The sequence below is a fragment of the Pandoraea anapnoica genome (assembly GCF_902459765.1).
GTDB classification, from domain to species: Bacteria; Pseudomonadota; Gammaproteobacteria; order Burkholderiales; family Burkholderiaceae; genus Pandoraea; species Pandoraea anapnoica.
Map to the genome: position 1 here is coordinate 1 of NZ_CABPSP010000015.1, position 57,671 is coordinate 57,671.

At 60.3% G+C, this 57,671-nt stretch carries 51 protein-coding genes, 1 tRNA gene and 1 pseudogene (1 of these 53 running past the window's edge); 26 read left to right on the plus strand and 27 right to left on the minus strand.

Annotation, left to right across the window (positions count from 1 at the left end; genetic code table 11):
- Positions 1-289: pseudogene (locus tag PAN31117_RS21635) on the plus strand (allantoicase); the annotation flags it as partial.
- A gap of 1 nt (position 290) precedes the next feature.
- On the plus strand, positions 291-824 hold the full coding sequence (locus PAN31117_RS21640) for an ureidoglycolate lyase (RefSeq protein ID WP_150740030.1): 534 nt from the start codon (positions 291-293) through the stop codon (positions 822-824).
- Positions 825-1,221: 397 nt separating this feature from the next.
- On the opposite strand, the gene PAN31117_RS21645 is transcribed toward PAN31117_RS21640, so the two are convergent.
- From PAN31117_RS21645 to PAN31117_RS21675, 7 genes are all read right to left on the minus strand, one after another.
- A complete protein-coding gene (locus tag PAN31117_RS21645; protein ID WP_150740156.1) occupies positions 1,222-1,629 on the minus strand; it encodes a RidA family protein in 408 nt (135 codons plus the stop codon).
- A 2-nt stretch (positions 1,630-1,631) separates the two neighbouring features.
- The gene (locus PAN31117_RS21650) at positions 1,632-2,105 is read right to left on the minus strand and encodes an acyl-CoA thioesterase (RefSeq protein ID WP_150740031.1); all 474 of its coding nucleotides are present in this window, start codon (positions 2,103-2,105) and stop codon (positions 1,632-1,634) included.
- An 81-nt stretch (positions 2,106-2,186) separates the two neighbouring features.
- Positions 2,187-3,830, minus strand: coding sequence for an AMP-binding protein (locus tag PAN31117_RS21655; protein WP_150740032.1), 1,644 nt, complete (start codon positions 3,828-3,830; stop codon positions 2,187-2,189).
- Positions 3,831-4,032: 202 nt separating this feature from the next.
- Positions 4,033-5,217 carry an acyl-CoA dehydrogenase family protein gene (locus PAN31117_RS21660; protein WP_150666524.1) on the minus strand — a complete coding sequence of 395 codons (1,185 nt, stop codon included), beginning with the start codon at positions 5,215-5,217 and terminating at the stop codon, positions 4,033-4,035.
- A gap of 3 nt (positions 5,218-5,220) precedes the next feature.
- The gene (locus PAN31117_RS21665; RefSeq protein ID WP_150661506.1) at positions 5,221-6,084 is read right to left on the minus strand and encodes an enoyl-CoA hydratase family protein; all 864 of its coding nucleotides are present in this window, start codon (positions 6,082-6,084) and stop codon (positions 5,221-5,223) included.
- Between the two features lie 143 nt (positions 6,085-6,227).
- Complete coding sequence (locus PAN31117_RS21670; protein WP_150740033.1) at positions 6,228-7,049, minus strand: SDR family NAD(P)-dependent oxidoreductase; 822 nt, start codon at positions 7,047-7,049, stop codon at positions 6,228-6,230.
- Positions 7,050-7,058: 9 nt separating this feature from the next.
- A complete protein-coding gene (locus tag PAN31117_RS21675; protein ID WP_150740034.1) occupies positions 7,059-9,401 on the minus strand; it encodes a bifunctional salicylyl-CoA 5-hydroxylase/oxidoreductase in 2,343 nt (780 codons plus the stop codon).
- Positions 9,402-9,771: 370 nt separating this feature from the next.
- On the opposite strand from PAN31117_RS21675, the gene PAN31117_RS21680 reads away from it, so the two are divergent.
- Positions 9,772-10,086, plus strand: coding sequence for a DUF5076 domain-containing protein (locus PAN31117_RS21680; RefSeq protein WP_246189216.1), 315 nt, complete (start codon positions 9,772-9,774; stop codon positions 10,084-10,086).
- Positions 10,087-10,144: 58 nt separating this feature from the next.
- Here the strand turns inward: PAN31117_RS21680 and PAN31117_RS21685 are convergent, their stop codons facing one another.
- Positions 10,145-11,503 (minus strand): MFS transporter, encoded by a 1,359-nt coding sequence (locus PAN31117_RS21685; RefSeq protein WP_246189209.1) that lies wholly within the window; start codon positions 11,501-11,503, stop codon positions 10,145-10,147.
- Positions 11,500-12,897, minus strand: a complete 1,398-nt coding sequence (locus tag PAN31117_RS21690; RefSeq protein ID WP_150740036.1) for a M20 family metallopeptidase — start codon at positions 12,895-12,897, stop codon at positions 11,500-11,502. Before PAN31117_RS21690 ends, PAN31117_RS21685 begins: the two co-directional genes overlap by 4 nt.
- Positions 12,898-13,103: 206 nt before the next feature.
- Here PAN31117_RS21690 and PAN31117_RS21695 point away from each other — a divergent pair, with 206 nt between their 5' ends.
- A complete protein-coding gene (locus PAN31117_RS21695; protein ID WP_150666512.1) occupies positions 13,104-14,021 on the plus strand; it encodes a LysR family transcriptional regulator in 918 nt (305 codons plus the stop codon).
- Between the two features lie 39 nt (positions 14,022-14,060).
- On the opposite strand, the gene mdtD is transcribed toward PAN31117_RS21695, so the two are convergent.
- From mdtD to gloB, 7 genes are all read right to left on the minus strand, one after another.
- Positions 14,061-15,515, minus strand: a complete 1,455-nt coding sequence (gene mdtD / locus PAN31117_RS21700) for a multidrug transporter subunit MdtD (protein ID WP_246189210.1) — start codon at positions 15,513-15,515, stop codon at positions 14,061-14,063.
- A gap of 73 nt (positions 15,516-15,588) precedes the next feature.
- Entirely contained in the window at positions 15,589-17,490 is a 1,902-nt protein-coding gene (locus PAN31117_RS21705) for a propionate--CoA ligase (RefSeq protein WP_150740037.1), read from the minus strand.
- A 124-nt stretch (positions 17,491-17,614) separates the two neighbouring features.
- A complete protein-coding gene (locus PAN31117_RS27835) occupies positions 17,615-17,959 on the minus strand; it encodes an ATP-binding cassette domain-containing protein (RefSeq protein ID WP_217429697.1) in 345 nt (114 codons plus the stop codon).
- Between the two features lie 39 nt (positions 17,960-17,998).
- Positions 17,999-19,834 carry an asparagine synthase-related protein gene (locus PAN31117_RS21715; RefSeq protein ID WP_150740038.1) on the minus strand — a complete coding sequence of 612 codons (1,836 nt, stop codon included), beginning with the start codon at positions 19,832-19,834 and terminating at the stop codon, positions 17,999-18,001.
- Positions 19,835-19,936: 102 nt separating this feature from the next.
- Positions 19,937-20,698, minus strand: coding sequence for a lasso peptide biosynthesis B2 protein (locus tag PAN31117_RS21720; protein WP_150740039.1), 762 nt, complete (start codon positions 20,696-20,698; stop codon positions 19,937-19,939).
- 287 nt (positions 20,699-20,985) lie between these two features.
- The gene (locus tag PAN31117_RS21725) at positions 20,986-22,677 is read right to left on the minus strand and encodes a transglycosylase SLT domain-containing protein (protein ID WP_150740040.1); all 1,692 of its coding nucleotides are present in this window, start codon (positions 22,675-22,677) and stop codon (positions 20,986-20,988) included.
- Positions 22,678-23,052: 375 nt separating this feature from the next.
- Complete coding sequence (gene gloB / locus PAN31117_RS21730; protein WP_150740041.1) at positions 23,053-23,880, minus strand: hydroxyacylglutathione hydrolase; 828 nt, start codon at positions 23,878-23,880, stop codon at positions 23,053-23,055.
- A 14-nt stretch (positions 23,881-23,894) separates the two neighbouring features.
- Between gloB and PAN31117_RS21735 the strand changes: the two genes are divergently transcribed.
- From PAN31117_RS21735 to PAN31117_RS21750, 4 genes are all read left to right on the plus strand, one after another.
- Entirely contained in the window at positions 23,895-24,761 is an 867-nt protein-coding gene (locus PAN31117_RS21735) for a methyltransferase domain-containing protein (protein ID WP_150740042.1), read from the plus strand.
- An 11-nt stretch (positions 24,762-24,772) separates the two neighbouring features.
- On the plus strand, positions 24,773-25,219 hold the full coding sequence (gene rnhA / locus PAN31117_RS21740; protein WP_150666503.1) for a ribonuclease HI: 447 nt from the start codon (positions 24,773-24,775) through the stop codon (positions 25,217-25,219).
- 97 nt (positions 25,220-25,316) lie between these two features.
- Positions 25,317-26,057, plus strand: a complete 741-nt coding sequence (dnaQ, locus tag PAN31117_RS21745) for a DNA polymerase III subunit epsilon (RefSeq protein ID WP_150740043.1) — start codon at positions 25,317-25,319, stop codon at positions 26,055-26,057.
- Positions 26,058-26,331: 274 nt separating this feature from the next.
- A tRNA-Val gene (locus PAN31117_RS21750) sits at positions 26,332-26,406 on the plus strand.
- Positions 26,407-26,815: 409 nt separating this feature from the next.
- On the opposite strand, the gene PAN31117_RS21755 is transcribed toward PAN31117_RS21750, so the two are convergent.
- Positions 26,816-27,292 (minus strand): helix-turn-helix domain-containing protein, encoded by a 477-nt coding sequence (locus PAN31117_RS21755; RefSeq protein ID WP_150740044.1) that lies wholly within the window; start codon positions 27,290-27,292, stop codon positions 26,816-26,818.
- A gap of 146 nt (positions 27,293-27,438) precedes the next feature.
- On the opposite strand from PAN31117_RS21755, the gene PAN31117_RS21760 reads away from it, so the two are divergent.
- Positions 27,439-28,164, plus strand: coding sequence for an FkbM family methyltransferase (locus PAN31117_RS21760; protein ID WP_150740045.1), 726 nt, complete (start codon positions 27,439-27,441; stop codon positions 28,162-28,164).
- Between the two features lie 373 nt (positions 28,165-28,537).
- On the opposite strand, the gene PAN31117_RS21765 is transcribed toward PAN31117_RS21760, so the two are convergent.
- A complete protein-coding gene (locus PAN31117_RS21765; protein WP_150740046.1) occupies positions 28,538-29,050 on the minus strand; it encodes a hypothetical protein in 513 nt (170 codons plus the stop codon).
- Between the two features lie 67 nt (positions 29,051-29,117).
- The gene (locus PAN31117_RS21770; RefSeq protein ID WP_150740047.1) at positions 29,118-29,750 is read right to left on the minus strand and encodes a hypothetical protein; all 633 of its coding nucleotides are present in this window, start codon (positions 29,748-29,750) and stop codon (positions 29,118-29,120) included.
- An 893-nt stretch (positions 29,751-30,643) separates the two neighbouring features.
- Between PAN31117_RS21770 and PAN31117_RS21775 the strand changes: the two genes are divergently transcribed.
- The 11 genes from PAN31117_RS21775 to PAN31117_RS21820 all read left to right on the plus strand — a co-directional run bounded on the left by PAN31117_RS21775 (position 30,644) and on the right by PAN31117_RS21820 (position 41,236).
- The gene (locus tag PAN31117_RS21775) at positions 30,644-30,877 is read left to right on the plus strand and encodes a hypothetical protein (protein WP_150740048.1); all 234 of its coding nucleotides are present in this window, start codon (positions 30,644-30,646) and stop codon (positions 30,875-30,877) included.
- 36 nt (positions 30,878-30,913) lie between these two features.
- On the plus strand, positions 30,914-32,590 hold the full coding sequence (locus PAN31117_RS21780; protein WP_150740049.1) for a VapE domain-containing protein: 1,677 nt from the start codon (positions 30,914-30,916) through the stop codon (positions 32,588-32,590).
- A gap of 839 nt (positions 32,591-33,429) precedes the next feature.
- Positions 33,430-33,888 carry a hypothetical protein gene (locus PAN31117_RS21785; RefSeq protein WP_150740050.1) on the plus strand — a complete coding sequence of 153 codons (459 nt, stop codon included), beginning with the start codon at positions 33,430-33,432 and terminating at the stop codon, positions 33,886-33,888.
- A 5-nt stretch (positions 33,889-33,893) separates the two neighbouring features.
- Positions 33,894-34,676, plus strand: a complete 783-nt coding sequence (locus PAN31117_RS21790) for a hypothetical protein (protein WP_150740051.1) — start codon at positions 33,894-33,896, stop codon at positions 34,674-34,676.
- 135 nt (positions 34,677-34,811) lie between these two features.
- Positions 34,812-35,072: a type II toxin-antitoxin system HigB family toxin gene (locus tag PAN31117_RS21795; RefSeq protein WP_150740052.1), complete on the plus strand. Its 261-nt coding sequence runs from the start codon at positions 34,812-34,814 to the stop codon at positions 35,070-35,072.
- The gene (locus tag PAN31117_RS21800; protein ID WP_150740053.1) at positions 35,069-36,286 is read left to right on the plus strand and encodes an ImmA/IrrE family metallo-endopeptidase; all 1,218 of its coding nucleotides are present in this window, start codon (positions 35,069-35,071) and stop codon (positions 36,284-36,286) included. Before PAN31117_RS21795 ends, PAN31117_RS21800 begins: the two co-directional genes overlap by 4 nt.
- 2 nt (positions 36,287-36,288) lie before the next feature.
- Positions 36,289-37,455: a beta family protein gene (locus PAN31117_RS21805; RefSeq protein ID WP_150740054.1), complete on the plus strand. Its 1,167-nt coding sequence runs from the start codon at positions 36,289-36,291 to the stop codon at positions 37,453-37,455.
- A 667-nt stretch (positions 37,456-38,122) separates the two neighbouring features.
- Complete coding sequence (locus PAN31117_RS21810; RefSeq protein ID WP_150740055.1) at positions 38,123-38,911, plus strand: ABC-three component system protein; 789 nt, start codon at positions 38,123-38,125, stop codon at positions 38,909-38,911.
- Positions 38,908-39,129: an ABC-three component system middle component 7 gene (locus PAN31117_RS27840; RefSeq protein WP_370855783.1), complete on the plus strand. Its 222-nt coding sequence runs from the start codon at positions 38,908-38,910 to the stop codon at positions 39,127-39,129. Before PAN31117_RS21810 ends, PAN31117_RS27840 begins: the two co-directional genes overlap by 4 nt.
- Entirely contained in the window at positions 39,119-40,732 is a 1,614-nt protein-coding gene (locus PAN31117_RS21815; protein WP_150740056.1) for a DUF2326 domain-containing protein, read from the plus strand. The genes PAN31117_RS27840 and PAN31117_RS21815 overlap by 11 nt, the downstream gene beginning before the upstream one ends.
- Before the next feature lie 270 nt (positions 40,733-41,002).
- Complete coding sequence (locus PAN31117_RS21820) at positions 41,003-41,236, plus strand: hypothetical protein (RefSeq protein ID WP_150740057.1); 234 nt, start codon at positions 41,003-41,005, stop codon at positions 41,234-41,236.
- 67 nt (positions 41,237-41,303) lie between these two features.
- On the opposite strand, the gene PAN31117_RS21825 is transcribed toward PAN31117_RS21820, so the two are convergent.
- The 3 genes from PAN31117_RS21825 to PAN31117_RS21835 all read right to left on the minus strand — a co-directional run bounded on the left by PAN31117_RS21825 (position 41,304) and on the right by PAN31117_RS21835 (position 43,541).
- A complete protein-coding gene (locus PAN31117_RS21825) occupies positions 41,304-42,293 on the minus strand; it encodes a site-specific integrase (protein WP_150740058.1) in 990 nt (329 codons plus the stop codon).
- Positions 42,294-42,496: 203 nt separating this feature from the next.
- Positions 42,497-43,006, minus strand: coding sequence for a DUF2867 domain-containing protein (locus tag PAN31117_RS21830; protein ID WP_150740059.1), 510 nt, complete (start codon positions 43,004-43,006; stop codon positions 42,497-42,499).
- A 286-nt stretch (positions 43,007-43,292) separates the two neighbouring features.
- Positions 43,293-43,541 (minus strand): hypothetical protein, encoded by a 249-nt coding sequence (locus PAN31117_RS21835; RefSeq protein ID WP_150740060.1) that lies wholly within the window; start codon positions 43,539-43,541, stop codon positions 43,293-43,295.
- A 327-nt stretch (positions 43,542-43,868) separates the two neighbouring features.
- On the opposite strand from PAN31117_RS21835, the gene PAN31117_RS21840 reads away from it, so the two are divergent.
- Complete coding sequence (locus PAN31117_RS21840; RefSeq protein ID WP_150740061.1) at positions 43,869-46,109, plus strand: NADP-dependent isocitrate dehydrogenase; 2,241 nt, start codon at positions 43,869-43,871, stop codon at positions 46,107-46,109.
- A 152-nt stretch (positions 46,110-46,261) separates the two neighbouring features.
- On the opposite strand, the gene PAN31117_RS21845 is transcribed toward PAN31117_RS21840, so the two are convergent.
- Both PAN31117_RS21845 and PAN31117_RS21850 read right to left on the minus strand, forming a co-directional pair.
- Positions 46,262-47,572 (minus strand): MFS transporter, encoded by a 1,311-nt coding sequence (locus PAN31117_RS21845; RefSeq protein ID WP_150740062.1) that lies wholly within the window; start codon positions 47,570-47,572, stop codon positions 46,262-46,264.
- Between the two features lie 424 nt (positions 47,573-47,996).
- Positions 47,997-49,226: an arabinose transporter gene (locus PAN31117_RS21850; RefSeq protein WP_150740063.1), complete on the minus strand. Its 1,230-nt coding sequence runs from the start codon at positions 49,224-49,226 to the stop codon at positions 47,997-47,999.
- A 190-nt stretch (positions 49,227-49,416) separates the two neighbouring features.
- Between PAN31117_RS21850 and PAN31117_RS21855 the strand changes: the two genes are divergently transcribed.
- Positions 49,417-49,602, plus strand: a complete 186-nt coding sequence (locus PAN31117_RS21855) for a hypothetical protein (RefSeq protein ID WP_150740064.1) — start codon at positions 49,417-49,419, stop codon at positions 49,600-49,602.
- Positions 49,603-49,673: 71 nt separating this feature from the next.
- On the opposite strand, the gene PAN31117_RS21860 is transcribed toward PAN31117_RS21855, so the two are convergent.
- Positions 49,674-51,281, minus strand: a complete 1,608-nt coding sequence (locus PAN31117_RS21860) for a Na/Pi cotransporter family protein (RefSeq protein WP_150740065.1) — start codon at positions 51,279-51,281, stop codon at positions 49,674-49,676.
- 102 nt (positions 51,282-51,383) lie between these two features.
- The gene (locus tag PAN31117_RS21865) at positions 51,384-52,034 is read right to left on the minus strand and encodes a TetR/AcrR family transcriptional regulator (RefSeq protein ID WP_246189211.1); all 651 of its coding nucleotides are present in this window, start codon (positions 52,032-52,034) and stop codon (positions 51,384-51,386) included.
- 151 nt (positions 52,035-52,185) lie between these two features.
- Between PAN31117_RS21865 and PAN31117_RS21870 the strand changes: the two genes are divergently transcribed.
- The 3 genes from PAN31117_RS21870 (at position 52,186) to PAN31117_RS21880 (ending at position 55,828) form a co-directional block, all read left to right on the plus strand.
- Positions 52,186-53,025 (plus strand): metal-dependent hydrolase, encoded by an 840-nt coding sequence (locus tag PAN31117_RS21870; protein ID WP_150740066.1) that lies wholly within the window; start codon positions 52,186-52,188, stop codon positions 53,023-53,025.
- A 352-nt stretch (positions 53,026-53,377) separates the two neighbouring features.
- Complete coding sequence (locus tag PAN31117_RS21875) at positions 53,378-54,418, plus strand: porin (protein WP_150740067.1); 1,041 nt, start codon at positions 53,378-53,380, stop codon at positions 54,416-54,418.
- Positions 54,419-54,535: 117 nt separating this feature from the next.
- Positions 54,536-55,828: an NCS2 family permease gene (locus tag PAN31117_RS21880; RefSeq protein ID WP_150740068.1), complete on the plus strand. Its 1,293-nt coding sequence runs from the start codon at positions 54,536-54,538 to the stop codon at positions 55,826-55,828.
- Between the two features lie 109 nt (positions 55,829-55,937).
- Here the strand turns inward: PAN31117_RS21880 and PAN31117_RS21885 are convergent, their stop codons facing one another.
- Positions 55,938-56,663, minus strand: coding sequence for a GNAT family N-acetyltransferase (locus PAN31117_RS21885; RefSeq protein WP_150740069.1), 726 nt, complete (start codon positions 56,661-56,663; stop codon positions 55,938-55,940).
- Between the two features lie 106 nt (positions 56,664-56,769).
- On the opposite strand from PAN31117_RS21885, the gene pdxR reads away from it, so the two are divergent.
- Positions 56,770-57,671: the 5' portion of a MocR-like pyridoxine biosynthesis transcription factor PdxR gene (gene pdxR / locus PAN31117_RS21890; RefSeq protein ID WP_246189212.1), read on the plus strand. Its footprint extends 691 nt past the window's final position; 902 of the gene's 1,593 nt are visible here — the first part of the coding sequence; the start codon lies at positions 56,770-56,772; the stop codon falls past the right edge of the window.

Consider the following 57,671-nt stretch of genomic DNA (forward strand, 5'->3'; position numbering starts at 1 on the left):
TGGCAAGATCGAAGTGGATACGGCGCACTTCAAGGGCAACTTCCCGGACCGTTGCTCCATCCAGGCGGCGTATGTGACGGGCGGCACCGAGCAGTCGCTGATTACGCAATCGATGTTCTGGCCGGTGTTGTTACCGGAGCAGAAGTTGGCGATGGACAAGCAGTTCTACTTCGAAGAGCGGGTGCAGAAGCTGGGAGCGATCACGCACATCCGTTTCAACATCATTCCGGATGGTGGGGTGTCGCGTCTGCGTCTGTGGGGCCGGTTGAGTGAAAAAAAAGGAGCGTGATATGGCAGGACCGACGTTGAAGATCGAGCGGTTGACGCGGGAGGCGTTTGAGCCGTTTGGCGATGTGATCGAGTTGGAGGGGGCGAAGCATTTCGCGATCAACGGCGGGACGACCGAGCGTTTCCATGATTTGGCGACGGTGGATCTGGGCCCGGAGGGTGGGCGCACGTTGGTGAACGTCTTCCGTGGTCAGCCCAGACAGTTGCCGTATGAAGTGAAGATGTTGGAGCGTCACCCGTTGGGCAGTCAGGCGTTCATTCCGTTGAAGACCACGCCGTATCTGGTGGTTGTCGCCCCGGCGGGCGAGCTGGACGTAAGCAAGATGCGCGCGTTCGTCTCGGATGGATGGCAGGGCGTGAACTATGCCAGGGGCGTGTGGCATCACCCGTTGTTGGCGTTGGATGAGGTGAGCGACTTTGTGGTGGTGGATCGTGGTGGTGACGGACACAACTGTGACGAGCAGGATTTGCCGGGCGTGTATTTGCTGACGCAGGCGGCGTTGGATGCGGTGCAAGGTGCGCAGAAAGCGGCGTGAACAAGAAGGGACGGAAGAAGGACGGAAGGAAGCGGTAATAAGAGACGCCGGGCGATGCCCGGCGTTTTTTATTGAGTGGGAGAAAGCAAAGTAAGGCGCAGAGAAAAGCGGTTAGGCGTGGGGAGGGACTGGAAACGTGTGGGCGACGACACGGCCGTCCCGCAGCAGTTGCGGAGCACGTGCGGGGCGGGTGTGGCGTCGCGATGGTGCTGGAGTAGAGCGGTGTCGACGGGACCGGTGGCGTCGAGATAGGAAGCGGGAAGCGGGCGGTGTCGGTTGAGGCACTGGGTGCTTCGAGGGAGACGGACCGGGGCCCCTTTCTGCAGCGAGTTGGGTTTATGTCTGAGCGGCGGAAAGGGGCCCCGGTCCGTTAGGGGGGAGGTTTTAAAAGAGAGAATCAGGCAGCGGGCACAACAGCCGTCACTTCGATTTCGACCTTAGCTTCGTCTTCAACGAGATCGGCAACTTCCACGGCGGTCATCGCGGGGAAGTGGCGTCCGATGACGGCGCGATAGTGTTCACCGATGGCGGGATAGTTGGCGACGTATTCGCGTTTGTTCTTGACGTACCAGGTCATGCGAACGATGTGCTCGGGCTTGGCGTTACCTTGCGCGAGGATCGCGACAATGTTCTCGAGCGTTTGACGCACCTGGAGTGCAAAATCATCCGTCTCGAAGCGTTGCTGCCCATTCCAGCCGATCTGACCGCCGACGAAGATGATGCGGCTGCCTGCCGTCATTTCGAAGGCCATGCCGTTGGCGTAGCCGCGCGGTTTTGCCCATTCGGGCGGTTGGAGAACTTGCAGCATCAGGACACTCCTTCAATCACAGAATCGGGTGAAGCAAAGCGAACAATCGCGTCGCGTTGGGCTGGGGGCACGGGGATCGGGGCGGGTTTGCCGCCCTCGCCTTTTGCGACCCAGACCAGCACGAGCGTGGCTTGCAGCCGGGTCTCGTCGTTCGCGCCTGCGAAGCGGATACGCAGCGTCATGGACGAGCGGCCGAGACGGGTCACTTCCAGCGAGCGTTGCAGCGTGTCGCCTAGAAAACTTGGGGTACTGAAACGGCATTCGATGTTTGCTGTGGGCACGCCCATGCCGTCGCGCAGGTGCATGTCGCCGAATGAGAGGCCGAGGCCTTCGGCGCACCAGTCTTCGACGAGATCGTTGATCATTTCGAAGTAGCGCGGATAAAACACGATGCCTGCCGGGTCGCAGTGTTTGAAGCGCACCAGAAGCGGTTTCACGAAAGCGTGTTCCGCGACATCGGTTTTCGTTGTCATTCCGTCCTCCCCTGCCGAAGTCAGTGGGTGCCCACTGGAGCACCCAGAACCTTGTCGTTATCGTTTTGCTGTAATGCTGTATTACTGCGCCATCTGACGCAGCTTGAAGCGTTGCAGCTTGCCGGTCTCCGTGCGTGGCAGCGCGTCGACGAACTCAATGGCTCGCGGGTACTTATACGGTGCGATGTTAGCCTTCACATACTCCTGAAGCGTCTTCACCATCGCATCGTCGCGGGCCTGCCCGGACTTGAGCACCACGTAAGCCTTCACAATCTGACCGCGCGTCTCGTCGTCGGCACCGACCACCCCGCACTCCGCGACCGCCGGGTGCTGTAACAGCGCAGACTCCACTTCCGGACCCGCGATGTTATAGCCCGCCGAGACGATCATGTCGTCCGAGCGCGCCTGATAGTAGTAATTACCCGCTTCGTCGCACATAAAGGTGTCGCCCGGCAGGTTCCAGCCGTTCTTCACGTAATTCGTCTGACGCGAGTCGGCGAGGTAGCGGCACCCCGTCGGCCCCTTCACGGCGAGCTTGCCCACTTGCCCCGGGGGCAGCGGTTGCATGTTCTCGTCCACGATCATCGCGATGTAACCGGGCACCGGCTTACCGATCGCGCCCGGCACCACGTCGCCATTGGCCGCCGAGATAAAGATGTGGATCATCTCCGTGCCACCGATACCGTCGATCATCTCGATGCCCGACGCCTGCTTCCACAACTGACGCGTCGCATCCGGCAACGCCTCACCGGCGGACACCGTCTTCTTCAGACTCGAAAGGTCGTACTTACCCACCAGCGCCGCCATCTGACGATAGAACGTGGGTGCCGTGAAACAGATCGTCGCGCGGTAGTCTGCGATGGCTTGCAGCAGGCTGTCCGGCGAGAGCTTCTCCAGCAACACCGTTGCTGCACCAACGCGCAACGGGAACGTCAGCAAGCCCCCCGTACCGAAAGTGAACGCTAACGGGGGAGTGCCGCAGAAGATGTCGTCCGGCCCCGGCTTCAGCACGTGACGCGGAAACAGATCGCACATCGCAAGCACGTCGCGATGGAAGTGCATCGTGCCCTTCGGCTGGCCCGTCGTACCGCTGGTGAAGGCAATCAGACAGACATCGTCCGCGGCCGTGTCGCAGGCATCGAAACTCGTCGGCTGACGGGCCATACGGGCCTCCAGTGAGTCCTCACCAACGTCGTGGAAATACACCACCTTCGACAGCACCGGACAGAAGTACTCATGCCCTGCCTGACGATTGAATTCCAGCTCTTCCTTCAACCGACCATCGCACAACGCCGCCGTCACCTCAGCCTTGTCGACGATCTGCTTGAGTTCCTTCGCACGCAGCAGCGGCATCGTCGGCACACCGACCAGCCCGGCCTTGATCACCGCGAGCCATGCGGCCGCCATGAACAGATTGTTCGGACCACGCAGCAACACGCGATTGCCCGGCACCAGCGCCATATCGTTGCGCAACACATGGGCGATGCGGTCCACCATCTCGCGCAAACCGAGATACGTCGTGACCGTCGGCTGACCGTTCTCGACCGAGTAAATCGCGGGCGCGTCGCCGCGTCCCTGCGCAATCGTACGGTCCAGCAAATCGGCGGCGCAGTTCAAGCGCGCCGGGTACGCCACGTCCGGATTGTCCAGCAGAAACTCGGGCCACTGATCCGCAGGCGGGAGATTGTCGCGCGCGAAAGTGTCGAGATGTCCAGATCGTTCCATGTGCTTCTCCTTGCCCCCGGTAATCAAGCATGACGCCGGCGCTTCGCGCCCGACGTAGTCCTAGTGCTTCCAAGTGTTATTGCAAGACGCCATGCCATCCCTGTCTCCGTGGGTTGCCACTGCGCACATCCCAAGTCCTGCCGTGTTACCGCCATGGACTTGTCAAAGCATGTCCCGCGCGTCGACTGCCGAATGCGGACGATCAACCGTCCTTAAGCAGTTCGCGCGCGATGATCAGTTTCTGTACTTCCGTCGCCCCTTCGTAAATCCGCAGCGATCGGATCTCGCGATACAGACGCTCCACCACCGCGCCCGACACCACGCCTGCGCCGCCGAACATCTGCAACGCTCGATCGATCACCTGCTGCGCCGACTCCGTCGAGAACATCTTCGCCATCGCCGCTTCACGCGTCGTGCGTTGCCCCAGAACGTCGCGCTGCCACGCGGCGCGGTACGTCAGCAAAGCGGCAGCGTCCACCGACGTCGCCATGTCGCCCAGTGCCGCCTGCGTCAACTGGAAGTCCGCCAGCGTCTGACCGAACATCTCGCGAGACTTCGCGCGCGCCAGCCCCTCATCCAGGGCGCGACGCGCAAAACCCAGCGCGGCGGCCGCCACCGATGCGCGGAAAATATCCAGCGTCATCATCGCGACCTTGAAGCCCTGCCCTGCATCGCCCAGACGCTGCGACGCTGCCACACGGCAGTTCTCGAATTTCAGACGCGCCAGTGGGTGCGGTGCGCTCACATCAATACGCTCGGCAATCGTCAGGCCTGGCGTGTCGGCGTCCACCACGAACGCGCTGATGCCGCGTGCGCCGGGTGCTTCTCCAGTGCGAACGAATACGCAATAGAAGTCCGCGATGCCGCCGTTGGAGATCCACGTCTTCTCGCCGTTGAGCACGTAGTGGTCACCGTCCGGTGTGGCCGAGCAAGCCATCGCCGCCACGTCCGAACCGGCATTCGGCTCCGACAGCGCGAACGCCGCAATCGCCTCGCCCGACGCCACGCGCGGCAGATAACGCTGCTTGAGCGCGTCGCTGCCCGCGAGCGTGATTGCGCCGCTGCCGAGTCCCTGCATCGCGAAGGCGAAATCGGCGAGACCGTCGTGACGTGCCAGCGTTTCGCGCAGCACACACAGTGCGCGCGAGTCCAACTGATCCAGCGCACCGCCGTGGCTCGCAGGCACGCAATACTTCAACCATCCCGCACGGCCCAGTTGCCGCACGAGCGAGACACACGTCGCATCCGTATCTGCGTGATGGTCGACCTTCAGCTCGCGCGTGCACCAGTCGTCGAGTTCCGTCCCGAGATGGCGATGTGCGTCGTCGAAGAACGGCCAAGCCAGAAAGTCGGCATTACGCGCGTTGTGAGGCGTGATATCGCTCATAGGTCAGTCGCCTTTGAACACCGGCTTTTGCTTTGCGACGAAGGCGTCGTAAGCGCGGCGGAAATCCTTCGTCTGCATGCAGATGGCTTGTGCTTCGGCTTCGGCCTCGATGGCTTCGTCGACGCCCATATTCCATTCCTGATGCAGCAACTTCTTCGTCACACCATGCGCGAAGGTCGGTCCGCAGGCAATCTGATCGGCCAGCGTTTGTGCTGCCGAGAGGACCGCACCGCCATCGTGCAACGCGTTGAAGAAGCCCCACTGCTGGCCCTCTTCCGCCGTCATCACGCGGCCGGTGTAAAGCAGTTCGGATGCCCGACCCTGCCCGATCATGCGCGGCAGCAGCGTGCAGGCGCCCATGTCGGCACCGGCCAGCCCCACACGCACGAACAGGAATGCCGTCTTCGTCTGCGGCGTGCCCAGACGCATGTCCGAAGCGAGCGCCACCATCGCGCCCGCACCGGCGCAAATGCCGTCGATGGCGCTGATGATCGGCTGCGGACAAGCGCGCATCGCCTTGACGAGATCGCCTGTCATGCGCGTGAAATCCAGCAGTTCCGGCATGCTCATCTGGGTGAGCGGCCCGATGATCTCGTGGACGTCGCCCCCCGAGCAGAAATTGCCGCCTGCGCCCGTCACGACAACCGTCTTGATGTCCGTTGCATAGACCAGCCCGCGAAACAGATCGCGCAGCTCGGCGTACGAGTCGAACGTCAGCGGATTCTTCTTGTCGGGACGGTTCAGCGTGATCGTGCCGATGCTCGGACGCCCTTGCGCGTCGTTAGACACCGACCACAGAAAGTGCTTGGCTTCATAGTTCGCGAACGGGCGCTTGTGATGCGCCATCGTCAGTTTCACGTCACTCATTGGCCGATCTCCTTTGCCATCGTCGAGCCGCTCCGGGTCGGCGTTCTGCGCCCATGAAGCCCGACGATCCTGCTAGTTGAAATGACGTTGCGCGATCATCCGACTGCGCAACGCCCTGAGTCTCTGTCACACACCCACAACACCTAGCCGACAGTCACTTCCCCGCCAGCCACCGCAATCGACTGCCCCGTCACCGCGCCCGCGCCTGGCTGGCACAGCCACAGCACCGTGTCGGCCACTTCCTGCGGCTGTACTAGGCGTCCCTGCGGATTGCGCTTCGACAGCTCGGCACGCGCTTCGTCTTCGCTGCGCCCCGTCTTCGCGACGATGTTCGCGACCGCGTCGCGCACGATGTCCGTTTCCGTATAGCCTGGGCAGACGGCATTCACCGTCACGCCCTTCTTCGCAACTTCCAGCGCCAGCGCACGCGTCAGACCGACCACGCCGTGCTTGGCGGCGCAATACGCGCTGACGTACGGATAGCCGATGAGGCCTGCCGTGCTGGCAACGTTGACGATGCGTCCCCAGCCAGCGCTCAGCATGGCGGGCAGTGCGGCTGAAATGCAGTGATACGTGCCCGTCAGGTTGACGTCGATCATCTGCTGCCAGAGCGCGGCGTCCGTCTTGCCGAAGGGCGCGCTCACGGCCTGCCCCGCGTTGTTGACGAGCACCTGCACCGGACCGAAACGCTCTGCGGCTTGGGCGAAAGCGGCCTCGACCGCGTTGGCGTCGGCAATGTCCGCCGCTACCCAGGCCACCTCGCCAAACGAGGCCAGCGCCTGCCCCCCTTGCGCAAGCTTCGCTTCACTGCGACCGAGCAACGTCACGCGCGCCCCCTGCGCGAGTAGCGAGCGGGCCACCGCTTCGCCGATGCCGCGCGCGCCGCCTGTGACGAGGGCGTGCACGCCCGTGAGCGACGCTGGTGTCGTACCGATGGCGTGGGTGGAGGTTGTCGTCGACGTCATGAACTGTCCTTATTTACCGATCTGTTGAGCGTACGCGGCAGCACGCTCCAGATTGGTCTCGTACTGACGTTTGCCCGCATAGTACTGCGACGGCCACGGCAGATCCTTGTAGCCGATCTTCGCGGCTTCGTGCAGCGTCCAGAACGGATCGGCCAGATGCGGACGCGCGAGTGCGCACAGATCGGCGCGACCCGACGCGATGATGCTGTTCACGTGATCCGCCTCGAAGATGGCACCGACGGCAATCGTCGGCACACCGGCTTCGTTGCGCACGCGATCAGCGAACGGTGTCTGAAACATGCGGCCGTAGACCGGCTTCTCTTCCTTGCTGACCTGACCCGACGAGCAATCGATGAGATCGGCCCCGGCGTCCTTGAAGGCGATGGCGATCGCGACGGCGTCATCCGGCGTGATCCCGCCTTCGACCCAATCGTGCGCCGAGATACGCACCGACATCGGCTTGGCGGCGGGCCACACATCACGCACCGCATGGAACACTTCCAGCGGATAACGCAGACGGTTTTCCAGCGAACCGCCGTACTCGTCCTGACGCTGGTTCGTCAGCGGCGAAATGAAGCTCGACAGCAGATAGCCGTGCGCGCAGTGCAGTTCGAGCCAGTCGAAACCGGCTTCGGCGGCGCGACGTGCAGCTTGCACGAAGTCGTCCTTGACGCGGTCCATATCGGCGCGGGTCATTTCGCGCGGCGTCTGCGACACGCCATCGATGTACGGCATCGGCGAGGCCGAGATCAGCGGCCAGTTGCCGTCATTGAGCGGCAGATCGATGCCGTCCCAGGCCAGACGCGTCGAGCCCTTACGGCCCGCGTGCCCGATCTGCATGGCGATTTTGGCGTCGCTGCCCGAATGCACGAAGTCGACGATGCGCTTCCAGGCGTCGCGTTGTTCGTTGTTCCACAAACCGGGACATCCCGGCGTGATGCGCGCGTCCGGGGACACGCAGGTCATTTCCGCGACGATCATGCCCGCGCCGCCCAGCGCACGGCTGCCAAGGTGGACGAGATGGAAGTCGCCGGGCACGCCGTCGACCGCCGAGTACATCGCCATCGGCGACATCACGATGCGGTTCTTGAGCGTGAGTTCGCGTGCGCGGAACGGCGTGAACATCGGCGGAATCGCGTGCTGACCGGCGGCGCGCTTCACGCCCGCGTGTTCGGCGAGCCAGTCTTCGTAGCCTTCGACATAACCGGCGTCGCGCACGCGCAGGTTCTCGTGCGAGATCCGCTGCGAACGCGTGAGCAACGAATAAGCAAACTGTTCGGGGGCGAAGCGGGCGTAACGGTCGACGGTTTCGAACCACTCCGTCGAATTGCGCGCCGCGTTCTGAATCTTGAGCACTTCGATGCTGCGGGCGGCTTCGTAGTCGTTGAGCACGTGCGGCAAGGCGTCGATGCCTTGCGTGCCGAGACCGTCCGCGAGGGCGATGGAGTCTTCGAGCGCAAGCTTGGTGCCCGAGCCGATGGAGAAGTGAGCCGTGTGTGCGGCGTCGCCCATGAGCACGACCGGCACGCGCTTGCCGTCGATATCGGTCCAGTGCACCCAGCGCTCGCAAATGACGCGCGGGAACTGAATCCAGATGGCGGAGCCGCGCAGGTGCTTCGCGTTGCTCATCAGTTCGTGGCCACCGAGGTACTTCGAGAAGAGGTTTTCGCAGAACTTCACGCCCTCCTCCTGACTCATCTGGTCAATACCGTGGGCGCGCCATACCGATTCTGGCGTCTCGACGATGAACGTCGACGTGTCGGCATCGAACTGATAGGCGTGCGCCTGGAACCAGCCGTGTTCGGTCTTCTCGAAGGCGAACGTGAAAGCATCGAAACGTTGATGCGTGCCGAGCCAGACAAAGCGGTTCTGACGCGTGTCGATGTCGGGGCGGTAGGTATCGGCGTAACGCGTACGGATGCGGCTGTTCAGGCCGTCGGAGGCGATCACCAGATCGGCGTTGTAACGGCGGGCGATCTCCTGATCGTCGCTCACGTCCGTCTCGAACACGAGTTCGACGCCGAGGGCTTCGCAGCGCGCTTGCAGAATGTTCAGGAGTTTCTTGCGCCCAATGCCGATAAAGCCGTGCCCGCCCGAGGTGATCGTGCGGCCTTCGAAGTGGATGTCGATGTCGTCCCAGTGGTTGAACGCGGCATTGATCTCTGCAGCGCTGACCGGGTCGGCTTCCTGGAGGTTGTCCATGGTGGCGTCGGAGAATACTACGCCCCAGCCGAAGGTGTCGTAAGGCCGGTTGCGCTCGACCACCACGACACGATGGGAAGGATCGCGCAGCTTCATCAACAGCCCGAAATACAGACCTGCGGGACCGCCACCGATACAGACGATATTCATCTCCAGCCTCCGGATTCACAGATCGCGTCGCGCTAGCCGAGCGGTCGACCTTTGTTAAATCATAAATAGTTTATGCCTAAAATACTAGCGAAAAAAATTGACGGCGGCAAGACTGTCGAGGGGGTAAAAACCGGGGGAAGGGAAAGTCCTTAGACGACGCTTTGCGCGACGCGGATTGGGGCGATTTATCAGACAAGTACCAAAGCAATCTACGGTCGTTACCCGATGGGTTCGAACGATTGGCCGCGTCATCATCGACGCATGGGTTTGCCCAGTGCAAAGCCAGCGTTTTCGGCCTTTGCCAGCACACTCCCTATTCAAACCAGACCGACGGCTCGCGTGAGCCGGTCAACGATCCGAGAGGCAATTGATGCACGCATGTCCCATCCCCGACGCCGTATTAGCCGACGATGACGCAGTTGAAATGCTGCGCGTCTGGACCGCAGAAAAGACGATGTACTGCTCGATGAAGGTCGGGATGTATCAGGAAACCCGGAAGGTTTCCGAGGAGGCGGTCTGGGGCGTCATCCTCGCGGACGTCGCCCGTCAGGTATCGGACGCTCTCCGGCAGGCCTACCCCGACACCGAATCCGATTCGCTCGCCATGGTGCGGGATCACTTCCTAAACGAGTTGCGCGCCCCGTCGCTCCTTTCGACCGAGGACGCGCCGACTCAGCATCACTAATTCCGCGACGTAATGGCGTAGCGATGTAACGTCCGAGGTGTCGTCCAAGGTGTCGTCATTAGCGAGCGCCCATCCTCGTTCTCGCGATCAACAGCGTCATCAGACTGATCACCGCGCCCACCATCAGATATAACCCCGGAGCCAGCTTGTTGCCCGTCGCCGCAATCAGCCACGCGACCGCCAACGGCGTGAAGCCGCCAAAGATCGTCGTCCCCAGGTTGTAGCCGACGGCCATGCCGGTGGCCCGCGTGCGCGTCGGGAACAACGACGACATCAGGGCCGGGATCGGCGCGAAGTACACCGCCTTCAACGTGCCCACCCACAGCATCACGACCATCATCGTCGCCAGCGACGCATGCGCATTCATGAAGGCAAATGCCGGATACACCGTACACAAGAACAGCAGACCGGCTACCAGCATGATGCGAATGCGTCCGACCTTATCCGACCAATGGCCGACGAACGGGGTGAGCGTCATGATCACAAACCCTGTCACCAGCGTCGCGATAAAGCCCTGCGCGGGCGGCAGGCCGAGTTGCTTCGTGGCATACGTCGGCATGTACAGGATCATGTAGTTCGCGGTCGTCGTCAGAATCAATGCGCCGATGGACACCAGCAGACGCGACTTCTGCGTCGCAAGCACCTCCCACACTGGCGACTTGCCTGCATCGCCGCCCTCGGCACTTGCCGCCTTCTTGCGTGCCACATCGTTCGCGAAGGCCGGTGTTTCGTCGACGTACTTCCGAATGTACAAGCCGATCGGGCCGACCAGCATCCCAAACAGGAACGGAATCCGCCAGCCCCACGATTCGAGTTGCGGCTGTGTCAGCGCGCCGGTCAGCACCGCCCCGAACGCCGACGCCAGCAACGTGCTCGCGCCCTGACTCGCGAACTGCCAGCTCGACATGAAGCCGGGACGGTTCGGCACGTGCTCGACCAGAAATGCTGTCGAGCTACCGAACTCGCCGCCCGCCGAAAACCCCTGCATCAGGCGGGACAGGAAGATGCCGATGGGTGCCCACACGCCGATGACCGCGTACGTCGGCATGAAGGCGATGATGCCTGTGCCGACCGTCATCATTGCAATCGAGAGCATCAGTGACGCGCGCCGTCCATGTCGATCGGCGTACGCGCCCAGCACGAACGCCCCCAACGGACGCGCCAGATACGACAGCGCGAACGTGCCAAGCGCCATCAGCAACGACACGGTCTCGTCATGCGCAGGGAAGAACAGCTTCGAGATCGTCACTGCAAAGTAGCCGTAGACGATCAGGTCGTACCATTCGAGCGCATTGCCGATGGACGTCGCGACGATCAGTTTGTAGACAGGCACGTCGGAACGCGCGCCCGCCTTCACATTGGCGCCGTTGGTACCCTCGGCATGATCCGCCCCGGCGGCGGCAGCGGAACTGTTCATCGCGGTTTCCCCTCTTTCAGGTTCACATCCCCCAGATCCCAGAACAGCCCCGCCATGATCTGCAACGCCTCACGTGCCACCGAACCCAGCAGATGCTCGTCCGGCGCGTGTTGCGAACACGCCGGATAGGAGTGCGGCACCCACAGCGTGGGCAACCCAAGCACATCGGCGAAAACATCGTTCGGTAACGTGCCGCCCAGGTTCGGCAGCAGCACCGGCGGCTTGCCGGTCGTCTCGCGCATCGACGCCAGCGCCCACAATACCCACGGATCCTCCGGGTCGAGACGCGTCGCCATGACACCGCGCTCAACTTCTACGTCCACCATCGTGAAGCCATGCGCGTCGAGGTGCGCACGCACGATGTCCCCCAGACGCTCCCAATCCGTCCCGACGACGAAGCGGATCTGCATGTGCGCGTAGGCGTAAGGCGGAATCGCGTTGACGGGCTTCTCGGGATTGCCCGTCTTGAAGGCCAGCACTTCTATGTTGTTCCAGCCGATGACGCGCTCGGTCGGCGTCAGGCCCGGCTCGCCGTAATCGGCATCGACCTCGGGATCGTTCGGGCCACCACCGACTTCGAGTCCGGCCAGCGCACGTCGTACCGACGCTGGCAGTTCGGGGGGACGCAATCCCTCCACCAGAATCTTGCCGTTGCCGTCGACCATCGACGCAATCGCATTCGCCAGCACAACGCCCGGATTGCGCAGCAGGCCGCCCCAGTTCCCGGAGTGATGACCACCGTCACGCAGATTCAGGCTGAGTTTGAAGTTGACGAGACCGCGCGAGCCAAGGAAGACCGTGGGCCGCTGCGCCGCCAGACGCGGACCGTCGGAGGCGATCAGCACGTCCGCACGCAATTCGTCGCGCAGTTGTTCGCAGATGGCGTGCAGCCCCGGCGAGCCCATTTCCTCGCCCATCTCGACGATCATCTTTACGTTGTAACCGAGCTTGCCGCCACGCACGGCGAGTACCTCTGCGAGCGCCGCCAGATTGATCGTGTGCTGCCCCTTGTTGTCGGCGGTACCGCGCCCGTACCAGCGATCGCCTTCGACAACGATCTCCCACGGCTTGAGTCCGTCGCGCCATTGCGCGTCGTAACCGCGCACGACGTCGCCATGCCCGTAGGTCAGGACAGTCGGGGCGTCGTCGCTTTCGTGACGCTCGGCAATCAGGAACGGTCCGCCGCCCTGAATCGGGTTGGGGACGATGCGCGACGTGAAGCCCAGCGTCGCGAGCGCGGGCGTCATTTCGTCGGAAAGATAGGCGCGGAGAACGTCTCCGCTGTCGGGCTCCTGACTCTCTGTCTTGTAGGCGACGCGACGATTGAGGGTGTCGAGGAAGGCGCCCGAATCGTATTGGGCGGTGGCTTGGGAAATCGCTGCGCTACGGGTCACTGCTTGTCTCCAGATGGCTTTGTGGGCACGGCTGCCGGTCTCGCTCATTGGTACGACATGGATGCGACGCGTGTCGGTAGCACGCTGCGGCACAACCGTTCAGGCCATTCTAGGAGTCGGTATTTTTGACAACAATGATAATATTTCGAAGGTTTCTTTGCCGTTTCGGCAAAGCAGAAATGACGGCCTCCTACCCCGCTCACCCCATGCAAACACACGCACTGCGCTACTTTCTGGAAGTCGCCCGGACGGGCTCTCTGAGCCGGGCGTCGGAACGCTTGCATGTGGCGGTCTCGGCCTTGAGCCGTCAGATCGCCAAGCTGGAAGAGGATCTGGGGACGCCGCTATTCGAACGGCGTCCGCGCGGCATGGTGCTGAGTGAAGCGGGCGCGCTACTCGCGGATCATGCGCGACGTGTGTTGCTCGATGCCGAGCGCGTCACCTCCGAGATTCGCGGACTCACGGAAGTGGGCCGCGCAACGATTCGTGTCGCCAGTTCGGAAGGTGTGGCGCGCGACTTCCTGCCACAAGTCTTCGCGCGCTTTCGCGAGGCGTATCCGGGTGCACACTTTCTGCTGGATGTCGTCTCGCCGTTCGAAGCGACGGAGCGCGTACGCGACGGCGAAGCCGACATCGCGGTGTGCTTCAGCGTCGCGCCCGAAAAAGGCGTGCAGGTCGTTCATACACAACCCGCACCGATCTACGCGTTGATGGCAAAAAAGCATCCGCTCGCCAAGCGGCGCGACGTTGCCCTTGCCGACCTGCTGCCGTACCCGATGGCGCTATCGGAGGCCGGGGTGACGATCCGCCAGATGTTCGACTTGTGCTGCACCCTCGAAGGCCTGCTGTTCGAACCGGTCTTCATCAGTAACTACCACGCCGCACTGCACAGCTTTGTGCGCTCAGGCAACGCCGTCACGCTCACCGGGCTGTTGACGGTGCGTAGCCGTCTCGCGCCCGAGGGACTCGCCGCCATCCCCATCCGCAATCCGGCGCTGCATCAGCGCTCCCTTCAAGTGCAGACCATGGCCGGACGCACCCTGCCCGCGCCCGTCGAGGCGTTTCTCGGCCTGCTCATCGACGCCATCCGCGCCCCCGAAATTCTCGACAAGCCGTTTGCCTGACGTCACGAACCGACGCCCCGATCCTCTGACAAAGCGCCGCTAGTTCGCAGGCGGTGGCGGCGTCGTTGCGACCGCCTGTGCCTGTGCAGCGCCATCGTCGTTGGCCATCTGCTCGCGGTCCGTCAACTGCGCGAAGATCCACGCCGAGCAACACGTAATCAGGCCGACGCACGCGAACGTTGCACGAAACGCGGGTAGCGCGCCCACGCCCGCCGCCTCGCCGAACGCGCCCGTGAACGTCACCAGCAGCGCACCGCCGACCGTCAGACCGAAGCTCATCGCCAGCATCTGCACGAGCGAGAACAAGCTATTGCCGCCACTCGCATCGTCCGGATTCAGATCCTTGAGCGTCAACGTGTTCATCGCAGTGAACTGGATCGAGTTGATGCCGCCGAGAATCCCCAACTGAACGATGAGCAACGGCACCGGATAGTGGGGCGTGACAAGCGAGAAGCTGGCCATCACTGCACCGGCCAGTATCGTGTTCCACACGAGGACAGATCGATAGCCATAACGCACGACCAGATGCGTCGCCAAACTCTTCGCGAAGATGCCCGTAATCGTGATCGGCAGCATCAGCAACCCCGCCTCGAACGCCGTATAACCGAGACTGACCTGTAACAGCAGCGGGACGAGATACGGCACGGCCGCGATCCCGATGCGGGCAAAGAGATTACCGAGCAGCCCGACGCTGAACGTGTGCACGCGGAACATTGCAAGCGAGAACAACGGCTGCGGTGTCCGGTTCGCATAGAGCCCGTAGGCGACGAAGCCTGCGAACCCGACCACAAGCAACACCAGCATCAGCGCGTGCGCGCCCGCCATGTCGGCGTGACGGTCGAGCGCCAGCGATGTCGCGACCATGCCCACCGACAGCAGCAAATAGCCTTTGACGTCGAATGATGTCTGGTGCGGTGCGCGCGCATTCGTGAGGAAGAAGTGGGCCGCCACGCATCCCGCAACGCCCACCGGTACATTGATCAGGAACACCCAATGCCACGACGCGACCTTCACGAGCCAGCCGCCGAGCGTCGGCCCGATGAGCGGCCCGATCATGCCAGGCACCGCGACGAACGCCAGCGCCTGCAAATACTGCTCGCGCGGGAACGTGCGCAACACGGCCAGACGCCCGACCGGCAAGAGCATCGCGCCACCGAAGCCCTGCACGACGCGCCATAAGACCAGCTCGTCGAGCGTGCTCGAATAGGCGCACATGGCCGAGCCGATGGAAAAGATCGTAAGCGCACTGGAAAAGACGACGCGCGTGCCGAAGCGGTCGGCAAGCCACCCCGACAGCGGGATCGTCACGGCCATCGTCAGCGCATAGGCAATGACGACCGCCTGCATGTGCAACGGCGACTGACCGAGATCGCGCGCCATCGCAGGCAGCGCCGTGTTGACGATGGTCGAGTCCAGCGTCTGCATGAAGAAGCCGACGGAGACGACCAAAAGCATCGCTTTCTGCCGCCAGGCGGCCTGATCGGGTGAGGTCATGACGTTGGGCTATGAAGAGGCACAACGCATCATACCGGCATCGCCACCGACGACAGAAGCGACCAGACGCTACTTATTTCCCGGCGACCGCCTCCCTCACCTGCTCAAGCGCTGCCGGATCTTCGATGGTGATCAGATCCCCTGTCTCACGTCCCTCGCAAATGGCCTGAATGGCGCGACGCAACAGCTTGCCTGAACGTGTTTTGGGCAGCATCGAGACGAAGAACACGCGCGCCGGACGCGCCACCGCCCCGAGTTGCTTGTCGACGGTCCTCATGACATCGCCTTCAAGCGCAAGACGTGCGTCCGGCGTGTCCACCTGCTCCGGTCGGCGCAGCACCGCGAACGCCATCGCCACTTGCCCCTTGAGCGCGTCCTGCACACCGATCACCGCGACTTCCGCCACCGCCGGATGGCTCGCGATGCTCTCCTCGATCTCACGCGAGCCGAGCCGGTGTCCGGCCACGTTGATCACGTCGTCGGTGCGCCCGAGAATAAAGTAATAGCCATCCTCGTCGCGCACGCCCCAGTCGAAGCTCGAATACAGCGTGCGGCCCGGCACCGTCTGCCAATACGTTTTGACGAAACGCGCGTCGTCGCCCCAAAGCGTGCTGAGGCAGCCCGGCGGCATCGGACCTTCGATGGCGAGCACACCCTTCTCGTTCGGTCCGCAATCCTCGCCCGTCGCCTCGTTGACGAGCTTCACGTCGTAGCCGTACACCGGCTTGCCCGGCGATCCCAGCTTGCTCGGCAGGACTTCAACACCGCGCGCCATGCCGAGAATCGGCCAGCCTGTCTCCGTCTGCCAATAGTTGTCGACGACCGGTTTGCCCACGCCCTCGGAGAGCCATCGCGCCGTGGGCTCGTCCAACGGCTCGCCTGCGAGGAAAATCAGTCGCAGTGACGACAGATCGTACTGCGTGAGATACGCCGGGTCCTGCTTCTTTAGCACGCGAATCGCAGTCGGCGCGGTGAAGAGCTGCGTCACCTTGTACTTCTCCACGATGCGCCACCAGATCCCGCCATCGGGACGGATCGGCGTGCCCTCGTACATCACCGTCGCAATGCCCGCGAGCAACGGCGCGTAGACAATGTAGCTGTGTCCCACCACCCAGCCGATGTCCGACGCACAGAACATCGTGTCTCCGGGCTTCGCACAGAAGATGTGCTCCATCGACGAAGCCAGCGCGACCGCATAACCGCCGGTGTCGCGTTGCACGCCCTTCGGCTTACCCGTCGTCCCCGACGTGTAGAGGATGTAGGACGGCTCACTCGATTCCATCCATTCGCACGGGACGAACGCGTCGAGGTGCTGTGCGCGCAGCGGCGCATAGTCGACGTCGCGCCCTGCAACACGTTCCATCGGTGCAAGTCCACGGTCGATCAGCAGCACGCTCGACGGCTTGTGCCGCGCGAGCGCGACGCCTTCGTCGAGCAGCGGCTTGTAGGGCACGACCTTGCCGTTACGCGAACCGGCGTCGGCAGAGACGATGACTCTGGGTTGCGCGTCGTCGATGCGCGCGGCGAGATTGACCGATGCGAAGCCACCGAATACCACCGAGTGAATCGCGCCGAGACGCGTGCACGCGAGCATTGCGAACAACGCCTCCGGCACCATCGGCATGTAGATCAGCACGCGCTCACCACGCGTCACACCCAGCGATTGCAACGACGCCGCCATGCGGTTCACTTCCGCCGCGAGCTCGTCGTACGTGTAGACACGCTCCTGTTCGGTCTCCGTCGACACCCACACCAGCGCATTCTGCGTGCCGCGAGACGGCAGATGACGGTCCACCGCGTTGTGGCAGATGTTGGTCCGCCCACCGACGAACCAGCGCGCAAAGGGTGGCTTGTCGTATTCGAGTACCTGATCGAAGGGCGTCTCCCAGTCGATCAGTTTGGCCTGTTCCTCCCAGAAGGCCGCACGCGAGTCCGGAGCAATCGAACGGGCGTGAAACGACGCGTACGAAGTCATGTTGTCTCCTTGCATTATTGGCATTCAGTGTGCGCGTTGACGCTTACGGAAGGCTTACCGGGGCACCGGGCACATGCCTGAAATGCTAGGGGATTACGCGGAGATCGGGGGGATTTCTGCCTATTTAGGCGAGATCCGGGACGGTGGCGGCCGTCGGCGGCGCGGCTGGCGCTACTGGTGCGACTGGTGCTTCGGCTTGCTGCGAATGCCACATCCGGGCGTAAAGGCCGCCGTGACGCAGCGGTGCCGCGCGGTCGCCTGTTTCCACGATGCGAACTTCTGCGCGCGAGGGCAACACGAGACCCGCCATTAGCCGCAGTAGCGTCGACTTCCCTGCGCCTGAGGGACCGACGAGCGCGACATACTCGCCCGCCCCGTCGCGCAGATGCTCGTCGACGCTGACCAGTGCTCTCGCCACCTGCGACGCCAACGCACCGAGCATGGCCGCAGGCAACGCGAACTGAAGCACCAACGCTGCGACATAACGCGTTCCACCCCGCCTGTCGCGTCATGTCGTCGCCTCGTTGCCGGGACCACAGGATGCGTGTTGCCCACGCCGTCCATCCGCGCCGGATGCTCCCCCAACACCGCCCGCCCCCTGCCGCCAGCCGCGCACGAACATCTCGACGGAGTACAGGCGGCGAATCGTCGCCATCGATTCGAGATGATGATGGGCAATACGGCCGATGGCGCGACGACAGGCGTCGCGATCGATCCATCCGGACGCCGCACAATAGCCCTCCAGACAGACTTCCTCGACGTGCCGCAAGTTGGCGGCCACGCCTGCGCCGACACCACCCGTGATCATCCCCTTGTCGCGACGCCAAAGGTTCGGCAGACCACTGGCCAGATACGCCGCACGACGTAGCGGCAAACGGTTGTGCATAGCGTTGAAGAGCCGGTACGTCGGCATCGCGAACCCGGCTTCGACGACCGGTTGTGTGAGGAATGGAAACGCCGTGCCGCCTGCGGCCAGCGACGGATGCACCTCGATGTCGCGCAGGTTGCCAAGTGTGCCGAGAATCTGTGCGCGCTTGCCCGGACGCATCCTGAGCGACCATTGCGCCAGCCATGCCTGCGCGAGCGGTTCGCCACGGCATGGCTCGCCTGCGCAGGCGGCGACTGTCAACAAACCGTCTTGCAGCGCAGCCAGCGGGTTCGCATGGCGTTGAAGCAGTTGTCCAAACGCCCCCCGCGCGACCGACCAAAGCGGCAAGCGCTGCATGATCGCCAGATCTCGCCATGCACCGAGCGCACGACGCCAATGACCGTCCGCGAAGGCATCGAGCAAGGCACCGTCAGGCGGCGGCGCGAGGAAGATGGCGTCGCCGCCGTGACCGTTGACGAGGCGATGCTCGCGGTACTGCATCAGTCGCTCACGCACGGCATCCAGTTGCGCGAGCATGCACAAGTGCGTGGCCGGACGCGCCAGGCGTGGAATGTCCGTCGGCGGCGAGAACGCCGCACACGCGATATCGAGACGCTCGAACGCCATGCGCACATGCCTCGCCACACTACCCGCGTGATGCGATTCGTCGCTGGACGGCGACGCCGGATCGCAGTGATTCACCGCCGTGCATTGGCCGGCGAGTCCCGACTGCGCGAGCGCAAGCGCCAGCGAGGTCGACGCCACGTCGCCCGAGAGTTCCAGCACCGCCGAGCGGTCGTCGAGACAGCGCTCCGTAGAACGTCGTAACACGCCAAGCAGGCCGGTGCCCGACGTCATCTCATACACCTCACTCGCCGCTCCACACGACTGCCATGCGGGCCACCAGACGATGCGCGTCTTCGGCGCACCACGCTCAGGAATCCACAGGGCGTGGCCCAGCGGCAAACGCTCCACGTCGTATAACGCACACTGCACGCCGCCCACGTCGCCGTGCACAAGGAAGGATTTGAGCGCAGTGCTATCGAACGATGGATCGTCGCCGACAAGCGCCGCCGGGTCCGAAGCAACATGCACCGCGCCGTCGCGACAGAAGCGGTAGTACGTCGGACAGTGACCGCATGGGTCACACAGCACCTGCGTCGCCCCGCACCAGCGGTCATGCACGATGATCCGGTAGTGCCCCCAATACTGCTGCACGAAGCGCTCGGGCGATTCCAACGCCAGTCTCGCCAGCTCCAGCCCCGGCAACACTTCACGGCCGTCGTCCTTGTGAAACACACGACCGCTCACGTACCACGCGAGCAATTCGCTCTGATCGCTCACATGGCGACGGTCGTCGTTTGCTTCGGGACGAATCCGGGCGGCAGGCTGGCCGTCCAGCCCCCGTAATACGACGGCGCCGGGCAACGGCACGTAACGCTCGGCCGGTCCTGGTCTCAGACGGGCAAGTTGCATGACAGGCTCCGTGTTGGATGGCGCGCCGGTGGGGGCGCTGATGAGGTTCAGGCGGCGTGTAGATGTACCGAAGCGCGAAGACGAGACCACGCGAACGGACGATCAGACCGGCGTCTCGTAAATAACGGCAAGCTGTTCGCGACGTCGCGGGTCGTCGCCAATCACACGACCCTGCGCTTCCGCCCACGCGTGGGCATAGAAAGGCTGGCGCTGTACACCGATGACCAGTTGCAGACGCAGCCCGTCGTGCGCGCACCACAAGGCAAGCGCCGCGTACCACGGCAGGCAAGGCGTGCACTGTGGATAACACAACGCCGCGCGGTGCATCGCCGCGACGTACGGCGCGTAATCGCCGGGCAAACCGTATTGCGTGTCGCGTCGTTGCTGGGCGGCATTGATGCGCCCGATAACGCCCGCCATACGTGTCTTGCGCGTCGCTCGCTGGGCTTGCCAGAGCCAGTAGCTCGCACGCATCACATCGCGAGCACGCGCGTTGCCCGCAAGATCACCGGGCATCGCCAGCCAGGCATCAAAGCCGAGACGAGGTGCCATGTCGCGCGTGGCGTGTCGCGTGTCGGGCATGGCCTGCTCACCGGGCGCGAGTAGCCCCTCGGCGTCGAACATGTCCTGCATCGCGGGCAGCGTCGGCGCAACGTCCTGTGGCGCGTGACGCCATCCGATCAGCCGACGTAGCGCCTGAGATTGCGCGTACGACAGATTGAAGTAGCGATCGTGAGCGAGCTTGAGCACGACGACGTGTGTGTCTATCCCGACGATATGAACGTCCGGTGCCAGATGACGGAAAACCGGCGCGTCCGCACACGCGCCGGTTCCGATTCGCGTCGAATCTGCCACGTCAGGCATGACCTCCGGTCACCGGCGGCAGCACGTCGAGTTCGGTCACTTCCTTCGTGGTTCCCAGATCCTTCTTCATTTAGGATTCCTTTTTGAACGAATACGAACGGAATTGTCCGCATCTTCATCATAGGAAACGGGAGCCGATGCATTTATGGGAATTTTCCGAAGGCGCACGTGAACTCCATGCAGAGACTTGCAGGTCAAGGCGAGGCGAGGTGATGCGTAACGGCAACACCAAAACAAAACGCCCGTGAGGCGAACCTCACGGGCGTTTGCGATAACGTTGCGTCGGCTTAGCGTTGCGCGGTCTTGGTGACCTTCGTCGCAGGCTTCACGGATGACTTCGCGACAGCCTTGGCAGGCGCCTTCGCGGCGGCCTTGGCCGGTGCCTTAGCTGCGACCTTGGCCGCCGGTGCCGCCTTGCTGGCGACCGCCGTCTTGGCCGGCTTGGCGGCCGGACGGTGGTCGACCACACGAATCATCTTGCCGTTCTTGCCACGTACCAGACGCGTGCGCGGTGCATCGTCGTCATCCTTCGCCGCGACCGGCTCCGGTGCGGAGGCGGCGAGCACGCGCGAGGCTTCCTTCACCGGCACGTGCAGCACCAGCAGCTGGCCCGACGTCAGCGTATCGCGGCGCAGACGGTTCCAGCTCTTGATCTGCGCAACGCTCACACCGCTGCGCGATGCCACGCCAGCGAGCGTGTCGTGCTTGCGGGCGCGCACCATCACCTTGCGGGTGTCGGGCAGATCCGGTTCGAGGGCCAGCACGGCGCTGCTCGCGACCGAGGCGCTGATGTCCTGATCGATGTCGTCCGAGCGCGGCACCAGCAGCGTCGAACCTGCCTTCAGGCGCATGCGCGGCGCAATGTTATTGACCGAGCGGATGACGGCTGCGTCGACGCCCAGCTTGCGCGCCACGTCTTCCGGACGCTCACGCGATGCCGACGTGTACGTCGTCCAGCTCGACAACGGCTTGTCGTAGCCCTTCAGACGACGCTGGAACACTTCGGCACTTTCAAACGGCAACAGAATTTGCGGCTGTGCAGCACCCAGAATCACTGGCTTGCGGAACGACGGGTTGAGTGCACGGAATTCGTCGAGCGGCAGATCGGCCAGCTTGGCGGCCAGCGCCACATCGATATCGCGCTTGGTGGTGACGCTCACGAAATACGGGTGATTCGGAATCTCCGGCAGCTTCACGCTATAGATGTCCGGATGCGCAATGATGTTCTTGATGGCCTGGAGCTTCGGCACGTAATAGCGCGTCTCCGTGGGCATGCGCAGGCTCAGATAGTCGGTCGGCAGACCTTGTGCCTGATTACGGTCGATGGCGCGCTGCACGTTGCCCTCGCCCCAGTTATAGGCGGCCAGTGCAAGATGCCAGTCGCCGAACATCGCGTAGAGCTTCGAGAGGTAATCGAGAGCGGCGGTCGTCGAGGCGAGCACATCGCGGCGCTCGTCCTGGAACATGTTCTGCTTGAGGTTGTACGTCTTGCCCGTGCTGGGGATGAACTGCCACATGCCGGCGGCCTTGGCCGTCGAGAGCGCCTGCGGGTTGTATGCACTTTCCACAAACGGCAGCAGCGCGAGTTCCGTCGGCATATGACGACGTTCAAGCTCTTCGACGATGTGGAACAGATACTTCTCGGAACGCTGAATCATGCGCTCGACATACTCGGGGCGCTGCGCGTACCACTGGGTACGATCCTGCGCGAGGTCGGTGTCGAGGTCGGGAATGGAGAATCCGTGGCGGATGCGCGACCAGAGATCCGCGTCGTCGCTGCCGTAGGCCAGATCGTTGATCGAGTCGTTGTCCAGATCGATCGTCTGATCGCTGGAGACGCGCTGCTTGCCTTTTACGGTCGAAGCGACAGGCGACTTGCTCTGCGCATCGGGTGTGGAATTCGATGCACCTGTGGTCGGCGCTGTGCTGGCACACGCTGCGAGAAGCAGCGTCAGGAGCAAGCTAACGATAAGTCGCATTGATCGGGCTCGATTTGGGTTACATCTTCATGAAATTGGCAAGGATGTTAAGGAAACCCTTCAGATGCGTCAACCTTTCTGCCTAATTTTTTTGCAAAATTTACGCAGAAATGGCCCAAAAATAAGGGTTATCCCCGAGTTTGAATTCACAAATTGTGGCCGCGACGAGACGCATTTTCGACGCGCTTTGTGACAGTCCGCACGTATACGATGCCATCGATACGACACCGAAACTTCACACTCGGGGCGATTCGTCAGGGCGGAGCAGGCGGTGACAGACCTGTCAACGCCTGCTCCGTGACAGAGCGCATGACGCGCAGCGTTGTTGACAGCGCGGCGCTTGCACAGCTAGCGCTTTGCGCGCCAGCCGTGAAATCAGCGAAAGGTGTCCTTCCAGCCGCGCACGGTCGCGAAGACCGCTTCGCGCGAGAGCGACGTGCGCCCCGCGTGGGCTTCGGCGGCCGCGACCACGGCCGGGGCGTCGCTGCGAAGGAAGGGGTTGGTCGCGCGCTCCTGGGCGAGCGTCGTGGGCAGCGTCGGACGACCGGCCGCACGTAGCGCCGTCGCTTCCCGATGCCACGCGCCGAGCGCCTCGTTATCCGGATCCACGGCGAGCGCGAAGCGGATATTCGATAACGTATATTCGTGCGCGCAGTGCACGAGCGTGGCGGGCGGCAGCGCGGCGAGCGTGTCGAGCGATGCAAGCATTTGCGCAGGCGTGCCTTCGAACAGCCGCCCGCAACCGCACGAGAACAACGTGTCGCCGCAGAACAGGTGCGGAGCACCCGCGGCACCGGCCCCCAGGAAATACGCGATGTGGCCAGCGGTGTGGCCGGGCACGTCGATCACCTGAAGCGTCATGGCGGGCGACGCGATGTGCACCGTCTCGCCGCCGTTGTGCGGATGATCGACGCAGGCGATCGCCTCATGTGCGGGACCGTGCACCGGTACGTCGAAACGTTCGAGCAATGTGTCGACGCCGCCGATGTGGTCGGCATGCTTGTGTGTGACGAGGATGGCGCGCAGCGTGAGGTTGCGCGAGTCAAGATAGGCGAGCACCGGGGCGGCATCGCCCGGGTCCACCACGACGGCATCTTTGCCGTTATCGACGACCCAGAGATAATTGTCCTGGAACGCGGGGACCGGAAAAACGGTCAGTGTTTCGGCCGACTGGCCACTCACCGCATCTGCGTGCGCATCCATATATACTCGCCACCATGTCAGAACGTCCGATTATAGACTGGCCCGTATGGCTCGTCTCACCGCCAGGCCGCTACGCGCTCGCATGGGAACAGGCCCTCTTCGACCAATGGGTCGGGGATCTGTTCGGCTATCACGCGTTGCAGCTCGGCCGTCCCGAGCTTGATACGTTACGCGAAAACCGCATGCCCTACCGGGGCCTCATCCTGCCCGCCGCGCGCGGCCCGGAGGCCCCGCCGCTCATGACCAAAGCCGCAAGCGACACGACCAGTTGCGCGCCATCCGGCACGCCCGGAGGTGCAAGCGCGGAGATGGTCGCACGCGATATCCTCGTGAGCCGCTTCGACGAACTGCCGATCGCCACGGCCAGCACAGATCTTGTGGTGCTGCCGCACGTGCTCGAATTTGCCGAGAATCCTCACGACATCCTGCGCGAGGTCGAACGCATTCTCGTGCCCGAAGGTCAGGTCATCATTACCGGATTCAACAACCTGAGTCTATGGGGCGCACGGGAGGAACTGGGTCGGCTCGCCGGCGCGCCGTTCCTGCCACCGGGGGCCGATCTGATTGCCTTCACCCGCCTGAAGGACTGGCTCAAGCTGTTGTCGTTCGATATCGACCGTGGCCGCTTCGGGTGTTATCGTCCGCCGCTTCGTGGCGACCACTGGTTGCAACGTTTCGAATTCATGGAGCCTGCGGGCGACCGCTGGTGGCCGATCTTCGGCGCGCTGTATGCCGTGCGTGCGGTCAAGCGCGTCAAGGGCATGCGTTTGGTCGGCAAAGTCCGCAAGCGTATACTCGGCCTCCAGCCAGCGGCGGCACCGGTTGCCACACCGAATACCACGCATCGCCAACTGGCGGAAACGACCGAAGCGTCCGATTGATTGTTTGAGAGATGACCTTGCCGCAAGTTGAGATCTATACCGACGGCGCCTGTAAAGGCAATCCCGGCCCCGGCGGCTGGGGCGCCCTGCTCGTCGCGGGCAAGCACCGCAAGGAAATGTTCGGCGGTGAACCCAACACCACGAACAACCGCATGGAGCTTCTCGCCGTCATCCGTGCGCTCGAAGCCCTGAACAAACCCTGTCAGGTTGTGCTGCATACCGACTCGCAGTATGTCCAGAAGGGCATCAGCGAGTGGATTCACGGCTGGAAGGCGCGTGGCTGGAAGACGGCCGCGAAGGAACCGGTGAAGAATGCCGACCTCTGGCAGGAGCTGGACGCCGTCTCGCAGAAGCACGATATCGACTGGCGCTGGGTGAAGGGCCATGCGGGGCACGACGGCAACGAAGCCGCCGACCAGTTGGCCAATCGCGGCGTCGAGAGCCTGCGCCGCGGCTAAGCCCTTCGCATCATCCGCGCACTGCGTGGGGACGTTGTCATTTGCAATGGCCCGCAGTGCGCCAATTCCGAAAGCACACGAAACACGACCGAACATCATGCGACAACTGATCCTCGATACCGAAACCACCGGCCTGAATGCCAAGACGGGCGACCGTCTGCTGGAAATCGGTTGCGTCGAACTGGTCAATCGACGCCTGACCGGCAACAACCTGCACTTCTACATCAACCCCGAGCGCGACAGCGATCCGGGCGCACTGGCGGTGCACGGCCTCACGACCGAATTCCTGTCCGACAAACCCAAGTTCGCCGAGATCGCCGAGCAGTTGCGCGAGTACTGCCGCGACGCCGAGATCATCATTCACAACGCGGCGTTCGACCTTGGCTTTCTCGACATGGAGTTCGGCCGCCTCGGCTGGCCGCCATTCATGCAGCATTGTTCGGGGCTGATCGACACGCTGCTGCGTGCGCGCGAAATGTTCCCGGGACGCCGCAATTCGCTAGACGCGCTGTGCGAACGACTCGGCGTGAACAACGCACACCGTACGCTGCACGGCGCGTTGCTCGATGCGGAACTGCTCGCGGACGTCTATCTCGCGATGACGCGCGGTCAGGAAAGCCTCGTCATCGACGACAGCGAAGATGACGAGAGCAACGACGGCGTGCCGCGCGAGAAGATTTCGTTGCGTCAGTTCGATCTGCCGGTGATCCTCGCGGCCAGTGAAGAAGTGGAGATGCACGATGGCGTACTCAACGGCATCGACAAGGGCATGAAGGGGACGTGCGTGTGGCGCAAGGAACCGACGCCGCCGGAAGGCGAAGCACCGGCAGCGCCCTGATTGCACGATCTTTCGGCGAATACGGCGAGCCTCGCGAAAAATTCGCACAAAGCCCTTCCCAAACGAAGAAAACGTCCCTATAATCGCTGTCTTTGCTGCTTGCGAGTCATCGCAAGAAACGACGTGAAGTGATCGAGAGATATCATCACGACGGCAGCAAAACAGAAGAAAAGAAAGGTTGCAGACTTCTACGAAAACAGTTAAAGTTCTGCTCCTGATTGCGAAAGAAGAACTTCAGCAATCAACACTAAGTCATTGATTTAGTTAATGATTTGGGTGGTTAGCTCAGCGGTAGAGCACTGCCTTCACACGGCAGGGGTCACAGGTTCAATCCCTGTACCACCCACCAGATTCCCTGGTGAGTATTCCCAGAAGAAACAACGGCTTAGGTTTAACGACCTAGGCCGTTTTTCTTTTCTGCGAGCCAATTCCTAGCTGCGCCGCAAGACTGCGCGAGTCTTATGCACGTCCTACGGTTCCGGCGAATTCTGCTTGGTTTAGGTCCAAGCCGGATTGCTTGGCCGCCGCTATTTTACCCTGCCGGACTCGACAGGCAGGGGTATCGAGTTGCGGCGATGGGAGCTGGCGAGGTCGCGCGCCCCACCCTTTTTGCGGCCTGACTAGTCGGCACGCCCCTCTGCGCTAGTGGCTGCCCATCCGTGCAGCAAGCCGCCCGCGCTCCGTAGAAGTGTCCAAACCGGGGCCGCGAGCGGTCGAAAAATCCCGCTAGGCGGACGGCGCGGCAAGACCGGGTAGGGTCAGCCAAACTCGTTCAGCGCATCCCACCGCACAGCCCTCACGATCCCCCAATTCCCACTGGCATTCGGTCTACGCCACTGAGCCACGTCTAGCTTTTCCAGATAAGCCAACGCCTCATCGAAGCCATCAAACGATTGCTCGTCCTCTTTTGGACCAACGTGATACCTGTTTGATCGTCGCATCCTCAGACCGGGATGGAAACATGTGCCGTCTGCAGCATAGGGCACACGAATGGGCGCGCGCTGTGCATTCGCTATCGGCTCATTGCTGATGAACAGCTTGTGAACTTCGACCTTAAGGGCTACAGCAAGGATTTCTATTGCATCCAGAGACGGGTTGCCCTTGCCGCGCTCGATGCGGCTCATGTAACTGCGGGCAAAGCCGCAATGATCGGCGAACGCTTCCTGCGACAAGCCGGTAGCTTGCCGCAACGCTCTTACCCGATCTCCGAATCGCTTTCTCAGATGATGTTCCACGGTGGTGACTTTCGGTCAAATGACCACCAATCAGCCACGCACCAATCGGACACGCACTATTCGTAACAAATTTAAGATAAGATTACTCTTTGGAAACGGCCCGATAGGTCGTGGTGCCCATCAAATTCGCATCCGAAACCAAAACGATGAATCTTCTCGCCGGTTGGAAGCACAATTTTTTCGACGCCCACAGGCTGTATGCCCAGTGGGAGCAAACCCACCTTAAAAAGGTCTTTGACCGTTTTGATGTCGACTGTGTTTTCGACATCGGAGCGAATCAAGGGCAATACGCCGAAATGCTCAGGCGGCGGGTCGGATATAAAGGGTGGATCTTTTCGTTTGAACCGAACCCGCGCGATGCCGCGATCCTAAGGCAGAGGGCCAGAAACGACAGTAAGTGGACCGTGAGTGAGATCGCCATCTCAGATCAAGACGGGTCGGCCACCTTCAACGTTATGCGCGCCAGCCAGTTCAGTTCCCTGAGCGCCCCTAGTCAAGCCGATACCAAGCTATTCGAGCAAATGAATCGGGTCGAAAAAGTTGTGACCGTTCAGACGTGGACGCTTTCCACTGCGCTATCTCGACTTCGGTTGCAGCAGAATTTTTCTCGACCGTTTCTGAAGATGGACACGCAAGGCTATGACGTCAATATCGTTAGAGGGTCGCCGCAGGCTGTGCGTGAATTCATCGGCCTGCAGAGTGAGCTTTCAGTGGCAAAGCTATATGCCGATGCGATGGACTTTCGGCAGGCCATCACAGAATATGAGCGCCACGGATTCACACTGAGTGCTTTCGTGCCGAATAATTCCGGGCATTTCCCGCGCCTTATCGAAACGGACTGCATCATGGTCCGATCGGATTTAGTGGGTTGACTTCGGCCAAGGGTTCGCGGAATCGCCCGGAGCCTGCGAGGGCCCACGCCGCGCGACGAACTCGGCCCGTAGATTGTCCGAATCGGAGCCGAGAGGGACGAAAATAGCCCACTAGGCCATTCGGCGCGAGCGGGCTGGAGTTACCGGGCCGGGGCGCGCCTAGCCGCCCTACGCCCGATTTAGCGCGTTTTGCACGGCGGCACGGACAACGCCCGCAACTCGCGCCTAGCCGCTGCGCGTATGGACTTGTTGCCGTTGGGGTATCGCGCCATCTCTTCGAGCAAAGCTATCGCCCTCCCCCTGCTCCAGATTTTTTCGTGCTGACCGCTTTCCCACAGTCGGTCGAACTCCTCTCGCGTCATCATAGTTTCGTTCATGCTGCGGCCTCGCTGAAGTCCCGGTATTTGATCCGCGCGAGTGCCTTTAGCGACAAGTCATATGGCAAATCCTTTGCCGCCCGTTCACAGAAGTCGCCATACTCCGCGACGGAGCCTGCTACGCCGCCCAGCACGCCGCCCTTGCTGATACGGTCCTCATGATATTTACGCGACCGTGACGGCAACAGCCCGATGTCGATGAGGTAGTCGATGATGGACAAGAAAGCCCACACACGCTCGTCCCGCTGCGGCTTTGCGGCGATTGCCAGTTGCCAGAGGCCGCTGACCTGATCCCCTTGTACGCTTGTGGAGAAGGTGATCGCAAACTGAAAAACCAGCCATCCATTCGGCAGCTTGAACGTGCCGCTGAGCATCGCGAGCTTTCCGTCAAGGTTGGTCACGCTCGATATAAATTGGACATTGTCGAAGCACGGTTTGAGATTCGGAATCGTGTTGATGGCTCGGCACAGCTTGGCGAAGAGAAAAGTCTCCGCGATTTTTTTATTCATGATTTATCAATACTAAAATTTCTATCAAGTTGCCGTGCTCTTCCAGTTGCAGCGCGGCCACACATGTTTATTCTTTCCCTTCGAACATGGCGTAGAGCGCTTCGTCGTTTACCGAGACTGGCGCCAAGCCCAACTTGATGCGTGCGATGTTTTGCGGCGTATCCATTTCCATCGCCGCCTGGAGTTCTATGGCCCTTTTCGCAGCGGCCTCGCGCTGGAGCCTCGTTTCGTGGTCTAGGGCGAACCAGCTGCCGCCGTCCTGACCATTGCGGCGGCTGATAAGGCCAGCCGCGTCATCCGGATTGCCCTCTGCGGAGGGGTGGATGATGGAATCGACTTGGGTGGAAATCTTCTGGATGGCCGCCGCAATCGCCTTAACAAAGCGCGGGTCGCGCGCGAGTGCTTCGAGTTCGGGATAGCCCGAGTCGCGACACGTGATCAACGCATCAAGCCCCGCCGCGAGGGTGGTTGCGGCCTTGACGCATTTCCCAAGGCGCGCGCGGTCTTGAAGGCCGAGCGTTGACGGGGTGACGCTGCGCAGGCCCTTAACGGACGGCACTACTGTGTCCATAGCGTTAGCATGCGCCTTAGCACGCTTCGTGTTGAAGCCGTTGGCAGCGCGGTAAATTTCGCGTAGTTGATCATTCGTTAGAGTACGAACACCGCGCGGAATCTTGTCGTGAACCATACGAGTTGCCATAGTAACAATCCTTTAAAATAGGATTCCGAATATTTTTAAGTAAATACGAGCCGTTCGCCTATAAATAATCTAAGGCAAGTCAATGTCTTCCACGCATCAACGCACTCAAAGCGAGTCACGGAGTAAAAACATCAAGTGCACCGAAATCTAGAAAAAATCCCGGGTGGCGCGTGAAGATGAACGACACTCTTCGGACTAGCACAAAAAATGTGAACATCTTCCGCACAGATTGAAAAATATTTTGCTAGGCAATCGGCTACTGTTGAACAACAATAGACGGGCTTACTTGATCCGCTCCTAGCGTTCTGCTGAAGCGGAGGCATCAAGCAAGTCCGGCGAAAACCTCTACGGCACTCCTCGCCACGGTCTCGACTGGGTTGTCCTGCCCCCTCCGGCAGGAGACCAACAGAAAATCCGCCTATCTCGGCAAGCTCGATTGGTCGCACAACGCGGCCTGAGTCGCTTCGAGCCCGTCAACCTCCCGATTTGTTTTTTTAATTTGTCGCCGCGATTACGCAGCAGGCGTCTGCTCGTACACGCTTGCGATTTCACAATTTGGAGCAAGACCAAAATGGCACTTATATACACCGTGGAAACCATCAACGACATCGAGAAAGGCCAGCTTTGTCTCGACATGGATCGCAGGGCACTCGCTTACGTACTCTCGTTCGTCAATCCCAAGCAACGCTCAATCGCCGCCCGGCAAGCCAAACGGCACATGTTTAAACATGGAATCAATGCTAAGACTCCCTCGAAAGAGTAAGTCCTGCAGGCCGGTGGCCCGCAGCTTCGTGCTGCGGGCTCTTGTTCGAACGGCGATATGGCGGTGGCCTAAATGGACATGCGTAAAGACGCGAGAATAGAGCCGTACCGAACGCACCGAGGAGCGACAGATGCAAGGCAACGCAAATATCACGTTCGTTACTTCGCAGGAGTTCCGCGACGAAGTGGAAAATGCTGCCGCGTCGCTGGGCCTAACGAAGAGCGAATTTATCCGGCTGGCCGTTATCTATGCGATGAAGGAGCGCCCAACCGCCGCGTTCGCCGCGAGAAGCGGCATGCGCCGCAAGGGAAACCCTAACTTCGGCAGGAAGCCTGCGGGGTCAAGAAGAACCGCTGAGGCTTGAACCCAAACGGCTTCGATCGATAATTGGCATCGATAGATGTGGCTATCAAATAATTACTTTCAAAAATTTAGTATGCCTAATAATTATGGAACCAACAAAGAAAGCGATGAAAACTCCATTTCAAATAGATACTCGCCATCATGTATTGGGGCGATTTCTAATGGATTCGAGGCCGGCAATCGGGCCGTCGAAGAGAGCCTAGCGCGTCAAATCGAGAACGAAAAGGCGAGCGAAGCCGCTGCTGCGGCGTTGCTTAAAGAGCCGGACATCGTCAAGCGCGCGAAGGCGCTGTTCATGGCGCAGCAGATCCAGTTCAAGGACGTGAAGAAGGTGCGGCAGGGCGACGCGTTTATCACGCAACCGCTCATGACCGACGAGAATAAACTTTGCGTGCTGAACGCGCTGTTTGGTGGCGTGGAAGATATCCCGCATCGCGATAGCTATCGCGGCCGCATCGTGGATCACGAGGATAAGATCATTGACGATCAATACCCGGTCACGCGCTTGGTCGCGGCTTTCTCTGCCGCCGGGTTGAAGGGCGTTCCCTTGAAGGCCGCGCGAGAAGTGATTAGGGAATACGCGCTAGACCACGAGCGCAACGACTTGATCGATCGCTTGGAGAAGAAAATCCCGGAGTGGGACGGCAAGCCGCGAATGAAGAAGAAACTGATTGAGCTATTCGAGTTGCGCGATACGCCGCTGATCCAAAACGTCGGCCAATACTTCTGGCTGTCTCTGTTCAACCGAATGATGATGCCGGGTTCGTTGGCTCCGATTGCGATTGCCCTCATTGGGGCGCAAGGCTGTGGTAAATCCCTCTTCGCAAAAAAGCTTTGCCAGATTCTTACCGACGATGAAGAGTCTGATTCGGTCCAGTTGAACCTTGACGGCGACTGGATGGAGTTCTTACGAGCGATAACGGGCAAAAGCGTTATCGCCACGGTTGGTGAAATGGCCGGCTTCACGCGAGCCGACACCAACAAGATCAAAGATATCACCACGCGTACTTCTGACCAGATGCACTACAAGTTCGAGGGCACGTTCACGCAACAGCGGCAGTGGATCATGATGCTGGACGGCAACAAGTATGAGCTTCAGCGCGACGAGACCGGTAATCGGCGGTTTATACCGCTCTTCTGCGGCCAGTTGGCGGATGTCGGCGGACAGCCGCGCTGGCGTCAGGACTTTGAGGCGATATTCGATGATAACGAGCGCGGCATCTGTTTCGAGGATGACGTGTGGCAAATCATGGCCGAGTGCGCCGAATGGATGGACGACAACGGCGAGTCGGGCTATACGGCGTTTGTCCGAGAGGTAGTGCGACAGGTTACGGCATTTAACGCCGCAGAGGTTGCTGCAGAGCGCGGCATTGTGGTGGACGGCGATATTGAGACGTATCTCGACTTGGCCTTGAGCAAAGTGAAACTTGAGGTCGTTCCGATGCGAGATGGCAGCGGCAAGTGCTGCGTACGCGTGGACCGTGTGGCGCTGCACGATGTAATTCACGACCTGTCGAACGGTAAAGCGAAGATTCACCCGAGCGGCCTGCTGAAGGCGATGGCCGCGCGTGGGGCTGAGGAAGTGAAACCTAGCGGCGTTCGGAAGTATCGGTTTGCGCATCTGGCGGACCAAGATGCGTTCGATGCGATGCTGGCCGCGCGCAACCCGTCGCCTGATGACGAAGCCGCGAAGGTGGAAAAAGAGCGATTCTGAACTGGTGCGATGTAGATGTGCTTGTGCGGCGTTGCTCGGTTCGGGTGATGCCGTTTTCGTTTCTGCGGACGTTTGGCGGCGTGATTTGACATTCTTTCGCGTGCGGCGGCGCTTAGAGCGTCTGACGTTCGGGATCTAAGGGCTGGGGCGGATCTAAGAGCAGGACACCGGAGACCCTTTAGTCGCGCGGCTTGTACATTGGTCGGGACGGGCTTAGACCTTAGAGATAGAGACGGCGCGCTTTTGCAACTATATATACCCTCTTTATCTCTCTACTTACTTTCTACGTCTAGATATCTAAGGTTCTAAGGGTCTAAGAAAGGGTAAACGCTTGAAGGTAAAGGAGAATTCGCTAGAGCGATTCTTAGACCGCCCGGACTGCTGCGGCTATCACTTAGGTCTAAGCCCGAATAATATCCATCATCCTACGCAGCAAGCAGCTTCGGACCACGGGCCGTGGACCTTTCCCTCAAGCGCATCCTGCGCAACCCTCGCGGCTATATCGTCGGCCCAAACCAGACGGCGTGCACGCCAGCGACGAATGGCACCCTGCCGGATAAGGGCTGTCGCTCACAAGCCGTACAACAGTCGACTGAGCCGTAAGACGCGGGACGGACTCGCGGCGGTATTTCAGCGACGAACCGCCCGCCCGAAATACCCGAAGAGCAGCCCCGGAACGCGCGCCGCCCAGCGAAAACCGTGTTCTCGCGGCCTGCATCGACCCAGCCCACACAACCCTACCCGAACGCCCCACGAACGGCTCCGGCAGCGCCAGCTAGACCACGACACTAGCGCCCGTCAAACTCGCGCGTAATACCTAGTACATTGGATCAATAGATATGGTCGCGGCCATCGAAACATTCAGCAACGAATTCATCGCGCACATCCACAGGGACGCGCTGCTGCGTTACGTCAAACTTCGCGCCGATGGCCACACCAGCATCGCAGCATTGACAGGCGCTTTCGGTCACGAGTACGCCATGACCATGAACCCGTTCGCTTACATCAACCTCATCGAAACGTCGGACGCATACAAACGCACGCTGGTTACGGCTGTAGCGGAAAAAAAGGACAACCCCATCTGGGACTCAGAGCAAGCAGCCCGTGTGCTCTTCTCCATCGCTACCGACGAGACCGCCAAACGCGCCGAGCGCATCGCGGCAGCGAAAGAGCTCAATGTGTTGTTCGGCATCACGATCATTGACGACAAGGGCAACACGCGGCGCGGCAGTCTAACGCTGGACGACCTGCTGAAGATGACGCCGTCCGCTCCGGGCACCGCGTCGAAGGCACACTGAGCGCCATGCTAGACCGAGAGACCTATCAACGCCTTCTCAACGCACATGGGCGACGCGTCGCTAATCGCGCGGCCGTTGAATCGACACCAAAGAATCAGCGCGGCTGGACGGTCTTCTACGCGTGCTACGGCAGCGAGCGCGACCTGCCGGAAAACGAGCGCTCGAAGCCGGGAAACCCCGCCAACGCGTTCGACCCGACAGGATGGAACGCCCTATACCAGAATCATCCGACTGACGAGCGCGGCGCACTTCACCACGTGACAAACGGCCAAAGTAAGTATTGGCTCGATCAGTTGCTCGGAGCGCGGGAATTCTGGGGAGGCTGGGTCATCCGCTTTCTATATGACAGCCTAGAATTTGGTGGCGAGTCGAACGCCACTTGGGACGCCATCGCAGATGACCAAGGCGAGTTCATGTCGGCGGCGGACGGCGGCACCTTATGCGCTTGGCAGCCGGGCTGGATCGGATGGAAAAATTGGACGCGCAGCCTTAGCGATAGCGACTTGAAAAATCTGCGGCACGTGCTCGGGTGGCTGCGCGGTAGCGAATTTACCCATCAATGGCCTGGGCCGGGAACACCGGAGAGCGCGGCATTCAAGGTGACGCCCAAGGTGGAAAAAAATGACGTTTTCCTGAACGCGCTACTGGCTCAGCCCCCTGGCAACGCCTCGAACTACGCGGCCAGCGAGCATACGGGACGCTCAGCGCCAGCTGAGGCGCGCTTCGATCAAGCAGACAGCGCACTCCGCACGCAAACGAAAGGGGGCAAGGCGAAACCAACGAAGTGACGTGCCTTGCTAGCTGTTGAGGAGAAGCCCCCCCCCTTGGGAATGAAAAAAGCCAGCCACCATATAATGTTCCCAAAATGGGAACTTTACAGTCGATGATTTGCCGAGTATAGTGATCCCAAATTGGGAACAAAAATGCGGTTACTCGGCAAAAACAAACTTCAGTTGAATTTGGACAGAGACGCGCAGATCTGGCTTCGAAGCTGGATTGCGGAGTTGATGTCGGCGCACTGGAAGGCTCCGGCCGACGTGCTGGCGCAATTTCCGAAAGCGACCCCTGTATCGTCCGATACATTTCTATTCAATGTGGGAGTGGCTGCGTGGATCATCGAACTGTCCGTGCACTTTCCGCAGGAAATCGCATTGGTAGTGCGAATGGAACAAGCTGCATCATGAATGACCTGAAAGTTATTAAGACGGATCAGCAGTATCACGAGTACTTGGAACAAGTTCACTCATTGATGATGTTGCATCCTGAGGCGGGTAGTACGGAAGCCGAGCGGCTTGAGTTGCTTTCTATTTTGGTTGACTCTTACGAGTCGCATCGCTTTCCAGTTGAGGCTCCGGATCCAGTTGATGCAATCGTCTTTCGGATGCAGGAACGCAGTCTCAAGCAGTCGGACCTTGTTCCGTATTTTGGCACACGTAGCCGAGTATCCGAAGTGCTGGGGCGTAAGCGCCCATTAACCGTGCCGATGATCCGTGCGCTCTCCATTGGTCTGGGAATTTCCGCAGATACCCTGGTAGGACTCGGCGCTGTCAAAGACGAACAGACAGAGGACGTGGTCGATTGGGCAAAGTTTCCCGTGAAGGAGATGGTCGCGCGAGGATGGTTTGCAAAATTTTCGTCGAAGGTATCTAAGAATGCTGATGACCTAGTAAAAACGTTTTTTTCTGATGTCGGCCTGCAGTTCGGTGGTGCAGCGTTTCGGCGAACGATCGGCGGGCAAGCTTATTCCCTGACAACGAAGTATGCGCTGCATGCTTGGCTGGCTAGGGTGATTCAGAAGGCTAGGGCACGTACCGATGTGCCTCGAGATTTTCGCTCGGATGTCCTGTCTGGTGATTTTTTGCGTGAGCTGGCACAGCTGAGTTGGTTCGAGCAAGGGCCGTTACTTGCTGTAGAGTTTCTCGAGAAATACGGAATAGTTGTGGTGATGGAGTCGCAACTGAAAGGGACTGCTTTAGACGGTGCGGCTTTTAAGGATAGCAATGGAACTCCGATTATTGCATTAACGCTTCGGCAAGATCGACTTGATAATTTTTGGTTCACGCTTCTTCATGAGGTTGCTCACATTTGGAAACACGTAGGTCAGGAAGAGACGTTCCTTGATGATCTTGAAGTGTCGAGTGAGGATCGCCGTGAAGTCGAAGCAAATAGATTGGCACGTGAGGCATTTATCCCGCGGGTTGTGTGGAAGCGAAGCGACGCCTTTGTGTCACCGAGCAAAGAAAACATCGATGCACTTGCTCGTGAGTTGAAGATCAGTCCAGCTGTTATTGCGGGCCGACTGCGCCGCGAGCTGAATAACTATCAGCTCTTTAACGACATGGTCGGCTACGATCAGGTCAAGCGTCTTTTTGCGAACCGTTTGGGTCAAGGGGTATAAGAATGCTGACGTATGTACCTATTCTTCGTGCCAAAGAGGGTGAATTCGAGGCTCTGCGCAATATGAAGCCGAATGTTGCGCGGTATACGGTACCGTTGGTCGAGGTGCAGAAGCAGCCCGCACCGAAGCCGGTGAAGCCAAAAACAGACGGCGGCGCACAGAAGCGCATTCGTGCCCTCAAGCCGCCGAAATCCTTGCAGGACTACCTTAGTGACGTTGCGGCGAAACTCGCGGACGCTCACAGAGATCGGCCGCTTTTCGTCGATATGTACGCGTACGGGCCTGCGGACAAGGTCGAAAGCGGAGAACACGTCTATACGTACATGTGCGGTGAATTGCTTGCACATCGTATGAATGTTCATGCTGTAGTCGGCCTCGATCGCTGGGGGAGTGCCGAGTACCGCGCGGCGGTTGGTCGCGTCCTGGGTCTTAATGGAGGGAAGGCGCTGCTTCGCCTGGAACCAGAAGATCTGGAAGAAATGAGCGACCCAGAGGCGTTTGACGATCTCCTGGGGGATGTGCTGGATGAATGCGGCCTAGTCGCAGGCAATTTGCCTCTCCTGATTGACCTCGGGGATATCAGGGGGAAGGCACTCGCGGATTTGTTGCCGAGCGCCAGCATGGCGCTAGAGTTCTTGCGTCTCCGTGGCTTCACGCAGGTGGTCGTTGCGGGCTCCTCTGTGCCGACCAGCATTAACGAGGCGGTAAAGAAACAGAATTCCACAGGGTTTCTGTCACGGCTCGAGATGATACTTTGGAAAGCCTTGTTGCCGTCAACACCGGGGATTCGTGTAGTTTTTGGCGACTACGGTGTTCGCAGTCCGCGTTCGAACGACAACATCGCGCCGGACGCAAACGGGAAGATCCGTTACACGATTGCCAACGAGTTCTTCATCGTGCGCGGGCAACCGATGTCGGCGCCACCGAAAGGCGAGCAGATGTGGGGTTTGGCTGATCAGGTCGTGATGTCGGCGCACTACGCGAACGAGGGGTTCAGTTGGGGCGACGCCATGATTAAGGCCTGTAGCGAGCATAAGATCAAGGGAAATTCGACGAACTGGATCTCGTTCGACACGAGTCACCACATGGCGGCGGTGATCTCTGAGGTATTCGAGTATGCGCGTGCTGCGTCTGGGGTTAGTGCGTTGAACCGGCCGCAGATGGCTTAACTCGCGCGACCTGAGCTGGATTTGCTCGACATCAGGTCTCGGCTTATGCACGTGAGCCAGCATGAACACACAGCGCGGGCGCTTAACTGAGAAGGATCACACCAGCCGAATGAATGGCGCAGAACGGAAGTCATTTGCTGCCTGCCCCCCCCCGCCGGATCAATTCACGCGTCTTGTCCGCGTCCCGTCGTTCACGCCCCTAAGGTGCATCAGCTCGGCGACTGCCCGCAGTAGGCAGGGGCCGCACGCTGTAAACGAGAATGGCTGCGGCAGCCAAGCCGCGGGTATATCGTCAATCTTTTGCATCTTCGTCCGAAGCTTCGACTTCTTGAATTTGGCCGAACCGCAACAGCAATGGGCCGATAAGCAGCCATTCGCCTACAAATCGCCCCGCCTTGAGGCGAACAGCCCCTCAGCAGCTTATCCACATTGTCACGCTACCGGCCGACTGTTCACGAAGTTCGATAGAATGGCCGAATATTCCCACATCTATTAGCGGCGTGGGGTAGCTTTCGGCTGTCGCTCGCGTAGGAGATACTAGCGCCGGCGGGCCAGCGCTTGCTTAATTCGAGAATAAGAACGACACGGTCAGGCGAGATACAAGATCGATCTCTGCGAACTACGCAGGCCTTGACCCGGTGATGACCATAGCCGAGCTGAGTCACTCATGACCGCACCGAGAACAACGAAGAAGAAAGTTTCAAACGCGCGCCCGTCAATTAGCCATGCATTCGAGCTTGCTCTTTGCGCCGAAGTGAATCAGGCGTGCCCCAATTGTGGGGGGCCTTTGTTTGTTTCGAAAGGTGGGCGCCGCTACCGGGATTACGAAATTGCGCACATCTATCCGCTCAATCCAACGGACGGCGAGACCGATCTATTGAAAAATGAGCAGAAACTATCTAGTGATCCTAATCACGAAGATAATTTAATCCCGCTCTGCTTCAGTTGCCACAATATTTTCGATAATCCAAAGACAATCGAAAACTATCGAGAACTGGTCACGAAGAAATTAGCACTGATCAAACAAAAAAAACAAAATGACGTATTTTTTCAATTTGACATTGAAAAAGATATTGCAGACATTATTGAATCACTCTCCTCAGACAATGTCCAATTCGAAGCATCGACCACGCTCGAAGCCAAGCGGGTTGACGACAAGCTCGGAAACAACATTCCGCCGCTGACAAAACAGAAAATTAAGAACGACGTCATCTCCTTTTATTTATTTGTAAGAGAACGCTTTGCGGACCTTGAGCGCAGCGATCCCGGCAAAGCCATGCTAATCGCGACTCAGGTTAAGGCGTTCTATCAAAAACAAAAACTCATTACCTCGAATATGCAGGAAATATTCGATAACACCGCTCAATGGATACGTAGAAAGCACCCAGAAACGTCCAATCAAGCCGCCGAAGTGATCGCTGCCTTCTATATTCAAAATTGCGAGTTATTCGAATGATTACGCCGAACAAATTTATTTCCTTCGACCAATCCGTGCTCGCGAAGCTACCTGCACTGCAAATCGATAAGAAAACGATTGGTATTCACGACCTTTACATGACAGTCTCAGGTGAATTCGAAAACATTGACGAGTTTATTTACGCCCTCGACGTACTCTATATCCTTAACGAGGTAAATGTAGACTTTGATCTGAGAACCGTAACCTATGTTGACTGAAATTCGCTCCCCCCAGTTTCGCGCTGGAAAGATTTCTTTCCATGCAGGGCTCAATGTTGTTCTCGGAGACGAAAATGCCACCAATTCGATTGGAAAGTCAACGGCACTGATGGTCGTCGATTTTGTTTTTGGAGGCGATTCTTTTCTTGAATTCAACAAAGATGCCATAGATGCATTAGGGCATCATCATTATGATTTTAGTTTTCAATTTGGAAAATCAGTATTTTATTTTCAACGACAGACGATAAATCCTAAAGTGGTTTTCCGTTGCGACGCTGAATTTAGGATAGTCGAAGATGTCGACATCAAGGACTTCACGGCTTGGCTAAAGGAAAGCTATCTAGGCCAGCGACCTGATATAACGTTCCGTCAGATGGTTGGCCTATTTTCGCGCGTCTGGCCTAAACCAAACGTGACCAACGTTCGTCACCCATTGCATGTAATTCCGACTCAAAGCTCGTCTGAGTGCGTTGGAAATCTGATCAAGTTTTTCGGTCGCTTTGGCGAGATAGCAGCTGCACAGTTGGCCGCCTCAAAAAAAGAGTCCGAAAAGAAAGCATTAGATACCGCATTCAAATATTTGATCGTTGAGAAGATCAACAAGTCAAGGCATGCTAAAAATGTTGTCGAACTTGAGAGCATACGCACAGAAGTGGAAGCCATCAAGGCGGAGATTGCAAAGTTCGCATTGAATATCCGCGAAGTTATTGACAAGGATCTGCTGGAGCTTAAGAAATCAAAGGACGCTCTGCTAGATAAAAGATTTAGTGTTCGCGCAAAGCTTCAAAGAACGGATCGAAATTTAAAGGAAAGCAAATTTATTCGAAGCAAGCAATTTGAAGCACTCCAAGATTTTTTTCCCAATGTCAACAGCGAACGGATCGCCGATATCGAGTTGTTTCATAGCTCGCTCGCGAGCGTTTTGAAGGATGAACTCAAAGAGACGGCGGAAAATTTGCGGGTTCAACTAGTTTCGGTGGAAGCCGCCATTTCTGAAATCGATACACAGATATCAGATCGACTAAAAAATTATGACAACCCAACAGAACTAATCGTTCGGGTATCCTCACTTTCCGAAAAGTGGAATAAGCTAAGCCGTGAAAATGAGCATTTCGAAAAACAGGAGAATTTGCGCACACAGCTCGAAACGTTGAGGTCCGCTCTATCGGAATTGAAAACTCAAATACTGAATGACATACAGACACGAATAAACAATAAAATAGAAAGCATTGTAACGCGCGTATATGGTCGAGATGCGAAATCTCCCGTACTCAACGTGAGCGAGAGCAATTACGCCTATCAGATCGTGGACGACACGGGAACAGGTAAAGCGTATTCAAATTTGGTCATATTTGACCTAGCCATCTTTCACTTGACGGACCTACCAATTCTGATTCACGACTCGCCACTTTTTAAGAATGTAGAAAATAGTGCCGTCGCGAAACTTGTGGATGAGTATTGCCAATTTGATCGGCAGACCTTCATCGCGCTGGACGAAGTCGAGAAGTACGGTACCGACGCTGCAGCGACGCTGCGACGGCTCAGCGTGCTCAATCTCGACGACACCCACGTGCTGTATGTGAAGGATTGGCGGAAAAAATAGTCGCCACGCGAGACCGTACGTCGATGCACTGCCGGGGCGTTCTAACGAGCTTGAGGCGGGAGCACACACAGGAAAGCGGCTCTGTGTTTGCCATCGCTAAATACAGACCCTTGGCCGCTGTGCGCTGGAGATCAGTCATGTGCGGGTAGGGGCGAGCGACGGAATGGGCCGTAAACCGCCCCGTGCGATCGACCGTTCTCTTACGGCCTACCGAAGAGTTTCGTTCGTACTATCATAGTAATTCGGCCACTCTCGGAAGCCGCACAAACCATGTCGTTAATAAACTTCGTGCATCGCGGTTGCGCCGTCGAAATCGAAATTGTCGAGCGTACAAGCCTGTGGGAAATCACCGCCAACGTTACGCCCCTTGATGGCGTCGAGGTGTTCGAGCCATTCGACACCAAAATGCTCAAATTGCCGAAGACTGAAGAGCTGGACCTGATTGCAAAAACACTCGTCGAGGAGACTCGACTGGCTATTGATCGTCGGTTGGTCGGCTGTTGATCTTTCCGTCGCACTGCCCAAGCCGCGCGGCAAGGCCAGGTGCCTCGCCGCAAGGTTTACCGGACGATCACCCCATCATTCCGACCAACTCGTCAGCCTTCAGGTGTGTGTAGCGAGAGAGCATGCGGATATCCTTATGGCCGCTGATCACCGCTAGTTGAATCGGGTTCAAGCCTGCGCGAGCATATCGGGTGATTGCCGTGTGGCGAAGATCGTGAAAACGCAAACCTTCGATTCCCGCACTCCGAACGAGACGGATAAATCGGCGCTTCATCGCCTCCGCGCTCATCTGGAACACCGGCCCATCGCCCTGCTCCAAGCCGTCCAGCGCGGCAATCGCTCTGGTAGATAATGGTACGTCACGAGGAAGACCATTCTTGGACGTATGCAAACGGGCAACCTTGCGCGATAAATCTATGTCCGCCCACTTGAGCGCAGCAATTTCACCCTGTCTCATGGCGGTGGCTACAGCGAATTCGATGACCGGCCTGAATTCCCCCGCCTTAGCGGACAACTCCGCTTCCTCGCCCTCGCTGAGAATTCGGTCACGATGCGGCGGACTTTTCGGCCTTGCGACCTTGCACTCCGGGATGGCACAGCCCCATTCCGCCCTAGCGCGATTGATGGCCGCAAAGAGCAAGTTCATTTGACGGGCAACGGACCCCGGCTTGACCTCTTTCAGCCGCGCATCCCTCCACGCGGCCATGAACGCGGCATCCACGCTTGCGAGCGGCATTCGCACAAAATCGTGCTCTCGAAGCCATTCGTTGATCTTCAAAACCTCGATCCAACCGCCTCGATGGTCCGGACAAACGTTGTCCCGGTATCGCCGCAGCACGTCCGCTAAAGTGTTCAGACCGCCCGGCTGCGGCTTGGCAGGCTTCGGTAGCTCCCCACGATCCAGAGCAGCCTCGGCGGCCCTTACCCACTTTTCCGCGTCCTTCTTCTCGCGGAAACTCCGCGTTTGGGTAAGTGCGCCCTTTCGCCGCACCTTTGCCTGAAATGTTACCGTCCCGTTTTTTGCAATATATTTGCTAATCGTTCCCATCTGCGTCATTTCGCGCCAGGAGTCCTGTACGCGTCCTATGAACGCAGAATCCACCCGGAAAGGTGCGTAGCTATTGGGTCTCTCACGTGCCTTCACACGGCAGGGGTCACAGGTTCAATCCCTGTACCACCCACCAGATTCGCGCGACTCGCGCAAGAAAAGGCCCTCCGGCAAATGCCGAGGGCCTTTTTCTTTTTCCGCCGAATCTCTGCTCAAGCCCTCATGTCTCTGACCGCCCGTTCCAAATTCGCCCGAAGGATCACGCGATGGAACGGTGCAATCGTCGCAAGATAGAGACGTCCCAGTCTGTTATGGCAATGCACCACCGTCGCCGCGACCAGCTCACGCCCGTTTGGCGCATCGGTACGGAGTTGCACGGAAACACGGAAATCGAGATGCTGGTCGTCTGCCCCCAGAACCAACTCCGTCGCAGTCTTTGACAGCAGCGGAAAGAAGCTGATCACCGGCCCACGCGCTGCGCCAGCAAGGCCGACAGCGTGAGACGATTTGACGTTGACGGTCACCATCACTGCGTCGCGGACACGCAAGAGTGCACGAATCCACCACGCCTGCCGCTCAAACAGGATGCGTGTCAGCACCTCCAGATCATCGCTGGCCTCGGGCGGCAGTCGAATTGCATACGCGTCTGACAAGTCTGCGCCCGCGTAGAGCGGTGCAATTGCGCTGTCGCTAGGCATAAGCACGGCGCGCGCGTGGGTCATGGGTGAAGTCACGAGTACCGAGAAGTGGGTGTAGCAACGGTAAGCATGTGACTCAGACTACACCGTTCAGATGCCCGCGTATGCGGCACAAGGCCGCACCCTGTGCCGGTGAACTTCGTCAGCGCATTCGCCGACACACTCCCCAGCATCCCCATCCCCGGGAACACAACGATCCACGCGGCAATCCGCCAGGCACACAGACGGAACATGCCCCCGCTCTATCGACAGCGGCTTGCGCTTCACGATGTTTCGCTCCGAATCAGATTGACGGACATGACAGGGGAGATCAACGGAAGTCGTAGCGGGCCACGATCCCGTAAACACTACGTTGGTACTGATATAGCGACTGGCTGGAACCGTTACGCGTGAAGGTGTATTGCGGCGTGATTGAAAACGCCTTCGTCACGAAGTACGAATAGCCCGCCTTCACATCCGATTGCCGATCGCTACGCTCGACCAGAAACATACTGTCCAGCGTGTCGTAAATGCGCCGCTCGAAGCTCACGCTGGCGAAGAGCATCTGATTGGGCATCACGCGTCATGTCTCGGCGGGACTCATCATCACGTTTTTCATAGATTTTCACTATCGAAAAATAAATTACATCCAAACAAACGTCATCAGAACGCCCTTCCACCCCCCCATTTCCCGCACCCCTGCCCCAGCCTGCGGGGTTTTCAACGGCGTGATGGGCACTTCCGTGCCAGTCTTATATAAGACCCAAGCATTCACATTACGAAAAGGCATTTCAGTTTTGCCCCCGACCCGTGTCACAATCAGGGAAAATTTGTCATGGCTAGCGGACTGTGACCCAGTCGGCGGCGTTCCCCCACCTTTTCCTGATTCTTGAATCCGAGACCAGCGATGAGCACGCAGCAACCCAGCATCATCTACACCCTGACCGACGAAGCGCCGCTTCTCGCCACCGGCTCCTTCCTCCCGATCATCCGTACGTTCACCGCTCCGGCGGGCGTGGCGGTCGAAACGAGCGACATCTCGGTCTCGGGCCGTATCCTCGGCGAATTCCCCGAATTCCTGACCGAAGAGCAACGCGTCCCGGATAACCTCGCCGAACTCGGTCGTCTGACGCAGGATCCGAACACGAACATCATCAAGCTGCCGAACATCAGCGCATCGGTGTTCCAGCTCCAGAGCGCCATCAAGGAACTCCAGTCGAAGGGCTACAAGATTCCGGACTTCCCGGAAGACCCGAAGACCGACGAAGAGAAGGCCATCCAGAAGCGTTATTCGAAGTGCCTCGGCTCGGCCGTGAACCCGGTCCTGCGTGAAGGCAACTCGGATCGTCGCGCACCGCTCGCCGTCAAGAACTACGCCAAGAAGCACCCGCACAGCATGGGCGAATGGAGCATGGCTTCGCGCACGCACGTCGCGCACATGAAGCATGGCGACTTCTACCACGGTGAAAAGTCGATGACGATCGACAAGGCACGCGACGTCAAGATGGAACTCGTGACGAACAGCGGCAAGACGATCGTGCTCAAGCCGAAGGTCTCGCTGCTCGACGGCGAAATCATCGACAGCATGTTCATGAGCAAGAAGGCGCTGTGCGACTTCTACGAAGAACAGATGGAAGACGCACGCAAGACCGGCGTCATGTTCTCGCTGCACGTGAAGGCCACGATGATGAAGGTCTCGCACCCGATCGTGTTCGGCCACGCTGTGAAGATCTTCTACAAGGAAGCCTTCGAGAAGCACGGCAAACTGTTCGACGAACTGGGCGTGAACGTCAACAACGGCCTCGTGAACCTGTACGAGAAGATCGAAGCGCTGCCGAGCACGCAACGCGAAGAGATCATCCGCGATCTGCACGCCTGCCACGAGCACCGTCCGGAACTGGCGATGGTCGACTCGGCCAAGGGCATCTCGAACCTGCACGCACCGAACGACGTGATCGTCGACGCATCGATGCCGGCCATGATCCGTATCGGCGGCAAGATGTGGGGCGCCGACGGCCGTCCGAAGGACACGAAGGCCGTGATCCCGGAAAGCACGTTCGCTCGTATCTATCAAGAAATCATCAACTTCTGCAAGACGAACGGCGCATTCGATCCGACCACGATGGGTACGGTGCCGAACGTCGGCCTGATGGCGCAGAAGGCTGAGGAATACGGCTCGCACGACAAGACGTTCGAAATCGCCGAAGACGGCGTGGCGAACATCGTCGACATCGCCACGGGCGAAGTGCTGCTCTCGCAGAACGTGGAAGCCGGCGACATCTGGCGTATGTGCCAGGTCAAGGACGCTCCGATCCGCGACTGGGTGAAGCTCGCCGTGAACCGCGTGCGCAACTCGGGCATGCCGGCCGTGTTCTGGCTCGACCCGTACCGTCCGCACGAAGCCGAACTGATCAAGAAGGTCGAAACGTACCTGAAGGATTACGACACCAACGGTCTCGATATCCAGATCATGTCGCAAGTGCGCGCCATGCGTTACACCCTGGAGCGCGTGATCCGCGGTCTGGACACCATCTCGGTGACCGGCAACATTCTGCGCGACTACCTGACCGACCTGTTCCCGATCATGGAACTGGGCACCAGCGCCAAGATGCTCTCCATCGTGCCGCTGATGGCCGGTGGCGGCATGTACGAAACGGGTGCCGGCGGCTCGGCACCGAAGCACGTCAAGCAACTGGTTGAAGAAAACCACCTGCGCTGGGACTCGCTGGGTGAATTCCTCGCACTGGCCGTCTCGCTGGAAGACCTGGGTATCAAGACGGGCAACCAGCGCGCCAAGATCCTCGCCAAGACGCTCGACGCCGCAACGGGCAAGCTGCTCGACAACAACAAGGGTCCGTCGCCGAAGACCGGCGAGCTGGACAACCGCGGCAGCCAGTTCTACCTGTCGATGTACTGGGCACAGGAACTCGCCGAGCAGAAGGACGACGCCGAGCTGGCCAAGCTCTTCGCCCCGCTCGCGAAGCAACTGACCGAGAACGAGAAGACCATCGTGGGCGAACTCGCCGACGTGCAAGGTAAGCCGACCGACATCGGCGGCTACTACAAGCCGGACTTCGAAAAGCTCGAACAAGTCATGCGTCCGAGCAAGACGTTCAACGCTGCACTGGCAAGCGTCGCCAAGGCGTAAGCCACGGTGTCATTACCTGGCGGTCCGCAAGGACTGCCCGGTAACCGGTAGCAAGCAACAAAAAAGCTGGTCCACTCACATGGACCAGCTTTTTTTATGGGCGACGCTTCTCGTATGAAGCGCCCCCCTCCTCTCACATCCCTGCGGAACGATCAGCGATTGACCTGTTCCTTCGACTGCGTGAGTGCCAGCACGGCCCCCAGCGCGAGCGCTGCCGACACGCAGTACATACCGGCGTTCGTGCTCTGCGTCACGTCCTTGAGCCAGCCGATGACGAACGGGCTCACGAAGCCTGCCAGGTTGCCGATCGAGTTGATCATGCCGATGGCAGCAGCAGCCGAGCCGCCGACGAGCAGTGCGCTCGGGTACGTCCAGAACACGGGCATCGTGGCCAGCATGCCGGCCGTGCCGACCGACAGCGCAACCATCGCAAGCGGTACGTTGTTGCCCCAGATCGTGCTCAGGTACAGACCGACGGCACCGGCGAACGACACCACGGCGAAGTGCCAGCGACGCTCACGCGAGCGGTCCGAACTGCGTGCCACAGCAATCATGCTGACAACGGCGCAAGCGTACGGAATGGCGGTCAGCAGACCGACGTCGAGCGCACTCTTCACGCCGCTGGCCTTGATGAGCGTCGGCAGGTAGAAGCCAATGCCGTACAGACCCATCATGCAGCAGAAGTAGATCACGGCCATCAGCCACACACGACCGTTCGAGAACACCGAGGCCACCGATTGAGGTGCCTTGCCCGCGCTGTCCTGCGCGATGTTGTGCTCCAGCACGGCCTTCTCGTCTTCGGTGAGCCACTTCGCAGCGCGAATCCCGTTCGGCAGATACATCAGCGTAATCACGCCAAGAATCACCGACGGAATGGCCTCGATGAAGAACAGCCATTGCCAGGCCTTCCAGCCGCCCACGCCGTTGAACGCTTGCAGAATCCAGCCCGAGAGCGGACCGCCGAACACACCGGCAACCGGAATACCGATCATGAACAGCGCGTTCATGCGGCCACGGCGCTGCGCCGGGAACCAGTAGGTCAGATACAGCACGATGCCGGGGAAGAATCCAGCCTCAGCCACACCGAGTAGGAAGCGCACGACGTAGAACTGCGTCGGCGTGGTGACGAACAGCGTTGCCGCCGAGAGCACCGCCCAGGAGATCATGATGCGCGCAATCCAGCGACGCGCACCGACCTTGTGCATGATGATGTTGGACGGCACCTCGAAGAAGAAGTAACCGATAAAGAAGATGCCGGCGCCCAGACCGTAGACGGTCTCGCTGAACTGGAGGTCGTTCAGCATTTGCAGCTTGGCGAAGCCGACATTCACGCGGTCCAGATAGGCCGCGACGTAACACAGGAAAAGGAACGGCAACAAACGCCAGGTCGCTTTTGCGTAGGCTTGCGCCTCGATCTCGCGCGTATGCGCGTTGGCTTTGACACCGCTAGCGATAGTACTCATGGTCTCCACTTCGAACTTCGGCTGCCACGCAGCCCGAATTGACTGCAACGTTGCACCCGGACCACTCGCACCGATCACGCTGCCTTACCCACTCGACCGCTCTGAAGACCTCACGATTCCCGTGCCGCAGGAATCGATCACGCGCAGGCCCGGAGGCATTGTCTCCGGACGTCGCGCCCGGCCGTTAAGCCGTTGTGCGACGCATCTCACCCTGCCATCCCCTTAGGTATTGGGAGGCCGAGGCGGATTGTAAACCATAGGACACCGCTTTAAATGGAACGAACCTTCAGTGCATGAACATTTTCCAGAAGCCAGATCGTCATGTATCGAATAGGCATTTACAGGCAGCTTCGGTGCGACGGAAGGCAGCGCCGCGCGGCATCTCAGGCGAGAGAGGCTGCACGGCGCTGCATCGACCATCCGATCAGCGCTGACGCGCCCGTAACGACACGACCACGATGACACCCAGCACCGCCGCCACCGCCCCGCACAGGAACACGGCGCGATAGCCGAACGGGTTGGCAACGGCCCCCGCGAGCGGACCGGTGGTCAGGATGGCAATGTCCTGAAACGCGGCGTACGTGCCGAGGCTTGTGCCACGGCTGGCCGCCGGTGCGCGTTTGACAACTTCAATGCCCAACGACGGGAAAATCAGCGACGCCCCGGCCCCGGCCAGCGCCGTACCCAGTAGTGCGAGCCATGCGACGGGCGCTTGCCAGACGATCAGCAGCCCGATGGCCTCGACGACGAGCGACGCCTGCGCTACCCGCAGATTGCCGAAGCGCTCGGGCCAGCGTCCGCCGATCAGACGCATCAGCACAAACGCCAGACCGAACGCCGACAAGGCAATCGCCGCACCGGTCCAGCGCGACGCCTCGAAGTACAACACCACGAACGCTCCGATCACGGCGAACCCGACACCCTGCAACGCGAGCGCCAGTCCGGGCATGAAGACGATACGCAACACCTGCGAGTACGGCAGCGCACCCCCTGCCTGATGCGCGGGCGCGACGGCAGCAATGCGCGAAATGACGGCCCAGCCCGCCAGTGGCAACAGGCAGATCGCGATGGCGACACCCGCGAGCGACGTACCGCCGTAGAGCGCCAGCCCCAACGGTGCACCGACCGCGAATCCACCGAAGACAGCCGCGCCGGTCCACGACATTACACGGCCCGATTGCGCGGCACCGAGACTGCCGATGGCCCACGTCAATGTGCCGGTGATGCACAGGCTCTCACCGACACCGAGCAGCAGGCGAGCGAGTGTCAGCACAGCCAGCCGCGGCTCGGCGGCCACCGAAATCAGACTCGTCGCGAGAAGCGCAATGCCGGACAGTCCGACAAATACCAGACCGCGCTTGAGCGCCACGCGCGCACCGCGCTGATCGGCGGTGCGTCCGGCGAACTTGCGAGTGAGCACCGTGGCGAGCGATTGCACGCCCACGGCAAAGCCGACGATGACGTTGTGATACCCGAGTGTGTCGTGCACGAACAGCGGCACGACGGAAAGCGACATGCCGATGGTCAGGCACGCGAGAAAAACATTGAGCGAGAAGCGCACGAGCAACGCCGTAGCGTTGTCGGGCGCGCCCGCCGCCTGATGCGGGGGTTGGGCCTGATCCGGAGATTGGGCCGATGCAGCGGAGGACGACATGCGAGAAAGCTCCAAAGGTTGCCGGTCAGCGCAAGCCAGTGCCAAAGGACACGCGAGCAAAGCCATCGGTGAAACACCGGCGAACGATAAACAAGCCACGAACGACGGACACCAGACGCCAACCGGCGGACGAACGACCGCAAACGGGGCATCGGTATCGAAACGGGCAAATCGGAGAAGGACGGCGCTTATGACGCTTAGAGAACCGGAGACAACGCTGAATGGGTTGCCCGGTAGTTCACGCATGAACGCACGCCCCTCGACCGACGTGCCGATAGAACCGGCCGCTGTCGCGGAGAATGCGTTGATTCACGTGAACGCTTACGTGACACCGGAGAAGGTTTCACCGAATGCCAAGAATCCGTCGCCATTCTAGCCACGCATGTTGCGTTGCGCAAGCGACGGACATGGCGCGAAAACCACACCTCGTGCCACTCGCTCAGCCGCTCAGTCGATGGGATCCGTCCCCTTCGCGCGACGCGTGCTCGCCTTGACGGTCTGCTGCAAGGCGCGTCGCAGAGCGCTGTAACGTCGCAAGGCTTCTTCCATGACGGAGATACGTGCGGTGCCAGCCGCGCCGTCGGCCAGCAATTTGGCCTTGAGCCCGCCATACGCCGCTTCCATGGCAGACGCATGCGTGCCCAGCGATTCGCCACCGTCCGCTGGCAGCGTATCGCTTTCCACCAGGTCGAGCAGCGCGCTCGATTCGCGCAGGAACGCCGTATAGACGTCCGACATCCCAGTCGCGGTGCTGGTCTGGTCCCGCAACGCGGCGGCCGCCACGGCCTGCTCGGCCGCGCTCTCGTAGTAACGCAGCGTACGCAGCGTGTCGGCCAGTTGTTCGGCGGACGTCGCGCCCATGGCCACACGACTCATGCGCTCGGTGAACGTCTGGCAGACGCTGCCGAGGCGCGTGACGGACGCGTGCGACTGGGCCAGCACGCCGAAACTCGTACCGGTCAACGCGCCGCGCACCATATGTCGGCTGATCGCGCCGAGGCGCTCGACTTCACGCTTAAGCGCGTCGACGGCCAGTTGCGGCACCTGCAACACGTTGTCGTCGAGGAACTGTGGCGCGCCCTCGTCTTCCTCGCGCGAGCGAAAGCGGCGCTGCAACCAGTGCAGCAACGGCGTGGTCAGCGGAATCATCAGCAACACGCCAAGCACGTTGAAGGTTGTGTGGAAGATCGCAAGCTGGATCGCGGGGTCGGATTCGCGGTGCATCCATGCCATGCCGGTGGCGATGGCGCGGATCATCCATGGCAGCAGCAAGAGCGCCACGACAGCCGCTACTACGTTGAAGGCGACGTGCGCCATCGCCGCACGCCGCGCGTTGGGGGTTGCGCCGATGGCCGCGATCAAGGCCGTCACCGTCGTACCGATGTTCGCGCCGATCACCACGGCCGCAGCGCCTTGCGCGCCCAGCAGTCCGTTTTGCGCAGCCGTCAGCGTGATCGCCATGGCAGCCGCCGACGACTGAACGATGCAGGTGAGCACGAAGCCCACCACCACTTGCAGCAGCACGTCGAGCGGGCCGGTGCCGTCGGGCAGACGAATCATGCCCGCCATGTCGATGAAGGCGGATTGAAGCAGTGAGATACCGAAGAAGAGCAGGCCGAAGCCCGCGAGCGCGTTACCGATGGCGCCTCGCCGGGTGCCCGCGCCTGTGAGACGCAGCGCCACGCCGACGGCGATCATCGGCAGCGCGAACGCATCGATATTGAACTTGAGGCCGATCACCGCGACGATCCACCCCATCATCGTCGAGCCGAGATTGGAGCCGAACATCAGCCAGAGCGCGCCGCCGAGCTTGAGCAGCCCGGCATTGACGAAGCCGATGGTCGCAATCGTCACGACCGACGAGCTTTGGGTGATGGCAGTGACAAGTACGCCCGAAGCGAAGGCTTGCCATCGGGTGCGCGTGGCCCCCGCGAGAATGCGTTCGAGCGCGGGCCCGGCGGCGAGTTTGAGGCCATCGGTCATCATTGCCATGCCGATGAGGAAGATGCCTACGCCACCCGCCAGAATGCTGACTGCCTTGACGATTTCACCCATGCAACGCCTTCCTTTGTGCGAACTGCCGGAGCTATCGAAGGGGTGCGCGTCTTTGCCTGCGAAGCTACTGTGGAATCTACCGTCGGCCCGGTGGCCGTGCCGTCAGGCGTCGGCGCGCAACAGGCCCCAGCATAACCGGTAAAGCTCGTCCTCGAACTCTGGAGTGCCAAGCAACGGGGAGTCTTCGAGCACGGCCGAGCGCAGCGTTCCCATGAATGCGCGCGTGAGCACGAACACCGTGGCGGTGGTCGGCGGACGCATCCCCGGCGCATCGCGGCGCGACATGGCGACGGCGATATGCTCCGCCGCCTCGCGCATCGCCTGCATGATGTTCTCGTGATGGTCCATCTGCCAGGCCATCTTGATGAGCGAGCGCTTCACGCGTCCGCCCGAACCGAAGGCCTCGATCAGCATGTGGATGCGCTCACGAATTATGCGCTCGGGGTCTGCGCCTTCCTCAGCCGCACGGGCGAGGAATTCGTTCTGCTCGTCCATCACGCGACGTCGCTCGCGCGCAATCATCGCCAGCAGAATCGCTTCCTTGGTCGGGAAGTACTGATACAGCGTGCCAATCGAAAACCCGGCCTTCTTGGCGATGCGATTGGTCGTGAGCGCCGCCTCCCCTTCTTCGTCGAGAACCTGAGCAGTGGCTTCGAAAATGGTCTCGACGGTGTGCTGCGCGCGTGCCTGCATCGGCCGCTTTCGCATGGCGGACGTGGCATTCGGGGTGGCGGGCGACTTCGGTGTGGACATGACGGAAAACCTGAGCGGGAAGCGAGTTGCGGCGTAGCGCCTGAAAAATGAATAATGCTCACATTCGGTATGAAATTCAAGAGACGGCGTCATGGACGTCACATTTCATTGCGCCCGACATCCGTCTCGACTGCCAGAGAGGCCTGCCATCATGAGCAATGACATTTCCGCCCTGACCGTGCGCAAGCTGACGGTCGATCTGGCCAGTGGCTTCGAGCGCCATTGGCACAGCGGCGACGCTTACCGCACGATGTACTACAACGCGCTGTCGATGAGCTTTCCCGTCGGCGAGCAGTCGTTCATCGACTCGGTGCGCGACACGATGGACCGTCTGCCTGACGATGCGCGCTACGACAGACTGCGCGCCGACATCGCGCAATTCATCGGACAGGAAGCGACGCACCGTCATCTGCACGGCCAGTACAACGCACAGCTTGCCAAGCAGGGCCTGGTGAACCATTGGGAGAACTGGGCGACGTCGCGCATTCAGTGGGCGCGACGCCGCAAGCTGTCGCCGATGTACATGCTCGCCGTCACGGCCGCTTACGAGCACTGTACGGCGGTGTTCGGTGACGGCGCACTGCGCTACGATCGCTGGCTCGCGAAGGCGGAGCCGAAGATGCGTCTGATGTGGCGCTGGCACGCGGCCGAAGAGACCGAGCACAAGGCGGTGGCGTTCGACCTGTATCGCGCACTGGGTGGCAGCGAGCGCCAGCGGGTACTGACCTATCTCTACGTGCTGTTCATGTTCGGGCTGGAGAGCCACGCGCAGACGATCAACAACCTCTGGCGCGACGGCACGCTCTTCAAGCCGAGCACGTGGTGGGGATTCACGACGATGTTCTTCGGTCGCGACGGTGTCATCTGGCGCACTACGGGGCCTATGCTCAAGTACATGCTGCCGTCGTTCCATCCGAATCGTCACGGCGATCCGGCGCTCGCGCAGAACTGGCTCGAAGCGCATAACGCGAATTGGCGCGCGGTTCGGTAAGCACTGTCGACGACGGCCGCTTGCCAGAAACCGCCATCAAAACGAAAGCGGATATTCGCGCCCACAGCGCGAATATCCGCTTTTTTTCGCCCCCGCAAATTGCGCCGCGCAAGAGGCAAACCGCCAGTGTTAACCCGCGAAGTGTGACGGCAACAACGGAATACCGAGTATCAACGCTGCGTGATATGTCGTATGAGGCACCTTGATAATAATGATCACGCCTCAAAGCAACACCGATCCCCGCGCAACGCGAAGTCAGTGTGTCAATGACTCAGGCGTGCCCCCTTGCACCCTTCGGTGAAAAGAGCAGTACAGAGGCACGCACAAACTAAAACGAGACGGAGACACATTCATGAGCAAGGCAGCAGGTTGGCTGCGGGGCACGCTCGCCCTCGCAATTTGCGGCGCGGCGGGCGTCGCCAACGCACAATCCAGCGTTTCCCTTTACGGTCAGGTCGACGCGTGGGTCGGCGCGGCCAAAGCCCCCGGCGGCGAACGCGCGTGGACGCAGGCAGGCGGCGGTATGTCCACGTCTTACTGGGGGATGAAGGGCTCCGAAGATCTCGGCGATGGCCTGAAAGCGATCTTCACGCTCGAAGACTTCTTCCTGCCGCAGAACGGCCGCTACGGCCGCTTCACCGGCGACAGCTTCTTCTCGCGCAACGCCTACGTCGGCCTGCAATCGAACACGCTGGGCACGATCACGATGGGGCGGCTCACCACGTCGTACTTCGTGTCGACGATCCTGTTCAACCCGTTTGTCGACTCCTACACCTTCAGCCCGATGGTCTACCACACGTTCCTCGGTCTCGCGGGACAAGGGATCGTCGGCGACTCGGGGTGGAACAACGGCGTGATGTATGCCACACCCGACTACAAGGGGCTGGGCGCAAGCTTCTCCTACGCCTTCGGCAACAAGGCGGGCGAAATGGGGCAGAACAAGTGGAGCGCCGCGGCCATGTACTTCCACGGCCCGCTCGCCGCCACGCTCGCCTATCAGCAGGTCAAGTTCGACTCGACGCCCGACGATCAGGCCGGTATCACCGGCTTTCGCAATCAGCAGGCGCTTCAGGCCGGTCTGACGTACGACTTCAAGGTGGTCAAGTTCTTCGGTCAGTACCAATACATCAAGAACACGATCACGGGCGGCAATCTGACGTCCAACGGCGGCCAGCTCGGCTTTACCGTGCCTCTCGGCGGGGGTAATGTGATGGCGTCTTACGCTTACACGAAGAATTCCGGCGCAAACAATGCCAGCCGGAATACGTGGGCCATCGGCTACGACTACAGCCTCTCCAAACGCACCGATGTGTACACGGCCTACCTCAACGACAAGGTTTCCGGGCTGGATGCCGGGAATACTTTCGGGGTGGGCATGCGCATGAAGTTCTGACAGACTCGATGCAAGCAGTCGCCTGACAAAATCGGTGGCACGGGCTCGCGCGCAGTACAATGCGCGCGCCCCCGCTGCACACGGACAACGGCATAACAAAGTCACAAGGAGAGCGCGTTGCTGACCAAATTCTTCAAACTCGAGGAGCATGGCTCCAATGTACGCACGGAAATGGTGGCAGGTCTAACGACCTTCCTCACCATGTCGTACATCATTTTCGTCAACCCCAACATCCTCGGCACGACAGGCATGGACAAGAGTGCCGTGTTCGTGGCGACCTGTCTTGCAGCGGCGATCGGCTCGGTGGTGATGGCCTTCGTCGCCAACTACCCGATCGGCATGGCCCCGGGCATGGGCCTGAACGCCTTCTTCGCCTTCACGGTCGTGGGCGCGATGGGCTACACGTGGCAACAGGCGCTCGGCGCGGTGTTCATCTCAGGGTGTCTGTTCATTATCCTGACCGTGACAGGGGTGCGATCCTGGCTCATTGCCGGGGTACCCAAATCGTTACGATGTGCGATTGCAGCGGGTATCGGTCTGTTCCTCGCTATCATCGCGCTCGGTAACGCCGGCGTGGTCGTCGCCAACCCGGCCACGAAGATCGGTCTGGGTGACCTCCACTCGCCGCAGGCACTGCTCGCCATCTTCGGCTTCTTCCTGATTGCCGTGCTCGATGCGCTGCGGGTGCGTGGCGCCATCCTGATCGGCATTCTGGCCGTGACGGTGCTCTCGATGGTGCTGGGTCTGAACCAGTTCCAGGGCGTGTTCGCCATGCCGCCGAGCCTCTCGCCGACGTTCCTCCAGCTCGACATTCCGGGGGCCCTGCACGCCGGTTTCGTCCACGTGATTCTGGCCTTCGTGCTGGTCGAAGTGTTCGATGCGACGGGTACGCTGATGGGCGTGGCCAAGCGCGCCGGCCTGCTCGAAGGCACGCATTACAAGGGCTTGGGACGTGCGCTTTTCGCCGACTCCATCGCCATCTTCATCGGCTCGCTGCTGGGCACGAGCAGCACGACCGCTTACGTGGAAAGCGCCTCGGGCGTGCAGGCTGGCGGCCGCACGGGTCTGACCGCACTGACGATTGCCGTGCTGTTCATCCTCGCGCTGTTCATCGCCCCGCTGGCTGGCTCGGTCCCGGCATACGCGGCCGCACCGGCGCTGCTGTACGTAGCAGGCCTGATGCTGCGCGAACTGCTCGACGTCGAGTGGGACGACATCACGGAAGCCACGCCGGCTGCCCTGACCGCGCTGGCTATGCCGTTCACGTACTCGATCGCCACCGGTCTGGCTTTCGGCTTCATCTCGTACGCCGTGCTGAAGTTGTTCACGGGCCGTGCGAAGGAAGTCCACCCGGCAGCGTGGGTGATCGCCGTGCTGTTCGTGTTGAAGTACGCTTTCTTCCCGGGCTGATCGGCACGGGGCATCGTCACCGTCGATTGGGACGGTTCCGATAGCAAGCAACAAGCAAAACGGCCCGCCGGGGGATTTCCCGGCGGGCCGTTTTGCTTCGACATCGCAGTTATGCCCGAGCAGCGGAGATCAATGCCGCAAGTCCCGCGCGATGCTGGCCTTGTGCGTCGAAGTTCTCCGGCGAGAGCCACTGCTCGAAGCCTCGGCTAATCGCAGGCCATTCGGCGTCGGTGATGGAAAACCACGCCGTGTCCCGGCTGCGTCCGCGATAGACGATGGCGTTACGGAAGATTCCTTCGAACGCGAAGCCATAGCGGGCCGCCGCACGGCGCGAAGGCGCGTTCAGCGAATCGCACTTCCACTCGTAGCGCCGATAGCCCAGCTCGTCGAACGCGCGACGCATCAGCAGGTATTGCGCCTCGGTGCCCGCACGCGTGCGTTTGAGCAACGGCGAGTACGCCACGTGCCCGACTTCGACGACACCGTTGGCCGGATCGATGCGCATGAGCGCCAGCGTACCCACGGCTTTGCCCGTCTCCAGATCGACGATGGCGTGATGCAGCGGATCGGTGGACGCCGCGAGCTTCGTCGCATACGCGTAGTAGCTGTCGAAGTCGACGAAAGGGCCACCGCTCATGTAAGTCCAGTCGCGGCCGTCTGGCGCAGTTGCATAGGCGTCGAAGAGATCCTTGGCGTGACGCTCGACGTCGATCGGCTCCAGACGGCAATACCGGCCACTAACCGGCGTGCGCGGCGGCTGAGCACGCGGCTTCCAGTCAGGCAGCGCCGGGCCGATGGGCTGGTCGTAGTCGTTGAAGTTCGGTGCGTCGGTCATAACTCTCTCGTCTCCGGCAATTGGGTAGGCATTTTGATCATCCAGCCTAAGTTATCGCGCGGGTGGTACGATTAAAAGCACCACTCCCCGCAAATCTCTTGGTGCCATGACATCCATAGCCAAAACGCGCGCCGGCGCAACACCCCCGTCGCCGGCCTTTGCACCGGAGAACGTTGCCGCCCTGTTCGATAGCCCGCTTGCCACGGGACCGGGACGCAACGTCTCACTCCAGAAGCAGCTCCTGACGCGGCTCAAGCACGCCATTCTCGAAGGACGCTTGCCTGCTGGCGCACGTCTGCCAGCCTCACGCACGCTCGCGGAAGACCTCGCCGTGTCGCGCAACACCGTCTCCATCGTCTACGACCAGCTCGCTGCCGAGGGTTTCATCGTCCCGCATCGGCTTGGCACGCGCGTCGCACAACTCTCGCTCGATCCGCACATTGCCGCGCAAGCGGCACGGGTCGCGAAGTCGAGGACGCACGAGGCCGATGCGCCGGACGTCGCGTCGGAAGTCGTGACGGCACCGTCACCTTCACGCCGCATCCAACGCCTGCCCTCCACCCGGCACGCCGCCCGCGCGGGCGAAACCCCACTGCCGTTCACGCCCGGCGTGCCTGCGCTCACCCGCTTTCCCGCGAGCACATGGCGACGTACGCTGGAGCGCGTGATGCGTGAAGCGCAGCCCCGCCACTATAACTACGGCGATCCGCTGGGCGAGCCTGCGCTGCGCGAAGCCATTGCCGACCACTTGCGCATCTCGCGCGGCGTGCGGTGCGATGCCTCGCAGGTCGTCATCACGGAAGGTGCGCACGAGGCGCTGATTCTCTGCGTGCGGTTGCTGACCGACCCGGGCGACACGGTGTGGATGGAAGACCCAGGCTATCGCGGCGCGAAGGCCGCCTTTCATTCAAGCGACGTGCGATTGCAGGCACTGCGCGTGGACGACGAAGGCATCGTCATTCCGGAAGGCTTGTGGGAACGCTCGCCGCCGCGACTTGTGTACGTGAC

What these genes read in the sequence shown, in the direction of transcription:
- PAN31117_RS21640 (WP_150740030.1), top strand. Translation starts at nt 291, where the DNA reads ATGGCAGGACCGACGTTGAAGATCGAGCGGTTGACGCGGGAGGCGTTT.
- PAN31117_RS21650 (WP_150740031.1), bottom strand. Translation starts at nt 2,105, where the DNA reads ATGACAACGAAAACCGATGTCGCGGAACACGCTTTCGTGAAACCGCTT.
- PAN31117_RS21655 (WP_150740032.1), bottom strand. Translation starts at nt 3,830, where the DNA reads ATGGAACGATCTGGACATCTCGACACTTTCGCGCGCGACAATCTCCCG.
- PAN31117_RS21660 (WP_150666524.1), bottom strand. Translation starts at nt 5,217, where the DNA reads ATGAGCGATATCACGCCTCACAACGCGCGTAATGCCGACTTTCTGGCT.
- PAN31117_RS21665 (WP_150661506.1), bottom strand. Translation starts at nt 6,084, where the DNA reads ATGAGTGACGTGAAACTGACGATGGCGCATCACAAGCGCCCGTTCGCG.
- PAN31117_RS21670 (WP_150740033.1), bottom strand. Translation starts at nt 7,049, where the DNA reads ATGACGTCGACGACAACCTCCACCCACGCCATCGGTACGACACCAGCG.
- PAN31117_RS21675 (WP_150740034.1), bottom strand. Translation starts at nt 9,401, where the DNA reads ATGAATATCGTCTGTATCGGTGGCGGTCCCGCAGGTCTGTATTTCGGG.
- PAN31117_RS21680 (WP_246189216.1), top strand. Translation starts at nt 9,772, where the DNA reads ATGCACGCATGTCCCATCCCCGACGCCGTATTAGCCGACGATGACGCA.
- PAN31117_RS21685 (WP_246189209.1), bottom strand. Translation starts at nt 11,503, where the DNA reads ATGAACAGTTCCGCTGCCGCCGCCGGGGCGGATCATGCCGAGGGTACC.
- PAN31117_RS21695 (WP_150666512.1), top strand. Translation starts at nt 13,104, where the DNA reads ATGCAAACACACGCACTGCGCTACTTTCTGGAAGTCGCCCGGACGGGC.
- mdtD (WP_246189210.1), bottom strand. Translation starts at nt 15,515, where the DNA reads ATGACCTCACCCGATCAGGCCGCCTGGCGGCAGAAAGCGATGCTTTTG.
- PAN31117_RS21705 (WP_150740037.1), bottom strand. Translation starts at nt 17,490, where the DNA reads ATGACTTCGTACGCGTCGTTTCACGCCCGTTCGATTGCTCCGGACTCG.
- PAN31117_RS21715 (WP_150740038.1), bottom strand. Translation starts at nt 19,834, where the DNA reads ATGCAACTTGCCCGTCTGAGACCAGGACCGGCCGAGCGTTACGTGCCG.
- PAN31117_RS21720 (WP_150740039.1), bottom strand. Translation starts at nt 20,698, where the DNA reads ATGCCTGACGTGGCAGATTCGACGCGAATCGGAACCGGCGCGTGTGCG.
- PAN31117_RS21725 (WP_150740040.1), bottom strand. Translation starts at nt 22,677, where the DNA reads ATGCGACTTATCGTTAGCTTGCTCCTGACGCTGCTTCTCGCAGCGTGT.
- gloB (WP_150740041.1), bottom strand. Translation starts at nt 23,880, where the DNA reads ATGGATGCGCACGCAGATGCGGTGAGTGGCCAGTCGGCCGAAACACTG.
- PAN31117_RS21735 (WP_150740042.1), top strand. Translation starts at nt 23,895, where the DNA reads ATGTCAGAACGTCCGATTATAGACTGGCCCGTATGGCTCGTCTCACCG.
- rnhA (WP_150666503.1), top strand. Translation starts at nt 24,773, where the DNA reads ATGACCTTGCCGCAAGTTGAGATCTATACCGACGGCGCCTGTAAAGGC.
- dnaQ (WP_150740043.1), top strand. Translation starts at nt 25,317, where the DNA reads ATGCGACAACTGATCCTCGATACCGAAACCACCGGCCTGAATGCCAAG.
- PAN31117_RS21760 (WP_150740045.1), top strand. Translation starts at nt 27,439, where the DNA reads ATGAATCTTCTCGCCGGTTGGAAGCACAATTTTTTCGACGCCCACAGG.
- PAN31117_RS21765 (WP_150740046.1), bottom strand. Translation starts at nt 29,050, where the DNA reads ATGAATAAAAAAATCGCGGAGACTTTTCTCTTCGCCAAGCTGTGCCGA.
- PAN31117_RS21770 (WP_150740047.1), bottom strand. Translation starts at nt 29,750, where the DNA reads ATGGCAACTCGTATGGTTCACGACAAGATTCCGCGCGGTGTTCGTACT.
- PAN31117_RS21775 (WP_150740048.1), top strand. Translation starts at nt 30,644, where the DNA reads ATGCAAGGCAACGCAAATATCACGTTCGTTACTTCGCAGGAGTTCCGC.
- PAN31117_RS21780 (WP_150740049.1), top strand. Translation starts at nt 30,914, where the DNA reads ATGTGGCTATCAAATAATTACTTTCAAAAATTTAGTATGCCTAATAAT.
- PAN31117_RS21785 (WP_150740050.1), top strand. Translation starts at nt 33,430, where the DNA reads ATGGTCGCGGCCATCGAAACATTCAGCAACGAATTCATCGCGCACATC.
- PAN31117_RS21790 (WP_150740051.1), top strand. Translation starts at nt 33,894, where the DNA reads ATGCTAGACCGAGAGACCTATCAACGCCTTCTCAACGCACATGGGCGA.
- PAN31117_RS21795 (WP_150740052.1), top strand. Translation starts at nt 34,812, where the DNA reads ATGCGGTTACTCGGCAAAAACAAACTTCAGTTGAATTTGGACAGAGAC.
- PAN31117_RS21800 (WP_150740053.1), top strand. Translation starts at nt 35,069, where the DNA reads ATGAATGACCTGAAAGTTATTAAGACGGATCAGCAGTATCACGAGTAC.
- PAN31117_RS21805 (WP_150740054.1), top strand. Translation starts at nt 36,289, where the DNA reads ATGCTGACGTATGTACCTATTCTTCGTGCCAAAGAGGGTGAATTCGAG.
- PAN31117_RS21810 (WP_150740055.1), top strand. Translation starts at nt 38,123, where the DNA reads ATGACCGCACCGAGAACAACGAAGAAGAAAGTTTCAAACGCGCGCCCG.
- PAN31117_RS27840 (WP_370855783.1), top strand. Translation starts at nt 38,908, where the DNA reads ATGATTACGCCGAACAAATTTATTTCCTTCGACCAATCCGTGCTCGCG.
- PAN31117_RS21815 (WP_150740056.1), top strand. Translation starts at nt 39,119, where the DNA reads ATGTTGACTGAAATTCGCTCCCCCCAGTTTCGCGCTGGAAAGATTTCT.
- PAN31117_RS21820 (WP_150740057.1), top strand. Translation starts at nt 41,003, where the DNA reads ATGTCGTTAATAAACTTCGTGCATCGCGGTTGCGCCGTCGAAATCGAA.
- PAN31117_RS21825 (WP_150740058.1), bottom strand. Translation starts at nt 42,293, where the DNA reads ATGACGCAGATGGGAACGATTAGCAAATATATTGCAAAAAACGGGACG.
- PAN31117_RS21830 (WP_150740059.1), bottom strand. Translation starts at nt 43,006, where the DNA reads ATGACCCACGCGCGCGCCGTGCTTATGCCTAGCGACAGCGCAATTGCA.
- PAN31117_RS21840 (WP_150740061.1), top strand. Translation starts at nt 43,869, where the DNA reads ATGAGCACGCAGCAACCCAGCATCATCTACACCCTGACCGACGAAGCG.
- PAN31117_RS21845 (WP_150740062.1), bottom strand. Translation starts at nt 47,572, where the DNA reads ATGAGTACTATCGCTAGCGGTGTCAAAGCCAACGCGCATACGCGCGAG.
- PAN31117_RS21850 (WP_150740063.1), bottom strand. Translation starts at nt 49,226, where the DNA reads ATGTCGTCCTCCGCTGCATCGGCCCAATCTCCGGATCAGGCCCAACCC.
- PAN31117_RS21855 (WP_150740064.1), top strand. Translation starts at nt 49,417, where the DNA reads ATGACGCTTAGAGAACCGGAGACAACGCTGAATGGGTTGCCCGGTAGT.
- PAN31117_RS21860 (WP_150740065.1), bottom strand. Translation starts at nt 51,281, where the DNA reads ATGGGTGAAATCGTCAAGGCAGTCAGCATTCTGGCGGGTGGCGTAGGC.
- PAN31117_RS21865 (WP_246189211.1), bottom strand. Translation starts at nt 52,034, where the DNA reads ATGTCCACACCGAAGTCGCCCGCCACCCCGAATGCCACGTCCGCCATG.
- PAN31117_RS21870 (WP_150740066.1), top strand. Translation starts at nt 52,186, where the DNA reads ATGAGCAATGACATTTCCGCCCTGACCGTGCGCAAGCTGACGGTCGAT.
- PAN31117_RS21875 (WP_150740067.1), top strand. Translation starts at nt 53,378, where the DNA reads ATGAGCAAGGCAGCAGGTTGGCTGCGGGGCACGCTCGCCCTCGCAATT.
- PAN31117_RS21885 (WP_150740069.1), bottom strand. Translation starts at nt 56,663, where the DNA reads ATGACCGACGCACCGAACTTCAACGACTACGACCAGCCCATCGGCCCG.